Here is a 56,385-nt window from a genome sequence, read left to right on the forward strand (position 1 = left end):
CGCTTCCTGCCGTCCTTCGACCTGGCCCCGGCGCGCGCCGTCGCCGGGTTGATCGGCGCGGCGCCGCTTCCCGCCCTGCCATTGCGTGGCCCTAGTGCCGGTTGATGCTGGGCGAAAGCTTAACCCAGACATGCTGTTCTGCTTGGCAAGGGGGTACGCTCTCCCTATGTTAGGCCCAAGTTTCCTCTCATGATGCTGTCCGCTCGCGGACGCCAACGGGACAATTGATGAATCCGAACTATCGCAACCTCGCGCTCTGGGCGATCATAGCGGTCCTGCTCATCGCCCTCTTCAATCTGTTCCAGACGCCGCAGACGCGCGGGGCTTCGAGCGATGTGCCTTATTCGCAGTTCCTGCAGGACGTCGCGGCCGGCCGGGTCAAGACGGTGACCATCGCGGGCGCCCGCATCACCGGCAACTACACCGACAATTCCAGCGGCTTCCAGACCTATTCGCCCGGCGATCCCCAGCTGGTCTCGCGGCTGCAGGACAAGAACGTCACCATCAATGCGCGGCCCGAGACCGACGGCTCCAATTCGCTGTTCGGCTATCTGATCTCGTGGCTGCCGATGATCCTGATCCTCGGCGTGTGGATATTCTTCATGCGCCAGATGCAGTCCGGCTCCGGGCGCGCCATGGGCTTCGGCAAGTCGAAGGCCAAGCTGCTTACCGAGGCGCATGGCCGCGTCACCTTCCAGGACGTCGCCGGCGTCGACGAGGCCAAGGAAGACCTCGAAGAGATCGTCGAATTCCTGCGCGATCCGCAGAAGTTCCAGCGCCTCGGCGGCAAGATTCCGCGCGGCGTGCTGCTGGTCGGCCCTCCCGGCACCGGCAAGACGCTGCTTGCCCGTTCGGTCGCCGGTGAAGCCAACGTGCCGTTCTTCACCATTTCGGGTTCGGATTTCGTCGAGATGTTCGTCGGCGTCGGCGCGTCCCGTGTCCGCGACATGTTCGACCAAGCCAAGAAGAATGCGCCCTGCATCATCTTCATCGACGAAATCGACGCCGTCGGCCGCCATCGCGGTGCCGGCCTCGGCGGTGGCAATGACGAGCGCGAGCAGACGCTGAACCAGCTGCTGGTCGAGATGGACGGCTTCGAGTCCAACGAAAGCATCATCCTGATCGCCGCCACCAACCGGCCCGACGTGCTCGATCCGGCGTTGCTGCGTCCAGGCCGTTTCGACCGCCAGGTGGTGGTGCCGAACCCAGACATCGTCGGCCGCGAGAAGATCCTCAAGGTGCATGTGCGCAACGTGCCGCTGGCGCCCAATGTCGACCTCAAGGTCGTCGCCCGTGGTACGCCCGGCTTCTCCGGCGCCGACCTGATGAACCTGGTCAACGAATCCGCGCTGATGGCGGCGCGGCGCAACAAGCGCCTCGTCACCATGGCCGAGTTCGAGGACGCCAAGGACAAGATCATGATGGGCGCCGAGCGCCGCTCGTCGGCCATGACCCAGGCCGAGAAGGAACTGACCGCCTATCACGAGGCCGGACACGCCATCCTGGCGCTCAACGTGCCGTCGGCCGATCCGCTGCACAAGGCGACCATCATCCCGCGCGGCCGCGCGCTCGGCATGGTCATGCAGTTGCCGGAAGGCGACCGCTATTCCATGAGCTACAAATACATGGTCTCGCGCCTCGCCATCATGATGGGCGGCCGCGTTGCCGAGGAGTTCAAGTTCGGCAAGGAGAACATCACGTCCGGTGCTTCCTCCGACATCGAGCAGGCGACCAAGCTGGCGCGCGCCATGGTCACGCGCTGGGGCTTCTCCGACAAGCTCGGCCATGTCGCCTATGGCGACAACCAGGAGGAAGTGTTCCTCGGCCATTCGGTGGCGCGCACGCAGAACATTTCGGAAGAGACCGCGCAGATCATCGACGGCGAGGTGCGCCGCCTGATCGACGAGGCCTATTCGACGGCGAAGTCGGTGCTGACCAAGAAGAAGAAGGAATGGATCGCGCTGGCGCAGGGCCTGCTCGAATACGAGACGCTGTCGGGCGAGGAGATCAAGCAGCTGATCGCGGGCAACAAGCCCTCGCGCGACCTCGGCGACGACACGCCGCCGAGCCGTGGCTCGGCCGTGCCGAAGTCCGGCGGCCGCCGCAAGAAGGGTCCCGAGCCCGAAGGCGGCATGGAGCCACAGCCGTCAAGCTAGACCAGAGCGGTTCACCGTTTCACGGGACGCAGAACCGCTCTGTTCTTTGACGCTATCCCCGACGCGCTTTAAGTCTTTGCTTCTAAGTATGTCGTCGCCCCCAAACCACCTTTGGGCGACATCGCATCAGGAGGCTGGCCGGACGTACATTTGGAACGTCAACCTCAGGCTAGCCCGAGGTCCAGATGTCGCCCGACAGCAGATCCTCGGGACAGCCTGAGGATAACGGCCACGTCTGCGGGAAAAACGGTGAACCGCTTTCCGCCGTTATCGCTTTTTATGATTCAGCTTTCAGCCGCGCATTGCACAGGCTGTAATAACCACCGCCCTTCTGGATCCAGCGAAGGCCGTTCAACGTACCTGCCTCCTTGTTGCCATGGTAACCCTGCAGGCAGGTCTTCATCCGTGCCTTCGCGGGCTTTTCGGTCTCGAACTCGGCGGCGAGGGTGGTCGGGAATGTTACGCCCGCTGGCGCTACGGTGGGGGCAAGTGCCGCGCTGGTTTCCTTTTTCGGCTGCGGTGCGGTTTCGACCTTATCCGCGCTGACACTCTCCGCAGCCGACGTCGCGCATTTCTCCTTGCGGAAAGCGGCCCAGTCCATGCCATTCAGAGTGCCGCTCTCCTTGGCTGTCCGATAGGTCTCGCCACATTCCTTCATCGTCAATGCGCTTGCAGGGGCGACGCCGCAAGCAACCAATGCCGTCACAGCCAATACCGCCAATTTTAAACTGGGCATAAGATCCTCCTGGTTGATGACAAGTTCAGACGTCTTTTGTATACTGTTTGTTCCTGGTATGTTCAATCAGAATTTTCATGAGTTACCAATCAGCCTCGCGGCGAGAGTGTAAGCGAATTGATGATGCAGGCAGCTTCCGCGATATGCAGACGCGAGCAAGACCCTGGCGTCTTCGTGCGCAACAAAAGGCCCGCGAAGCAGATGCATCGCGGGCCTTTGCCTGGCCTTGCCAGATTTCATCTAATTCAATTCACCGTCATGCCCCATCGATCCCGGGGGGATGCTATGCGCGGCTCAGCCCTTCAGCTTGGCATTGCAGAGGCTGTAGAAGCCGCCGCCCTTCTGGATCCACTTCAGACCGCCGAGTGCGTTGGCGTCCTTGAGGACATAGTACTGGTCAAGGCAGGTATGCATGCGGCCCTTTCCGGGGGTCTCGCTGGCATATTTCGCCGAGATCGCGGACGGGAAGGTGACGCCCTTGGGGGCAACCGTCGTCGGCTTTGCGGGTTCCTTGGTGTAGCTCGCCTCGCTTGGAGCGGGCACGCTGTCGTCATCCGAGGCACTGGCGCCGCACTCGCTCTTGCGGAAGTCGTTCCACTTCATGCCCTTCAGCGTGTTCGCCGTCTTGGCAGCCTGGTACTTGGTGCTGCATTCGGCCATGCTCAGGCCCTTGCCAGAAGCTGCGGCCGTCGTGGTCGCAGCCTTGGTGGTCGCCGGCTTGACGGTGTCGGCGGCGGCGGATGCGCCAGCGGCGCATTCGGCCTTGCGGAAGTCGTTCCACTTCATGCCGTTCAATGTGCCGGCGGCCTTGGCCGCCTGGTACTTGGTGCTGCATTCCTTGGCGGTCAGGCCCTTGGCCGTGCTGTCGCTGGCCGCTGCGGCGGCCTTGGTGGTCTTGGCCGGCTTGGCTTCGGCCGGCTTGCTTTCAGCAGCCTTGGTCGTGGCCGCCTTGGTGTCGGTGGTGGCGGCGGCGTCAGTGCCGCACTGTGCCTTGCGGAACTGGTTCCAGGTCGCCCCGGCAAGTGTCCCAGCGTCCTTGGCGGCGTTGTACTTCGTGCTGCACTCGGCCATCGTCAGCGCGTTGGCTGGCGCGGCCAGGAACAACGTCGCGACCGCAAGGCCGGTCAGAGTAGCAATTCGGTGGATGAGCATAGCGTTTCTCCGTGGCTGCAGCCCATTATACGTCCCAGCGAATCAATAACGCTCAACGGTCGGTTGCGCCAGATGCCAAGCGGCTTATATATCGCCGAAATCGCTTTCTAACGACAAGGTGATGAAATCATTCGGCCTGACTGCCGCCGAGGCAAGAATTCTCGGGATGTATCCGCGCCGAATGGCTGGCAAAACTGGTATATGTGACGCCACAGCGTCTCCGTGCTAGGCTGCGGCCATGTTGTGTGCAACGCACAACAATGATTTTCTAAGGATTGGTAACATATAATCACACAATGTGATCGAGGCACGACGGCCAATTGTGGCATGACGTGCCGGCTAAGGACAACCAAGGAAACTGACTGGCATGGCAGGGAATTACTTCGGCACGGACGGCATTCGCGGGCGCGCCAACAAGTTTCCGATGACCGCGGAAATCGCCATGCGGGTCGGCATGGCCGCCGGCCTTTCGTTCCAGCGCGGCAGCCATCGCCATCGTGTCGTGCTCGGCAAGGACACCAGGCTGTCCGGCTATATGATCGAAAACGCGATGGTGGCCGGCCTTTGCGCCGCCGGCATGGACGTGTTTCTGCTCGGACCGATCCCGACCCCGGCGGTTGCCATGCTGGTGCGCTCGCTGCGCGCCGACATTGGCGTCATGATCTCGGCCTCTCACAATCCCTACTACGACAACGGCATCAAGCTGTTCGGCCCAGACGGCTACAAGCTGTCCGACGAGATCGAAGAGCGCATCGAGAGCATGCTCGACAAGGATATCGAACTGGCGCTCGCCGATTCCGACGGGCTTGGCCGCGCCAAGCGCGTCGACGGCGTGCATGACCGTTACATCGAATTCGCCAAGCGCACCTTGCCGCGCTCGATGTCGCTTTCGGGTCTGCGGATCGTCGTCGACTGTGCCAATGGCGCGGCCTACAAGGTGGCGCCCGAGGCGCTGTGGGAACTGGGCGCCGAAGTCGTGGCCATCAATGTCGAACCCAATGGCTTCAACATCAACAAGGAATGCGGCTCGACCCATCCCGCCGATCTGCAGAAAAAGGTGCACGAAGTGCGCGCCGACATCGGCATCGCGCTTGATGGCGATGCAGACCGGGTCGTCATCGTCGACGAGAACGGCGCCATCGTCGACGGCGACCAGATCATGGCGCTGATTGCCGAGTCCTGGCACCAGAGCGGGCGGCTGGCTGGCGGTGGCGTCGTTTCGACGGTCATGTCCAATCTCGGCCTCGAGCGCTTTCTCGGCGACATGAAGCTGCAATTGCATCGCACCAAGGTCGGTGACCGCTATGTCGTGGAGCATATGCGCGCGCATGGGCTCAATGTCGGTGGTGAGCAGTCGGGCCACATCGTGCTGTCCGACTTCTCGACCACCGGCGACGGGCTGGTCTCGGCACTGCAGGTGCTGGCCTGCATCAAGCGGCAAGGCCGCCCGGTCAGCGAACTGTCGAAGAAGTTCGAGCCGGTGCCGCAACTGCTGAAGAACGTTCGCATCGCCGGCGGCAAACCGTTGGAGGAAGCCCCGGTCAAGGCCGCGATCGAGGACGCCCGCCATCGTCTCGGCAAGGCCGGGCGGCTGGTCATCCGTCCATCCGGCACCGAGCCGCTGATCCGTGTGATGGCCGAGGGCGACGATCCGCAACTGGTCGAGGCCGTCGTCAACGACATCGTCGGGGTCATCTCGGAAACCCGCAGCAGCGCCGCCTGATCCCCGCCAGCCTCGAAGGCGTCACGCCGCCGCCTTCATTGCATCGAAGCCCGCCCCTCCGGCGGGCTTTTTTGTTGGCAAAGGATCGGTCTCTTTCTGTCGAAATCCTTGCCAGATCTCCGGGATTCTGGAGATTCGTGGTTAATCGACAGGGTTAAACGCCTTTTAACTTTTGCAATTCATTATCCACGCCTGAAAGCCAATCTTATTCGGACGCGATCGCCGTTCCGAGGTTTCTAGGGGTGACAAGCATGTTCAATACAGCAAGAAAGGCCCTGTTCGCGCTGCTGTTCGCGGGCTTGGCCTGGCCGGTGTTCGCAGCTGACCTGCCCGAGCCGCAAGTCGAAGAAGCGCCGCCGCCGGTCTATGAGCAACCGGTCGATGTCGGCGGCTGGTATATCCGTGGCGACCTCGACTATCACAAGTCGAAGGTCGGTGACATCGACTACATCACCTACGGCGCCGCGCCTTGCCCGTGCGGGCCTCCTGTCGGGGTCGCCGGGAGCAAGTCCTTCGACTATGGCAAGCTCAAGGGCGGCTTCTCGCTTGGCGGCGGCGTCGGCTACAAGATCAATGAACACTTCCGCACCGACCTGACCGCCGACTACTGGTTCAAGTCGAACTTCAACGGCGGCACCTCGGATCTCACCACGGTCTCGGTCGAGTCGTCGAAGATGAGCGCCTTGCTGCTTCTGGCAAATGCCTATGTCGATATCGGCACCTGGCACGGCATCACGCCCTATGTCGGCGCCGGTATCGGCGGAGCGCGCGTCAAATGGGATACTGTCTACGACCCGACCCCGGGCGCAACCGAGTCCAACCCCGGAACATCCAGCTGGCGCTTCGCGTACGCGGTAATGGCCGGCGCCTCCTACTGCTTGACCGACAAAGTCATCCTCGATGCTGGTTACCGTTTCTCCCATATTCAAGGCGGTCGCATGTTCGAGTATGGTCCAGCCGGCGCCACGCCGGGCGCCGGGCCGGGCTTCGATCACGGCTTCAACACCCACGAGGTGCGCGGCGGTCTGCGTTACCAGTTCGGCGGCAACAACGGTTGCGCCGCGCCGGTGGTGGCCTATCAGCCGGAGCCCGAGCCGATCTACACCAAGTAATCGCTTCGAAGTTTCCAGGAATTCGTCGACCGCCCGGCATCAGCCGGGCGGTTTTCGTTTGAGATGAGCCGAGGTCAGCCCGTTCGAAATCAATTCGCTAACCCTCTGTTAGCCTTAACCGGCACTTAACCACTATGGTTAACAATGGCTCATGAAACGTTGGCCGCCGTTGCTTGTTTGACGGCGCCGAATTCGGGAGCCGGGGACCATGATATCAATATCGCGTATGGCGCTGGCGCTTGCCGCACTGCTGTTGCCGCTGGCGCCTGCAATCGCCGCCGACTACGATCCGCCGATCTATGTCGACCAGGCGCCGGATTATGTGCCGGTCGAGGTCGGCTCCGGCTGGTACCTGCGCGGCGATGTTTCCTACCTGGCGCAGAAGAGTTTCAAGAATGGGGATTTCACCTTCCCGTCGGCGATCAACAACGAAAACTTTAGCGAGAGCGAAGATGCAATTTATGCGAGCGTCGGCTTCGGATATCATTTCAACGATTACCTCCGCGCCGATCTCAACTTCGGCTATTTGCCGGGTAACAAGGCAAGCTTCGGCTATGACGATACTGCTACCGCACCGGCTGGAACGTCGATCGTGGGATCGGGAAACCTGAAGAACTATGCGTTCTCAGGCATACTCAATGGCTATGTTGACCTTGGCACCTATGTTGGAATCACACCGTATGTCGGTGCGGGTGTCGGCGTCGTCGTGAGCAAACGCAGCCTCTCCGCCAGCTATGCCGACGAGGCCACCCCCGCCAACGATTTCACGCTTGATGACAGCAAGACGCAGTATTCCCTCGCCTATACGTTGAATGCCGGTCTTGCGTATCAAGTGTCCAAGAATGTTTCCGTAGATCTCGGCTATCAGTATTTTTCCGCGCCTAGCGTCGAATACGCGACCGCCGCGAGCCTGACTTCCTTTCCGGTCGAGAAAGGGATCAGCAATCACCAGATCAAGCTCGGGCTGCGCTACGATCTCTGGTAGACTGGGCACACCAGCTCTTGACGGCGGATCTCTCGGGTCCGCCGTTTGCATTTGAAGTCACGCGATCCTGATCGCGGCGCTTTCCTGTTTGATGCATGTCGTAGCCCCAAAACCGCCGCGCACTTTTGGGCGACATGCATCCGGTATCCCGGCAGCGACAAAAACTTTCCTCTTGACGCCCGAAGCCTGAACGCATATCGCCGTCCGTGGGCCACCCCTCCCCAACGAGGGGCCACTATCTGGAAGGATAGACCACGATGACGACGCTTACGAAGCCCGGACTCCGTCCGGCAAATCCCAATTTTTCCTCTGGTCCCTGCGCAAAACGTCCCGGCTGGTCGGTCGAGGCGCTGAAAGCTGCCGCGCTCGGCCGTTCCCACCGCGCCAAGATCGGCAAGACCAAGCTCGAACAGGCGATCGCGCTGACCCGCGAAATCCTCCAGGTTCCTGCCGATTACCGCATCGGCATCGTGCCGGCTTCCGACACAGGTGCCGTCGAGATGGCGCTGTGGTCTCTTCTCGGCGAGCGCGGCGTCGACATGGTCGCCTGGGAAAGCTTCGGCTCCGGCTGGGTCACCGACGTGGTCAAGCAGCTGAAACTCGCCGATATCAGAAAGATCGAGGCCGGTTATGGCGCGCTGCCTGATCTGACCAAGATCGATTTCGATCGCGACGTGGTCTTCACTTGGAACGGCACGACCTCGGGCGTGCGCGTGCCGGACGGTGACTTCATTCCCGCCGATCGCAAGGGCCTGACCATTTGCGACGCTACTTCAGCGGCCTTCGCGCAAAGGCTCGACTTCGAGAAGCTCGATGTCGTGACCTTCTCCTGGCAGAAGGTGCTGGGCGGCGAGGGCGCGCATGGCATGCTGATCCTGTCGCCGCGCGCCGTAGCGCGGCTGGAGAGCTACAAGCCTTCATGGCCGCTGCCGAAAATCTTCCGCCTGACCTCGGGCGGCAAGCTGATCGAGGGCATTTTCAAGGGCGAAACCATCAACACGCCGTCGATGCTTTGCGTCGAGGATTATCTCGACGCGTTGAACTGGGCGAAGTCGGTCGGCGGCCTCGATGCGCTGATTGTCAGGGCGGATGCCAATGCCGCCGTGCTCGACCGGTTCGTGGAAAGATCATTCTGGCTCGGCCATCTTGCGGTGGCCCCGGCGACACGCTCGAACACGTCGGTCTGTCTGTCCTTCACCGACGCCGATATCGCGGCGCTCGACGCTGATGGACAGGCGGCGTTTGCCAAGGGCCTCGTCTCGACGCTCGACAAGGAAGGCGTCGCCTACGACATCGGTTCTTATCGCGATGCCCCGCCGGGATTGCGCATCTGGTGCGGCGCAACCGTCGAGACCTCCGATCTCGAAGCGCTGCTGCCTTGGCTCGACTGGGCCTTTGCCAGCCAGAAGGCGTCCCTCAAAGCGGCCGCCTGAGAGTTTCCGTGGCGGCCCTGAGGGCCGTCCGTTCCCGGATCAATTTCATTTCAAGGAGGCCGCCATGGCGCCCCGCGTGCTCGTCTCTGACAAACTCTCTCCCACCGCCGTGCAGATATTCAAGGATCGCGGCGTCGAGGTCGACTATCTGCCCGACCTCGGCAAGGACAAGGAAAAGCTGCTCGAAGTGATCGGCAAGTATGACGGTCTCGCCATCCGTTCGGCGACCAAGGTCACCGAGAAGCTGATCAACGCGGCCACCAATCTCAAGGTTGTCGGTCGCGCCGGCATCGGCGTCGACAATGTCGATATCCCGGCGGCAAGCCGCAAGGGCATCATCGTGATGAACACGCCCTTCGGCAATTCGATCACGACGGCCGAACACGCCGTGGCGATGATCTTCGCGCTCGCCCGCCAGATCCCGGAAGCCAACGCTTCGACCCATGCCGGCAAATGGGAGAAGAACCGCTTCATGGGCGTCGAGATCACCGGCAAGACGCTGGGCGTCATCGGCTGCGGCAATATCGGTTCGATCGTCGCCACACGCGGCGTCGGGCTGAAGATGCACGTCGTCGCCTTTGATCCGTTCCTGTCGGACAAGCGCGCCGAGGAGCTCGGCGTCGACAAGGTGGAACTGGACGAACTCTTCGCCCGCGCCGACTTCATCACGCTGCACACGCCGTTGACCGACAAGACCCGCAACATCATCGATGCGGCGGCGATCGCCAAGATGAAGAATGGCGTGCGCATCATCAACTGCGCGCGTGGCGGGCTGGTGGTCGAGGCCGACCTGGTCGCGGCGCTGAAGAGCGGCAAGGTGGCAGGCGCCGGCATCGATGTGTTCGAGGTCGAACCGGCGGAGCAGAATGCGCTGTTCGGCATGGAGAACGTGGTGGCGACACCACACCTTGGCGCCTCGACGGCGGAAGCGCAGGAGAATGTCGCGCTGCAGGTCGCCGAGCAGATGGCCGACTACCTGATCAAGGGCGCGGTCTCCAACGCCATCAACATGCCCTCGATCACGGCGGAAGAGGCGCCGCGGCTGAAGCCGTTCGTCAAGCTCGCCGAAGTGCTGGGCGCCTTTGTCGGCCAGGTCACCGAGGATCCGATCAGCGAGGTCGAGATCCTGTTCGACGGCTCGACCGCGACGATGAACACGCGGGCGCTGATCAGTGCCGCCCTGGCCGGACTGATCCGGCCGCAGGTCGCCGACGTCAACATGGTGTCGGCGCCGATCATGGTGAAGGAGCGCGGCATCATCGTCGCCGAAGTCAAGCGCGACAAATCTGGCGTCTTCGACGGTTACATCAAGCTGACCGTCAAGACCGAGCACATGACGCGCTCGATCGCCGGTACCTGCTTTTCGGACGGCAAGCCGCGCTTCATTCAGATCAAGGGCATCAATCTCGACGCCGAGGTCGGCCAGCACATGCTGTATACGACCAATGCCGATGCGCCCGGCATTATCGGCCTGCTCGGCACTGTCTGCGGCGAGAACGGCGTCAACATCGCCAACTTCCAGCTCGGCCGCAATCGGCCGGGCGGTGACGCTATCGCACTGCTCTATCTCGACGCCCCGTTCCCCGAGAAGGTGCTGGAGCAGGTGCGCGGCCACAAGTCGATCGATTCGGCAAAGCGGCTGCGGTTCGATGTGGGCGGGATCTAGCTCCCCCACGCCCTCTGAGGTGACAAGCCATACATCAGACGCCCCGTTTGCCGGCATGCATGCGGGGCGTCTCCACGACCGCTGGAGCCGCCCGAGGGCTTGCGTCGTTGCGGGCGCCGCCGCAGGCGTCGCGCCAACGGCGTCCTTGCGTCAAGCTGCTGCAAGATATCCTTTTTAGCCGTCAGTACATTAGCGGATGTAGATAAGCATAAGGTCTGGCCCAATCTAACGATTTTGTGATCTGCTTGACGATCCCGGTTTCTTTCCGCACGCTGCGGTCAATTGATGGATGCGATCTAAACTTAACTGAGTTGGTCATGATTTTGCGCGTAACATCCGGCGCGCCTCTGTTGCTGTCGGGGTGCCTTCGATGGATCATCGCAATACTGTCCGACTGAGCCGGCGTCTTTTTCTGTCTTCGGCTGCGATGTTTACAGTGACGGCAACATCGGCAGGTTTTGCCCGATCCTTGTCTGGCTCGCTGCCCTGGGCGCCGCTGTCTTCCGATCCTCCGGTGCAGGTAGTGTCCGGCGGCTGGCAGTTCTTCACGCCGCAGGAAGCCGCGCTGGTCGAGGCTATCGTCGACCGCATCATCCCCGCCGACGATCTGTCGATGGGCGGCAAGGAGGCCGGCTGCGCCGTCTATATAGACCGTCAGTTGACGGGCGCGTTCGGAACGTCGAGCCGGCTCTACACAAAAGGACCGTTTTTGCCGGCATTGCCGACGCAGGGCTACCAGGGCGAGGCAAACCCGGCCCAGCGCTACCGCTCCGGCCTGGCCGCCATAGACGCTTTCCTGAAACAGCGCGATGGCAAGGCATTCACCGAACTCCAGCCGGCCGATCAGGATACGTTCCTGGCCGCGATGGAGGCTGGAAAGGTCGACTTGCCCAATGGAGTCAAGGCTGCCGGCTTCTTCGGACTTCTGCTGCAGAACACGATGGAAGGGTTCTTTGCCGATCCGGTCTATGGCGGCAACAAGGACATGGTGTCGTGGCGCATGCTTGGTTTCCCCGGCGCGCGCTATGACTACCGGGATCACGTCAGCAAGCACAATCAGCCCTATCCGCGGCCGCCCGTCTCGATCGAGGGCAGCCCGGAATGGCTCGTGAAAAGGAGCTGACCATGACGACGATACTGCCCCGCAAGGACGTCGTGATCGTCGGCCTCGGCTGGACGGGGTCCATCCTTGCACATGAACTGACCGATCAAGGCCTGGACGTGCTGGCCATCGAGCGTGGTCCCTGGCGCGACACGGCGACCGATTTCAACATCGGCTATGCGCAGGACGAGTTGCGCTACAGCGTGCGGCGCGACCTGTTCCTGCAGCCAGCCGTCGAAACCATGACGATGCGCAACGACCCTTCGCAGACGGCGCTGCCGATGCGCGATTTCGGCTCGTTCCTGCCCGGCAACGGCGTCGGCGGCGCAGGCGTCCATTGGAACGGCCACACCTGGCGGTTCTGGGACTCCGACTTCCAGATCAAGACCAACCTGACCAAGAAGTATGGCGCGGCGCGGATCGCCGATCTCCAGGTCGAGGACTGGGGCGTGACCGGCGCCGAGATGGAGCCGTATTACGACCAGTTCGAATATCTGGCGGGAATCTCGGGCAAGGCCGGCAATATCAAGGGGCAGATACAGGAAGGTGGCAACCCGTTCGAGGATCCGAGGTCCCGGGATTACCCAAATCCGCCAATGGAGATGACCTACGCGCCGACCCTGTTCGCCAATGCCGGCCGGTCCATGGGACTGCACCCGTTCCCGACACCGTCCGCCAACATGTCGCGGACCTATGTCAATCCGCTCGGCATCACCATGGGGCAGTGCACCTACTGCGGATTCTGCGAGCGGTTCGGCTGCGCCAACTACTCCAAATCCAGCGCCCAGACCACCATCCTTCCCGTGCTGATGAAGAAGGCCAATTTCGAGGTGCGGACCGACAGCGAGGTGCTGCATGTCGATCTCGCCGCCGGCGGCAAGTCCGCGCGAGGTGTCACTTACGTCGATACGTCGGGGCAGGAATTCTTCCAGCCGGCCGATCTCGTGCTTCTGTGCGCCTACGGCCTCCACAATGCCCGGCTGATGATGCTGTCGGGCATCGGCAAGATCTACGATCCCGCTACCGGCGAGGGCACCGTCGGGCGCAATTATTGCTACCAGACCAATGCCGGCGTGCAGGTGTTCTTCGACGACAAGAACTTCAACCCATTCATTGCCGCGGGCGCGCTCGGACAGACGATCGATGACTATAATGGCGACGCTTTCGACCATGGCGGCCTCGATTTCGTCGGCGGCGCGGGCATCAACTGCATTCCCACCAATGGACGTCCGATCGGGACGAGGCCGACGCTGCCCGGCACGCCGAAGTGGGGTAGCGCCTGGAAGAAGGCGACCGTCGCGGGCTACAAAAGCACGCTCGGCTTCTCCTCGCAGGGCAGCAGCTACGCGACGCGCACCAACTACCTCGACCTCGATCCGACCTACAAGGATCGCTTCGGCCGGCCGCTCATGCGCATGACCTTCGATTTTCCCGACAATGATATCCGAATGTCGAATTATCTCTGCGACCGGATGGAGGAGATCGCGAAGACGCTTGGGGGCAAGCAGTACAATGTCGGCCGCCGCAAGAAGGGCTGGGACAGCGTCCCTTATCAAAGCACCCATAATACGGGCGGCGCCATCATGGGAACGGACCCTGGGAAGAGTGCGGTCAACAGCTTCCTGCAAAGCTGGGATGTGCCCAACGTCTTCGTCATCGGCGCCTCGGCCTTTCCGCAGAATGCCGGCAAGAATCCGACGGGAACGGTCGGCGCGCTCGCCTACCGCGCCGCTGACGGCATCCGCAATCACTATTTGCGCAATCCCGGCGCGCCCTTGGTGCAGGCATGAGGACGCTCGCCGCCGCCGCCGGCGCCGCTATGCTGGCGATCACGCCGGCGCTCGCCGCCGACCAGGCCGACCAGATCATCCGTGGCCAGTATCAGGCCGTGCTCGGCGATTGCGCGGGCTGTCATACCAGGCCGGGCGGCAAGCCGCTGGCCGGCGGCCTGCCGCTCGAAACGCCTTTCGGCACACTGGTGCCGCCCAACATCACGCCCGACCACGAGACGGGCATCGGCAATTGGTCCGAGGCAGATTTCTGCAACATGATGAAGACCGGCGTCGGCCACAATGGCGTGCGGCTTTATCCCGCCATGCCTTACCCCGCCTATACCAGGATGAACGAGCAGGACATTTCCGACCTGTGGGCCTACATGACCACGGTCGACCCGGTCTCGAACAAGGTCGAAGCCAACCAGCTGCCGTTCCCGCTGAACATCCGGCTGGCGATGTGGGGCTGGAACCTTCTCAACTTCAGCGAGGCAAGCTTCCAGGCCGACCCCTCCAAATCGGCGGAATGGAACCGCGGCGCCTATATCGTCCAGGGCGCCGGGCACTGCGGCACCTGCCACACGCCCAAATCGTTCCTTGGAGCGGACCAAGACAGCGGCTTCCTGCAAGGCGCCTCGCTGCAAGGCTGGTTCGCCCCCGACATCACCAACAATGCCCAATCCGGCCTGGGCAAATGGTCGCAAGAGGATGTGGTCGCCTACCTCAGGACCGGCGTCAACGCGCATTCGATCGCATCCGGTCCGATGGCCGAGGCGATCGAGAACTCGACCTCCAAAATGACGGATCCCGACCTCAAGGCCGTGGCCGTCTATCTTAAGAGCCTGGGGCCGGACACCGGCAATGCGCAGGCGCCCAAGCCCGACGAGGCGCGGATGGTGGCGGGCGCGGCGATCTATCATGACAATTGCTCAGCCTGCCATGGCGGCGATGGCGCCGGGGCCGGAGCGCTTTTCCCAGCGCTTGTCGGCAACTCGATCGTCGCGCAGGGCAATCCCGAGACCCTGGCCCGCGTCGTTCTCGCCGGAAGCCAGGCCGTGCACACGGCCGGCGCGCCGACGACGCCTTCGATGCCCTCGCTGGCATGGCGGCTGAAGGACCAGGAAATCGCCGACGTGCTGACCTATGTGCGCGGCAGCTGGGGCAATTCCGCTTCGGCGGTCTCGTCGGACGATATCGCAGCGGTGCGCAAGGAATTGGTGCAGTAATTTAGGCGCGCGTTAAACGCCGGATGCCATCTTGCGCCCGCTGTATTCCGCGAGCCCGATGCCGCCCAGAACGAGGATCAGCGCCAGCGCCTGATAGAGCTGGAAGGTCTCGCCGACGATCAGCACCGAAAGCAGCGTGCCGAAGATCGGCACCAGATTGATGAACAGGCCGGCGCGGTTGGCGCCGATCAGTTCGTTGCCCCTGATATAGGTTATCTGCGAGATGACCGAAGCGCCGATCGCGGTGTAGACGATGACCGCCCAGCCGCGGGCGTCGGGCACGATCACCTTGCTGGCGGCGGCTTCCCACAGGAAGAAGGGCAGTGAGGTGATGAGCGCGGCGAACGACATGGCCAGCATCAGGCTTTGCCAGCGCATCGCCGGCTTCAGCCGCAACCCGACCGAATAGCTGCTGTAGAGAACGACCGCGACCAGCATGATGGCGTCGCCGAAATTGAGCTCCAGCGTCAGCAGCCGGCGCGGATCGCCATGGCAGGCGGTCAGGATGACGCCGAAGACGGTCAGCACCACGCCGGCGATCTGCGCCCAGTTCACGCGCAGGCGGAAGAAAACGAAATTGGCTGTCATGATCAGGATCGGCATCGCCGCCTGTTCGATCGAGACATTGATCGCCGTGGTGTAGTTGAGGGCGGTGTAGAAGATGGTGTTGAACAGGGTGAAGCCGCTGGCGCCAAGCGCCGCCAGCACGAGCCAGTGCCGGCGCACGACGGTCCAATCCTCCTGGATCGTGCGCCAGCCGATCGGCAGCAGGATCGCCACGGCCAGCATCCAGCGCAGGAAGACCAGCGTCATCGGCGAGACGTGGCCGACCGCCAGCTTGCCGGCCACCGAATTGCCGCCCCACAGCAAGGTGGTGAGCAGCAGGAACATGTAGGCGTTTCGATGCATCGCGGGCTTCCGGCCGCGGGATGGGCCGCGGTGTTTGCCGGCCTATTGCCCCGGTCAGCCCAAGTAAATGATGTCAAAGCCGAAAATTGTTGTGCCTCAGGGCATTTTCGGCGGCAAAGAAAGGTCGCACTCGCGAGGTCTTGACGCTATAGAGGCCTGTCGTTTCGAACCATATTCAAGCCGCGCGGCGGCGTCTCAAGGGAAAAGAAACATGGCCAATGTGGTGGTCGTCGGCTCGCAATGGGGCGACGAAGGCAAGGGCAAGATCGTCGACTGGCTGTCGGAGCGCGCCGATGTCGTGGTGCGTTTCCAGGGCGGCCACAATGCCGGCCACACGCTGGTCGTCGACGGCAAGGTCTACAAGCTGTCGCTGCTGCCTTCGGGCGTCGTGCGGGAAGGCAAGCTGTCCATCATCGGCAATGGCGTCGTCTTCGATCCGCATGCTTTCGTCGCCGAGGTGCAGAAACTGAAAGGCCAGGGCGTGGACGTGACGCCGGATCGCCTGAAAATAGCCGAAAACACGGCGCTTATCCTGTCCGTACACCGGGAGCTGGACGGGTTTCGCGAGGATGCCGCTTCAAATTCCGGAACAAAGATTGGCACGACCCGACGCGGGATCGGCCCCGCCTACGAGGACAAGGTGGGGCGGCGCGCGGTGCGGGTGATGGATCTGGCGGATTTGGAAACTTTGCCCTTGAAGGTCGACAGGCTGCTGACGCACCACAATGCGCTGCGTCGCGGGCTCGGCCATGACGAAGTCACGCATGATGCGATCATGCAGGAATTGACCTCGGTCGCGAACGACATCCTGCCCTACATGGACCGCGTCTGGAAGGTGCTCGACGACAAGCGCCGCGCCGGCGAGCGCATCCTGTTCGAGGGCGCGCAAGGCACGCTGCTCGACATCGACCACGGCACCTATCCCTTCGTCACCTCGTCCAACACGGTCGCCGGCCAGGCCGCCGCCGGCTCCGGCGTCGGCCCGGGCGCCATCGGCTATGTTCTCGGCATCACCAAGGCCTACACGACGCGTGTCGGCGAAGGTCCGTTCCCGACCGAGCAGAAGAACGAGATCGGCGAATTCCTCGGCACGCGCGGCCATGAATTCGGTGTCGTCACCGGGCGCAAGCGCCGCTGCGGCTGGTTCGATGCGGTGCTGGTGCGCCAGGCGGTTGCCGTCAACGGCATCAAAGGCATCGCGCTGACCAAGCTCGACGTGCTCGACGGGTTGGATGAGATCAAGGTCTGCACCGGCTACAGGCTGGACGGCGAGACGATCGACTACCTGCCGGCAAGCCAGGGCGCCCAGGCCCGCGTGGAACCCATCTACGAGACCTTGGAAGGCTGGAAGGGCACCACCGCCGGCGCACGCAGCTGGAACGACCTTCCGGCCCAGGCCGTCAAATATGTCCGATACATAGAGGAGTTGATCGGCGCGCCGGTCGCACTCCTCTCCACCAGCCCGGAACGGGACGACACGATACTTGTGACCGATCCGTTTCAAGACTAGTTTCTGAAGCCTTTCCGGGCATCGCGGCTGATTTGCGGGGGCCGGCGCGGAGGCAAAAAATACAGGTCGACTGAAGCATGGCAGATTTCGTTGCTGTTCTGAAAAACGCGTTCGAGAAGCACGGCGACGAGACGCCCGAGAAGCGTACGCGCATCTATAACAGCGTGCGCGCCATGCTGGCCAAGAAGCTGGCGGAATATTCGCCGCCGCTGGCTTCCGAGGCCATAGACAAACAGAAACGCGCGCTGGACGACGCCATTGCCGGCGTCGAGCGGGACTATGTCAAGAGTGTGCCCGAGCCGGATCCGCTCGCGGAACTGGAACACATCTTTTCCTCCATCGACCGCAACAAGAACCAGTCGAACCACGTCAAGCAGCCGGCCAAGGCGGAGGCTGCCGCAATTCCTGCTCCGTCTCCGTATCGGCCCGCCCCGGCCACGGTCAGGCCGGAGCCGTACAAGCCGGCACAGCCGGCGGCGAACCCCGAACCCTACCGGCCCGCTCCAGCCGCCAAGGTCGAGCCTGGCTGGCAAAGGCCGGCGCCGGTGCAGCCCGCTCCGGACTTTTCCGAGAAGACCTTGCCGGGGATGGACGCGGATCGGGACGACGACCAGGACGACGTCTTTGCCGATGACGAAGCGCCTGCCGCCACCGACACTTTCGAGCGTTTGCGGCCGGCCGAACGCAAGCGCAGCTATGGCGGGCTGATCGCCGCCGTCGTCGCACTGCTGGTCGTTGCCGGCGGCGGCTACGGCATCTGGCTGAACAAGGATGCCTTCGGCAAGATGCTGGGCCTGGAGAGCAGCAAGGTTGTTGCCAAAACCGAGCCGGTGAAAACGACGCCGGCCAAGCCGGCGACCGATGCCGCGGCCACGCCGCCGGCGCCCGCGACCGGCGCGGAAGGCACGAAGTTCACGCAGCGGCTGACGCCTGAAGGCGGCGAGACCGACCCCGGCCCAGCCGGCGGGCAAAGCGGCGTAGGCGAGGGCGAATCCGTCGCCGCGCTGACGACACCGCCAACGGCAACGAATGCGCCGGCCACGGCAGCGCCGGCGGTTCCCGCGCCGGCTGCCAATACGCCGGCTGCCAATACGCCTGCTGCCGGTACGCCCGCGGCAGGCGCGCCAGCCGCGACCACGCCCGCGGCGGGCACCCCGCCCGCGACACCGCCCACCAACGGAACCGTGCCCGCGGCCCCGGCCGATGCCGCCGCCACGCCGCCGCCCGCACCGGCAGCCGCAACGCGGCCGGCGGCACCGGCTCCGGCCGTGGCGCCAACCTCGGTTCCGGTCGGCCAGAAGGCGATCTTCTATGAGGAGCGCACCAGCACCGCGCAGGGTTCAGCCGAGCCCGGCAGCATCGTTTGGTCGCTGGTGCAGGAATCGCCCGGCGGCGACCTGCCGCCAGAGCCTGCGATCCGTGCCGAGGCGACCATTCCCGGCAAGGACATCCAGTTGCGCATGACCATCCGTCGCAACACCGACCAGACCCTGCCGGCCAGCCATATCATCGAGATGATCTTCCTGACCCCAGACGGGTTCGAGGGCGGCGGCGTCGACAATATATTGCGCGTTGCCATGAAGAGTTCGGAACAGGACGCCGGCAGCCCGCTGATCGGCATCCCGGCCAAGATCGCCGACGGCTTCTTCCTCGTCGCGCTCAACGACACCAAGGCCGACGAAGACGCCAACATGACCCTGTTGCGCGGCCAGGACTGGATCGACGTGCCGGTCGTCTACAAGACCGGACGGCGGGCACTGCTGACCATGGAAAAGGGCATTCCCGGCGAGAAGGTGTTCGACGAGGCGATCAAGGCCTGGCAGGCCAAGACGGCGGGCTGAGACGGCGGGTTGAGACGGGCGGCGTGACGGTCGCCTCCGTTCAGAATCCTTGGAACAGCATGTCGAGCGCGGCAACGATGTCATCGTGATGCTTCGCCAGGTTCAGCCGACTTTCAACCAATTCGCTTGCGGGAACGGTGGCGATCAGGTGTGTCGCCATGACCAGCTTCCGTCCATTGATCTCGAAGATCGGATGAAGCTTTCGCATTGGCGGCGGCACCGTTGCGACCGGCAGAAGCGGAACGACAACCCGCGTCTTGAAATTGTCGAGCAGGTCGGATTGGACGTCGAGCAAATAGTTGTCTTCAACGCGACCGGCGAAGACATCATAGCGGGGCATCAGAACTGCCGATACTCTTCCAATGGGATGCCGTTCTTGTCGATGTAGTCGTTCCACGCATCCATCGTGGTACGGTTCTCAAGCTTCCACAGCCGCCCCTTTTCAGCTGCCACCGCCTCCGCGATGCCGGCTTCCGCAGCGCGCGAGACATTCACGTTAAGCCCCTTGGCTTCCCGCATGAGGTTCGAGTCGATCGACAGATTTGCTGGCTGACGGATCGCATTCAAGGCAATCTTACGCATAATGGCCTCCGCAACATGCGCATAATGTATGCGCATTCCGATGTGGAGGCAATGCTCAGGCGCAGCAAGGAGCGCCCCACTATGGCTCCGGGCGCTCGTCGCTTCAGTCGACAAATCGTTGTCAATCGATCGGCCTACGGCCGACCGCTCTTCACCCTTCCATCTCCTCGCGCAGCATCTCCAGTTCCAGCCATTCTTCCTCGAGCGCGGCCAGCGTCGCACGCTCCTTGTCGAGGGCGGCGATCGTCTTCTGGAACGAGGCCGGGTCGCGTTCGTAATAGGCCGGGTCGGCGATGTTGTTCTCCAGCCGCGAGATCGACGCGGTCACTGCCTCGATCTTCTTGGGTAGGGACTCCAGCGCGAACTTCTGCTTGAACGACAATTTCTTCGCCGGCCCTTTTGGCGCCGCCGGATCGCTCTTGCCCGGTGCCGGCGCATCGCCGGCTTCCGCCTTGGCGCGCGCCTTGCGGTCGTCAAGCTTGGTGCCGCCGCGCTGCGCCAGCATGTCGGAATAGCCGCCGGCATATTCGACCCAGCGGCCGCCGCCGTCCGGCGCGATGATGCTGGTGACTGTGCGGTCGAGGAAATCGCGGTCGTGGCTGACCAGGATGACGGTGCCGGCAAAACCGGCGACCAGTTCCTGCAGCAGTTCCAGCGTCTCCATGTCGAGATCATTGGTCGGCTCATCGAGAACCAGGAGGTTTGCTGGCCGTGCCAGCACGCGCGCCAGGATCAGCCGCGCCCGTTCGCCGCCGGACAGCTCGCGCACCGGCGTGCGGGCCTGTTCCGGCTTGAACAGGAAATCCTTCATATAGGACACGACATGGCGCTGCTCGCCATTGATGACGAGGTTCTCGCCGCGCCCGTCGGTCAGATATTGCGCCAGCGTCTCTTGCGGGTCGACCGCCTCGCGCTTCTGGTCGAGCGTGGCGATCTCCAGATTGGTGCCAAGCCGTATCGAACCCGCGTCCGGCGCCAATTCGCCGGTCAGCATCTTCAGAAGTGTCGTCTTGCCGGCGCCGTTCGGCCCGACAAGGCCGACGCGGTCGCCGCGCTGGATGCGGGTCGAGAACCCCTTGACGACGGTGAGGTCGCCAAAGCTCTTCTCGATGTTCTTGGCCTCGATCACCAGCTTGCCGGATTCGGCGGCGTCGCTTGCCACCATTATCGCGGTGCCTTCGGCGCCGCGATGGCCGCGAAAACGCTGGCGCATGGTCTGCAACTCGCCCAGGCGCCGCATGTTGCGCTTGCGCCGAGCCGTCACCCCGTAGCGCAGCCAGTGCTCCTCGCGCACGATCTGGCGGCCGAGCTTGTGCTGCTCGCGCTCTTCCTCTTCCAGCACCAGGTCGCGCCATTCCTCGAAATGGCCAAAGCCCTTGTCCAGCCTGCGCGTCTGGCCGCGATCGAGCCAGACTGTGGCGCGCGACACGCGCTCGAGGAAGCGGCGGTCATGCGAGATGACGATGAGTGCCGAGGAGGTCCGGACGAGCTCTTCTTCCAGCCATTCGATGACAGATAAATCAAGATGGTTAGTCGGCTCATCAAGAAGCAGGATGTCAGGCTCCGGCGCCATGACGCGGGCAAGCGCGGCGCGCCTGGCCTCTCCGCCGGACAGATCGCCAGGCCGTTCTTCGCCCGACAGGCCGAGATGCTCCATCAGATAGCTGGCGCGGTAGGGATCGTCGGCGGGCCCGAGCCCGGCCTCGACATAGGCGCGCACGGTTGCAAAGCCGTCCATGTCGGGCATTTGCGGCAGATAACGCACCGTCGCCGAAGGCTGGCGGAACACCTCGCCGTCCTGTGGTTCGATCAGGCCGGCGGCGATCTTGAGCAGCGTCGACTTGCCGGACCCGTTGCGGCCGACCAGCGCGATCTTGTCGCCGGTCGAAGCGGTCAAGGCGGCGCCGTCGAGCAGCGGCGCGCCGCCGAAGGTCAGTCTTATCCCGTCGAGATTGAGAAGAGGCGGGGCCATGTCAGCTTTCGGGCAATGGATAGGGATGGGCGAGCAGCAGCGCGCGGCCATGGCCGAGCGCGATGTCGAGGCGGCCCCCGGTCTTGCCGAACTTGACCTCGTTGGAAATGGTCAGCGACGAACCGAACGCCACCTCGACCTTGTCGAGCGGCCATTTGGCGCCGGTGACGGTCAGGCCGGAGAGTTCGGAGAAGCCGAGAATCGAGAACAGCGTGCCGTCGGCATAATCGAAGCCGGCCCTGCCGGGCAGCAAGGGAACACCTTCCTGGGCGCCGCTGGTCAGAAACACATCCATTCCGGCTTCGGCCAGCCGCAGGCCAAGCGCCAGATGCAGGAAGGCGTGGTCGGCGCGCTTGCCGCCGAAGGCGCCCGCCAGCACAAGGCGGGTCGCCCCGCGCTCCAGTGCGGCCGCGATCGCCAGTTCTCCGTCGGTCTTGTCCTTTTCCGCCGGGAAGGTTTGCCGCGGCACGGCGGCGAGGTCGGCGGGCAGATCAGCCGGGACCGAGTCGAAATCACCCACCCACAGTTCCGGCACGAGGCCCAGCATCCGCGCATGGCCGATGCCGGCGTCGGCGGCGATGACGCGCGAGCCTTCGACCTGGCGGTCGAGCCGAGGCGTGCGGATGAGGTCGCCGCCAAGCAGGATGGTGAATGTGCTCATATCCCGTCGCCTTACCAGCCCGGCACGGGAAACGGAAGGCGGCAAAGTCCCACTTGCGCGGGTCATCGGCCCGGCCTATGTGTCGAAACGCTCTAACGGGGTGCCGGACGCGAATTTCGCGGGCCGGCTGAGAGGCAGTGTCGCCAACCCGCTGAACCTGATCCGGTTTGTACCGGCGGAGGGATTAGACGTTTCGGACACTCCGACGCCTCAATTCCTTTCAACGCAAACGAAGGAGGCGCCGATGCGCACGCTTTTATATTTTCTGATCGCCGCCACGGCAGTGACCCTGTCCGGGCCGGCCTTGGCCAAGGATAAGCTCACCGTCTACACCTATGAGAGCTTCACCGCCGACTGGGGTCCAGGTCCCGTGGTGAAGAAGGAATTCGAGGCAGAATGCGGCTGCGATCTCGAGTTCGTCTCGGTCGCCGATGGCGTGGCGCTGCTCAACCGCGTCAAGCTGGAAGGCGCTTCGACCAAAGCCGACATCGTGCTCGGTCTCGACACCAATCTCACCGCCGATGCCAAGGCCTCGGGCCTGTTCGCGCCACATGGCGCAATAACGGACGTCAACGTGCCGGGTGGCTGGAGCGACGATACTTTTGTTCCCTTCGACTATGGCTACTTCGCCGTCGTCTACGATACCCAGAAGCTGAAATCGCCGCCGAAAAGCCTGAAGGATTTGGTCGAGGGTAGCGCCGACGACAAGATCGTCATCCAGGACCCGCGCACATCGACGCCCGGTCTTGGCCTGCTGTTGTGGGTGAAGTCGGTCTATGGCGACAAGGCGCCGGAGGCCTGGGCCAAGCTCAAGACCAAGGTGCTGACCGTGACGCCGGGCTGGAGCGAGGCCTATGGCCTGTTCACCAAGGGCGAGGCGCCGATGGTGCTGTCCTACACCACCTCGCCGGCCTACCACATGGTCGCCGAGAACACCGAGCGCTATCAGGCGGCGTCGTTCGAGGAAGGTGAATACCTGCAGATCGAGGTCGCGGGCATCACCACGGCCGGCGCCAAGAATCCGCTGGCGGAAAAGTTCATGGCCTTCATGACCGGGCCGAAATTCCAGGACGCGATCCCCGAGACCAACTGGATGTTCCCGGCCGGCAAGACCAACAAGCCGCTCAACCCCGCCTTCGACAAACTGGTCAAGCCGACCAAGACCTTGCTGTTCAGCCCGGAGGAGGTGGCGGCCAACCGCAAGGCCTGGGTCGATGAATGGCTGGCGGTGATGAGCAAGTAGGTTTTGTGGGCTAATCTCGTGAGATGAACGCTCTACGGCGACGCTCCACAAGCTTCACCCAATCGTTGACGGTGCGGCGTGCAAACCCGCTCTGATCCCCGCATCACAGCCGGCGTGATAGGGCTCGCCGCCATCGCCATTTTGATCGGCGGCGCGTTTGCGGGGCTGCTTGTCGAAGGCGCTCGCGATTTTTCCGGCGCTTGGGCTGCGTTCGATCCCTACCTGTTCCGGGTCGTGCGCTTCACGCTCTGGCAGGCGGCCCTGTCGACGCTGCTCTCGGTCGGGCCGGCCCTGTTCGTGGCGCGGGCGCTGTCGCGGCATCCACGGTTTTTCGGCCGTGCCTTCATCCTGCAGCTCTTCGCCGTGCCGCTGGCGCTGCCGGCGATCGTCGCGTCGCTCGGCATCCTGGCGCTCTATGGCCGCGCCGGCTATTTCTCCGGCTTTCTCAGCGCCGTCGGCGGCCAGGGTTGGCCGGGCATCTATGGCCTGTCCGGCATTCTCGTCGCCCATGTCTTCTTCAACCTGCCGCTGGCCACCCGCCTGTTCCTCGAGGCGCTGCAGACCATTCCCTCCGACCAGTGGCGGCTGGCGAGCCAGCTCGGCATGGGGGCGCCGCCGGCATTCCGGCTGATCGAGTGGCCGACGCTGCGTGCCGCGCTGCCCGGTGTCGCCGGACTTGTCTTCATGCTGTGCATCACATCCTTCACCATCGTGCTGACGCTCGGCGGCGGGCCGGCCGCGACGACGCTCGAAGTCGGCATCTATCAGGCATTGCGCTTCGATTTCGATCCCGCGAGGGCTGTCGCGCTGACAATGCTGCAGATCGCCTTGACCTTCATCGTGGTGCTGGCGTTGACCCGACTCGGAGCCGACGTCGTCGGCGACATCAACCTGCCGGTCGCGCCGCGCCGCTACCTCTCCGTCAACAGGACCGAAGCCTGGCTGAACGCGACGCTCATCGTGTTGGCCTTGCTGTTCGTTGCGGGGCCGATGGCGGCAACCGTGGCGGCCGGCCTTGGCGCCGACCTCGGCCGGCTTGCAGGCGAGGCCACTGTCCGTCAGGCGACGCTGACCAGTGCCGTGCTCGCTTTCCTTTCGGCATTGCTTTCGGTGATGCTTTCGCTGGCATTGACCATGGCGCGCAGGGCGCTGGCGTCGAACCGCCGCTTCGGGGCAAGGACACTGCTCGAACATGCCACCGATACCGGCGCCGGGTTTGTCCTGGTCGTGCCGCCGATCGTCGTCGGCGCCGGCTGGTTCCTGTTGCTGCGCCATGTCGGCGATGTGTTAGCCATCGCCCCGCTCATGGTCGTCACCGTCAACGCTGTCATGGCGATGCCTTTTGCGCTGCGCGCCATCCGTCCCGCCTATGATGCGGCAAGCGAGCGTCACGAGCGGCTTTGCGCGCAGCTTGGAATTTCCGGCTGGTCAAGACTGTGGCTGGTCGACTGGCCGACGTTGCGGCGCCCGCTGGCCACCGCTTTTGCCTTCGCCATGGCACTGTCGCTCGGCGATCTCGGCGTCATCGCCCTGTTCGGCAGTGATTCCGTGCAGACCTTGCCCTACCTTCTCCTGGCGCGCATGGGCAGCTACCGAACCGAGGACGCCGCCGGCTTGGCGCTGCTGCTCGGCCTTGTCTGCCTGGCACTGGTGCTGGCAGCGGACCGGCTGGGAAAGGAGACGGCCCGCAATGTCTGACGGGGCGGCTGGCGGCAAAGGGGTTTCGGTGCGGCTGGACAAGGTTTCGTTCAGCTATGGCGAGACGTTGTTCACCTTCGATGCCGAGTTCACGGCGGGGCAAATCACCGCCATCATGGGACCGAGCGGCTCCGGAAAGTCGACGCTGCTCAATCTGGTGGCCGGGTTCGAGCCGCCGCGATCCGGTCGCGTGCTGATCGGCGGGGCCGATGTCAGCACCGCGCCACCGGCGACGCGGCCAGTGTCGATGGTTTTTCAGGAAAACAACCTTTTCGCGCATCTTTCCGTCGAGCAGAATGTCGGGCTCGGCCGTTCGCCATCGTTGCGGCTGGCCGAAGGCGATCGCGCTGCGATCGCCGATGCGCTTGCGCGCACCGGCCTTGCCGGCAAGGAGAAGCGGCTGCCCCGCGAACTTTCCGGCGGTGAGCGCCAGCGCGTTGCCCTGGCTCGCGTGCTGGTGCGTGACCGCCCGGTGCTGCTGCTCGACGAGCCCTTCGCTTCGCTTGGGCCCGCCTTGCGAGACGATATGCTCGACCTGGTTGCCGGCCTGCATGCCGAGCGTGGCATGACGGTGCTGTTCGTCACGCATCAGCCGCAAGATGCGCGCCGCATCGGTCAGAGGCTGGTGTTTATCGAGAACGGCGCGGTCGCCGCTATCGGCACGGCGGATGATTTCTTTGCCGGGGCTGGTCCGGAGGCATTCCGGCGCTATATCGGAGCCGGTGCCGGGGATTCCTTATCACGAGATATTGCCCGGAAGCGGACATAATTTACGCTCAAACCGGCCCGATGCGATGTGGCGCTTGCTTGCCATGACTGGAGTAGTGTGGCTAGGTCCGCTCGATACCGGTCCGGCACAGGCCGTGATTTGCCTACAGCTTCCGCCGCATGCTCCGAGGGGCGCGTGACGGATACTGTAGCAGTTTGTTTTGCGCATGTGGTCATGTGCAGGGACCTGAAAGGAAGCCGTTCTGGCGATCGGCGTTGACAGGCTACGAATGAACCCGCTGGCGCGCTTTCTGGCGCTGGCCGGCTTTGCCGTGGCGCTGGCAAGCTGCCAGATGTTCACGCCTCCGGAAGTCCAGGAATCAGGCTTCCAGCCATCCGACAAGCCGATCACGGTCGACAATGTCGCCGCCAACAACAAGCTCGCGGAACTCGCCAAGGCGCAGCATCCGCGCATCCTGGCGACCTATGGCGGCGAATATTCCGATCCCAAGCTCGAACGCATGGTCGCCAAGGTGGTCGGCAATCTGACCGTGGTGTCGGCGAACCCAACCCAGACCTATCGCATCACCATCCTCAATTCGCCCAACGTCAACGCCTTCGCGCTGCCGGGCGGCTATCTCTACATAACGCGCGGCCTCTTGGCGCTGGCCAATGATTCGTCCGAGCTCGCCGCCGTCATCGCGCATGAGATGGGCCACGTCACCGCCAATCATGGGTTGCAGCGCCAGCAGCTGGAGGCCGAGGAAGGTCTGGCGACCAAGGTCGTTTCCGATGTGCTTGGCGACAGCCCGACCGCCAAGGCTGCACTTATCCGCGGCAAGCTCAGGCTGGCGCAGTTCTCGCGCAACCAGGAGCTTGAGGCTGACGCCATCGGCATCAAGTCGATCGGCGAAGCCGGCTACGATCCCTATGCCGCCGGCCGCTTCCTGCAATCGATGTCGGCCTATACCGATTTCCGCTCGATCAGCGGCGCCACCGACGCCAGCCTTGACTTCCTGGCGACGCACCCCAACACGCCGCAACGCATCGATTTGGCACAGCGGCACGCCCGCCAGTTCGGTGCGCCAGGCTTCGGTACACGCGACCGCGATTCCTTCCTCGCCGGCATAGACGGCCTGCTTTACGGCGACACGCCGGAAGAAGGCTATGTGCGCGGCGAAACCTTCCTGCATCCAGGCTTGGGCGTGTCGTTCACGGTGCCGGACGGTTTCATCATCGACAATTCGGCGGCGGCGGTGACGGCGACCGGTCCCGGCGACATAGCGATCCGCTTCGACGGCGTTTCGATCGACAAGAACCGCGCCCTGACCGACTATATCAGAAGCGGCTGGGTGGCCGGGCTCGACGACAGCACCGTCAAGCAGGAAACCATCAACGGCAATGAGGCGGCGACCGCCCATGCAGGCGCCGAAGGCTGGCAGTTCGATATCGCTGTGATCCGCGCCGGCGGCCAGGTCTACCGATTGCTGACCGCGGCCCCCTCGGCCAGCACCTCGCTTGAAACGGTGGCGCGCTCGGTCAGCGGCTCCTTCCGTATCCTCAGCCCCGCCGAGAAGGCGGCACTGAAGCCACTGCATATTCGTGTGCTCACCGTGCAGCCGGGACAGACCATGGGATCGCTTGCCGCGCAGATGGTTGGCGTCGACCGCAAGCTCGACCTGTTCCGCGTGCTCAATGCGCTGTCGCCGGGGGCCGCGGTTTCGGCCGGCGACAAGGTCAAGATCGTCACCGACAAATAAAAGCCCGAGCGGGAGATCAGGCGGCGGTCGCCATGAATTCCGGATTCTGCTTCACCAGCGCGACCTTGAGCTTTTCCATGGCGCGCGCCTCGATCTGGCGGACACGTTCCTTGGAGATGCCGAGCGTCTCGCCGAGCGCCTCGAGCGTGGCCCCCTCGTCATTCAGCCGGCGTTCCTCGATGATCCTGAGTTCGCGCGCGTTGAGCGCGTGAAGCGCTTCCTTCAGCCAAAGCGAGCGGCGCGCGACATCGATCTTGTCGCCGACAATTTCGTCCGGCAAGGGATCGTCGGAGACCAGGAAATCCATCCGCTCGGTGCCGCCCGCGTCGTCGGCCAGCGGCACGTTCAGCGAAGAATCCGGAGCCGACAGCCGTGAATCCATCATCGCCACATCAGCCTCGGATACACCAAGCGCAACCGAAACCTCGCGGTAGAGATTTGTGTTGGAGAGCGGCTCGGCGCCGTTCGCGAGACGCGCACGCAAGCGTCTGAGATTGAAGAACAGGGCCTTTTGCGCCGAACTGGTGCCACCACGCACGATCGACCAGTTGCGCAGGATGTAGTCCTGCATCGAGGCGCGGATCCACCACGTCGCGTAGGTCGAGAAACGCACCTCGCGCTCCGGTTCGAAACGGGCGGCGGCCTCGAGCAGTCCGACATGGCCTTCCTGAACCAGATCGCCGAGCGGCAGCCCGTAATGGCGGAATTTCGAGGCCATGGAAATAACCAGCCGCATGTGGGCGACGGTGATGCTGTGCAGCGCGTTCTGATCGTTGTCTTCCTTCCAGAGCAATGCCAGCCGATGCTCCTCCTCGCGCTCGAGATAGGGTGCCTTCATTGCCGCGCGGACCATGATCCGTCCTGCCGTGTCTTCCATCATAAGGCGCTCCGTGGCTCGGCGAGGCGAATGGCAGACACCGACTTGAAATGACGGCGGCGTGCCCTACAACAGCCAAAACTGTCATGCGCGAGAAAGGTTCCGCCGGTGCGGGCAGGGCAAGCGCTAGCGTCCGCGCAGCTGTCTGGAACTTCCGGGCCTACGAGTGAATTCCTTCCGGAGAATTTGATTTCCGGAAGACGCTCTGTTTGAAATTTCATTCCTTATTTTTTCGACGTGCATCTGTCATTTTCCAGCCCTCACAACATGCCGGGTTACCGGCCAAGGACGGGATCACAGAAAAATGAAATGGCTCAAGTCACTCATCATCGCCGGAACGTTGCAGGCCCTGGCCGTCGCATCGGGCCACGCCGGCGCCAATCTCGACCAGATCAAGCAGGCCGGAATCATCAAGGTCGGTACGGAGGGCACCTACGCTCCCTTCACCTACCATGACGCTTCCGGCGCGCTGGTTGGCTTCGATGTCGAGATCGCGAAGGCGATCGCCGATAAGCTCGGCGTCAAGGCTGAGTTCCTCGAAGGCAAGTGGGACGGGCTGATCGCCGGCCTCGACGTCAACCGTTATGATGCCGTCATCAACGAAGTCGGCATCACCGACGCCCGCAAGGCCAAGTACGACTTTTCCGATCCCTATATCGCCTCCAAGGCAGTGCTGATCGTGCGCGGCGACAACACCGATATCAAGGCCTTCGCCGACCTCAAGGGCAAGAAGTCGGCGCAGTCGCTGACATCCAATTTCGGCAAGCTGGCCGAGTCCAATGGCGCCGAACTGGTCGGCACCGACGGCTTCGACCAGTCGATCCAGCTGCTTTTGACCGGCCGTGCGGACGCTACCATCAATGACAGCCTGTCGTTCCTCGACTTCAAGAAGCACAAGCCCGACGCCAATGTGAAGATCGCCGCCCAGGAAGAGAATGCCGATTACTCCGGCGTCATTGTGCGCAAGGGCGATCCGGAGCTGGTCGCGGCCATCAACAAGGCGCTGGCCGACATCAAGGCGGACGGCACCTACCAGAAGATCGCCGACACCTATTTCGGCCAGGACGTCTCGAAGTAATTCACCAGGCGGGGCCGGCTGTCGCCCTGCGACGTATCCAGCGGCGAGTCGTCTTTGACGGCTCGCCGCTTTTGTCGTGATATGGCTGGCGCATTCGCGCTTCGATGACGCTCCCCGTCCATTCCGGAGGATCTTTCGTGCCGCACTGGCTGCAACTGATGCTGGACTCGCTGCCCTCGCTGCTGTGGGCAGCGTTGATCTTTACCGTGCCGCTGACGTTGCTGTCCTTCGTGCTCGGCCTGACGGTAGGGCTGGGCGCGGCGCTCGGCAGGCTGTTCGGCCCGAAGCCTCTGGTGGCGCTCGTGCGCTTCTATGTCTGGATATTCCGCGGCACGCCGCTCCTGGTGCAGCTCTTCCTGATCTTCTACGGCCTGCCGTCGGTCGGCATCCTGCTTGACGCCTTCACCGCGGCGCTGATCGGCTTCACGCTCAACATCGGGGCCTACACGTCGGAAATCATCCGGGCGGCCATCGGCTCGGTGCCCAAGGGCCAGTGGGAGGCCGCCTATTCGATCGGGATGACCTGGAGCCAGGCGATGCGGCGCACCATTCTGCCGCAAGCCGGACGGGTGGCGGTGCCGCCGCTCTCCAACACCTTCATCTCGCTGGTCAAGGACACGTCGCTGGCCGCCGCCATCACCGTGCCGGAAATGTTCCAGGCGGCGCAACGCATCGTCGCCACCACCTATGAGCCGCTCATCCTCTATGTCGAGGCGGCGATCCTCTATCTGGCGATGAGTTCGGTACTGTCGGCCTTGCAGACGCGACTGGAGGAGCGGCTCAACCGCTATGGCGGCTTCCTGGAGGCACGCTCATGATCAGCCTCACCAACATCGAAAAGCGTTTCGGCGACAATCTCGTGCTGAAGGGGGTGACTGTCGCCATCGCCGAAGGCAGCGTCACCGCGCTTGTCGGCCCTTCCGGCGGGGGGAAAAGCACGCTGCTGCGCTGCATCAACCTGCTGGAGATCCCAACCTCGGGCACGGTGCGGATCGGTGACGAGACGCTTGAGTTCCGCCCGGGCGGGAAGGTGCCGGCGGCGGACATAAGGCGTCTGCGCCTGCAGACCGGCATGGTGTTCCAGAATTTCCAGTTGTTTCCGCATCGCACCGCCATCGAAAATGTCATGGAAGGCTTGGTCACGGTGCTCAAATGGTCGCCGCAGAAGGCACATGAGCGGGCACTCGCGCTGCTGGAGAAGGTCGGCATGGTGCATAAGGCCGATGCCTGGCCGGCGACGCTGTCGGGCGGCCAGCAGCAGCGCGTGGCGATCGCCCGCGCCCTGGCGCCGTCGCCGAAGGTGCTGCTGTGCGACGAACCGACTTCGGCGCTCGATCCGGAGCTGGCGCAGGAGGTGGTCGATGTGCTGGGTCAGCTCGCCAGCGAGGGAACGACCATGGTGATGGCGACGCATGATTTGCGCCTGGCCTCCAAGATCGCCCAGGAGGCGGTGTTCCTCGATGCTGGCGTGATCGTCGAGCAAGGGCCATCCGCCAAGCTGTTCGGCAATCCGGAGCGCGAACGCACCAAGCGGTTTATCGCCACGCTGAAGCAGGAGGCGGCGGAGAAAGAGGGAGGCGCATAGGCGCGACAATCGCGGCCTTCCCCCAAAAAAAAACCCGGCGCGAGGCCGGGTTTTCGTCAACTTGAATACGAAAAAGCTCAGGCAGCTTCTTCCTGCTCGGCTTCCTCATTGTCGGCCTTGGCGCCACGCTTGGGGCCTTTGTTGAGGTTGACCTCGATCAGGCGCACGGCTTCGGTTTCCGACATGCGGTTGACGGCCGCGATCTCGCGGGCCATGCGGTCGAGTGCCGCCTCGTAGAGCTGGCGTTCGGAATAGGACTGCTCCGGCTGGTTGTCGGCGCGATAGAGGTCGCGCACGACTTCCGAGATCGAGATCAGGTCGCCCGAATTGATCTTGGCATCATATTCCTGGGCGCGGCGCGACCACATGGTGCGCTTGACGCGGGCGCGGCCCTGCACGACCTTCAGCGCGCGCTCGACATAATCCTCTTCCGACAGCTTGCGCATGCCGATCGAGGTCGCCTTGGCGACCGGCACTTTCAGGCGCATCTTGTCCTTCTGGAAGTCGATGACGAACAGTTCCAGCTTGTGGCCAGCCACTTCCTGCTCGTCGATCGAGACGATCTGGCCGACGCCATGCGCCGGATAGACGATGAACTCGCCGGTCTTGAAACCGTGACGTGCAGCTGTGGACTTCTTCTGCGGGGTGATCGTTGCCATTACGCCCTGAACTCCTTGTTGTGGGCCGGCGGCGGTGCCGGCTGAACTCACGTGATCGGGGTCACCGATCATTAGCCGCACAACAGATGACCCACCGGAAAAGCCGGGACCGGCAAACCGCAAGAATTGCGACCGCCTGGCCCAGATCGCTCTGGTCCGGAATGGGATTTTCACCTTTCAGTGATTTGGGGCGTCTGCGCCATAAATCGACGTTGTGTCACCGGCATGTTTCGCTGATGTAACACAAAAAGTCGGAAGAATCAAGGTTTTGCTGCGTAAGCGAAGGCCACAACCAATCGCCGCCTGTCAAGGCGGTTAATCCGGCGTGCCTGTTACGCTGCGTCATACAAGCCTTTACAGCGGTGTTGTCAATCGCCTTCGCCGGGCTCGGCGGAGAAGTATTTCTCGAATTTGCCGGCCTCGCCGTCGAAGCTCTTGGCGTCGGCCGGCGGCTCCTTCTTGGCGGTGATGTTGGGCCATTTATCGGCATATTCGGTGTTGATCTGCAGCCATTTGTCGAGGCCGGACTCGGTGTCGGGCTTGATCGCGTCGGCCGGGCATTCCGGCTCGCAGACGCCGCAGTCGATGCACTCGTCGGGATGGATGACGAGCATGTTCTCGCCTTCGTAGAAACAGTCGACCGGACAGACCTCGATGCAGTCCATATATTTGCATTTGATGCAGTTGTCGGTCACGACATAGGTCATCGGTCGGCTCCGGGACGTCCCGTTTTTGTTGGCTTTTTCCGTGAGGTAACGCCTTTATGGGCTGCTTGCAAGGGTAGCCATTCCCAGCGGCGCCAGAGTTTGGGAATTGAATTTCAGGTCGGCGGTGCCGCGACGGTCCCACACCCCTCGCCGACCTTCGTTTGCCGGTGCAAAATCTGTTTTGGTTGCCGTTGCCGCGGGAGCGCACATCTGCGTCGATCGGCAGGCTCAATCTTCGTCGCGCAATCGGTCGGTCTGGCGACGCTCTTTTTTGGTCGGCCGGCCGCTACCTGCCTCGCGCAGCGCCGCGATAGCGTCGGGCGGGGCGTCGCCCTTTGGTGCGGGCGGGGGCGACATGTCTTGATAAAGGGTGCGGGCTTCCTCGGACGGGCCACGCCGCGCGCCAGCGCCGAGCACCTTCCAGACGAAAATACGCCGGTCGAGCGTGATGGTCAGCACGTCGCCTGGCTTGACCAGATCGGAGGCCTGCGCTGCTTTGTCGCGATTGATGCGCACGCGGCCGGCGACCACCAATTTGGCCGCCAGCGAGCGCGATTTCACCGCGCGCGAGAAGAACAGCCATTTGTCGATGCGCTGACGGCCTTCAGCAACCATCGATGCGAGTTTACTTCTTCAATTGGTCGCGCAAGGCGGCGAGCTTGGCGAAGGGTGAGTCCGGATCGAAACGCACCGGGCGCTCCTCGCGCGGCTTGGGCTGGAAAGCGGGCTTTCCGCCGCGATCGGCACCCTTGCCTTCCGGTCTGCCGCCCTTCCAGTCTAGCCGGCCTTCTCGGCGCTCGGGACGCTCGCCCTGCGGGCGGCCGTCGCGGCGCTCAGCGCCCTCAGCTTGCGGCTTGGGCTTGAACTTCGAGCGGTCGAAGCGCGGCTTTCCGGCGCCGTCGCGGCGTCCTTCGTGTGTGGGACGGTCCGCGGGCGCGGCTGTTGCCTGTTCGCCGCCGGCCGGCGCGTTGCTTCGGCCGCGCGCCTGTCCGTTTTGCGGCCGGTTGTTGCGGCCGTCGCGATGACGCGGACGCTGGTCGAAGCGACCTTGGCGCCACAGCAGGATCGGCTTTGGCGCTTCGGCTTCCGGCACGGGTTCGCCGGCGGCTTCCGCCACTGCAGCCGGTTCGGCGGCTTCAGTCGACGCGGAGGCTTCGACGGCGGGCTCCGCCGCTGCGGTTTCCTCGGTGGGCTCGGCAGTTTCAGGTTCGGCCCGCGGCTCAACCGGCGCCGGCTCGGCGGCTTCAACAGCGGCTTCGGCTACAGGTTCCTCCGCAACTTCAGCGGTGGCTTCCGCCTGCTCTTGCGCGACAGCTTCCACCGGCGCGTCGGCGGCGACTTCGGCTGGAACCTCCGTCTCCACGTCGGTTGCCGCATCCGGCACCAGTTCAACTCCCTCGGCGGCCGGCGAAACCGCCTCTTCCGCCGCCTTGGCTTGTTCCGCGCGGGCTGCTTCTTCGGCTGCCTGCCTGGCCGCGGCGGCTTCCCGCGCGGCATTGTCCTGCGCTTCCAGCCGTGCCTTGACTTCCGCGGCCGGCTTCGGCTCGGCGCGATAGCCAAGACCCTTGAGGATCTCTTCCATGTCGTCGGCGGTGGCGCCAAGGATCGACATCATCGGCGGCGTCACCATGAAGGACTGGCCGTCATAGGCGCCGTCCGGACGCTGGCCAAGGCCGGGCTTCCAGTTGGTCGCCGGGCGGATCAGGTCGGCCAGCCGCTCCAGAATGTCGATGCGCACGGCGCGGCGGCCGAGATTGCGGTAGCCAGCGAGCTTGTAGAAGGCCTTGTCGAAGGCCGGGTCGATGACAACAGAGGTGCGGCCCGACGCCAGCGCGTGGACGACGTCGCCGAAGCCTGGCTTGTCCTTGCCGTCGTTCTTCAACGCCCACAGCAGCGTCACCAGCCCGGCGGGTGCCGGCTTGATCAGCGCCGGCACGAACACGTGGTAGGCGCCGAAGCGGACGCCAAGCCGGCGCAGCGCCGCGCGGCCTTCCTGGTCCAAGGATTTCATCTCTTCGGCGATGTCACGACGGTTGATGAGGCCGAAATTCTCGACCAGCTGGAAAGCGATGCCACGGCCGATGCCGGAAATCTGCTCGGCGTTTTTCAGATCGACCAGCGGCTTCAACAACGACTCGATCTGGAAATTGACGAAGCGTTCGGCGCGCGCCGCGACCTTGTCGCGCGCCGGGCCCGTCAGCTGTTCGTCAGCCAGCAACACCAGGCGCGGCTTCAGCGCGTCTTCGCCCGAGACCAGCGTGCCTATCGGCGCGCCGATCCAGCGCAGCGTGCCGTCCGAACCGAGCGCGAGATCGCCATTGGCGCAGGCGCCGAAGCGCTCCGCGCGTGCCTCGAACTCGGCGGCAAGCGCCTTTTGCGCGGCAGTGCGCACGGCCTTGGCGTCTTCGCCGCCGGCGGTCTGGTCGGCGGTGAAGCGGAACCCTTGCAACTCGCCGACATGATGGCCTTCGACAAGGACGGTTCCGGTAGGACTGATTTCGGCTTCAGGCATGGTATTTTCTCTAAGGCGCCGCATGAGGACGGAAGTCCTGCGGTCTACGAAGCGTTTCGTCAACCGCTCATGCAGCGCATCCGACAATCTGTCTTCGATTTCGCGCGTCTTTTCCTGCCAGTGTGCCTGATCGGCCAGCCAGCCGGGCCGGTTCGACACGAATGTCCAGGTGCGGATCTGGGCGATGCGGTGCGACAGCGTGTCGATGTCGCCCTCGGTGGTGTCGGCGCGGCGCACCTGTTCGGCCATGTAGTTCTCGTCGACATGGCCCTGCCGGGCGAGGTCCATGTAGATCGAGGCGATGAGGTCGGCATGCTGGGCAGGCGCGATCTTGCGATAGTCGGGCAGGGCGCAGGCTTCCCACAGCAGCGCCACGCGCTTGGCGTTGGTGGCGAGCGCGCGGATGTCTTCGTCGCGGGAGAGATGTTCGAGCGCTTGCGCATCGACGGCCGGCAGCGCGCGTGTCAGGCCCTCGACCGGGGCGTTGGTCTCGATCGAGCGCTTCAGCGCATCGAGGCTGGCGAAATCGAATTGGGCGGTGCGCCACTGCAGCACCTTCACCGGGTCGAAGTCATGGCCCTCGATCTTCTGGACCAGGTCCTCGTCCAGCGGATCGACCTGGCCGGTGACGCCGAACGTGCCATCGCGCAGATGCCGGCCGGCGCGGCCGGCGATCTGGCCGAGTTCGGCCGCCGTCAGATTGCGGTACTGGTAGCCGTCGAACTTGCGGTTCTGGGCGAAGGCGACATGGTCGAGGTCGAGGTTGAGGCCCATGCCAATCGCATCGGTGGCAATGAGATAGTCGACATCGCCCGACTGGAACAGCGCCACCTGAGCATTGCGGGTGCGGGGCGACAGCGCCCCGAGCACGACGGCCGCACCACCCTGCTGGCGGCGGATGAGTTCGGCGATGGCATAGACCTCGTCGGCGGAGAAGGCGACGATCGCGGTGCGCCGTGGCAGGCGGGTCAGTTTCTTGGAGCCGGCATAGGCCAGATGCGACAGCCGCGGCCGCGTCACCACGGAGATGCCTTTCAGCAGCCGCTGGAGAATGCCGTGCATGGTGGCCGCGCCAAGCAGCAGCGTCTCCTGGCGGCCGCGCAGATGCAGGATGCGGTCGGTGAAGATATGGCCGCGCTCGAGGTCGCCGGCCAGCTGTACCTCGTCGATGGCAACAAAGGCGGCGTCGGTTTCACGCGGCATGGCTTCAACGGTGCAGACCGAATATCTGGCGCCCGGCGGCTGGATCTTCTCCTCGCCGGTGATCAGCGCCACCTTGTTGGCACCGACCTTTTCGCAGACGCGCGTGTAGACCTCGCGGGCCAGCAGCCTCAGCGGCAGGCCGATGACACCGGTTTCGTGCGCCACCATCCGCTCGATGGCGAGATGGGTCTTGCCGGTATTGGTCGGCCCAAGCACGGCGGTCACGTCGCGGCCCGACAGGATCAGCGGCTCGTTGTGTTTCGGCTGGATGTTCATCGGCTCGGAAATAAGGCTTTCTGGCCTCTCGTGGTCGGGAGCGTGCCAGGACGGCGCGTATGACAGCCGACACATAGGGATTTCGGGCGCGAAGCGAAAGCAGAATGTTCCGGCAGGGTTCCGGAGACGCCCGCCTCACTCCGCAAATCAGCCCCTGCTTAACAGTTGGAACGAGTCTGGAACGAATCAGCGACGAATCGGCGACTCCGTCAGATTCAGCTTTTGTTCACGGCTAGATATGGATTTCGTGACCACGAGTCTCACCACATGCTGAATCACCGAACTGGCCCGTTTTATGCTGGGCGGGTCCTGCCGTTAACTTTCGCCGGGAACGATGAGGGCGATTCGGTGCGCGCCCTGTTAAGCTTATGAAACTGTTAATCTTTCCTAATTCGGCGTTAAAGAATAGCAGCTTATCGCGGCCATTAATCTTAACATTGGGCTCAAAGCCGGAACGAATCGGCGACAAAGCAGCGCCGGCCGTATTTTCTCTTTTTGTTCCCCCAATATCTTGTGTTGTGAACAGCTTATCCACCGAGAATCCACAGGCTTGATCACAGGGTTCGCACAGACGCGCCTACCGGCATTAAGCTTTGCGTGCCGGATTGGGGCATTGCGTCACAGCGGCGTCTTCCAAGAGTTAGGCGCCATTTGGAAGCGGACCGATTTTCCGGTCCGCTTATCGCAGGGCACGCATGGATCCGCAGCGTTGGACTGCGCGAGCAGACGTCTCAGACGAAGTACTGGCCGCCATTGGCGGTGAGGGTCGAGCCGGTGATGAAGCCGGCATCTTGCGAAGCGAGGAAGACCACGCAGCGCGCGATCTCTTCCGGTTCTCCAAGGCGACCCACGGGGATTTGCGGGATGATGCGCTCGTTGAGCACCTTTTCGTCGATTGCCTTGACCATCTCGGTGGCGATGTAGCCAGGGCAGATGACGTTGACGGTGATGCCCGCGCGGGCGCCTTCCTGGGCGAGCGCCTTCGAGAAGCCGATGTCGCCGGCCTTGGCGGCGGAGTAATTGACCTGACCGGCCTGGCCCTTCTGGCCGTTGATCGAGGAGATGGTGATGACGCGGCCGAACTTGCGGTCGCGCATGCCGCCCCACAACGGATGGGTCATGTTGAAGACACCGGACAGATTGGTATCGATCACCTCTTTCCACTGCTCGCGGGTGATCTTGTGGAACATGGCGTCGCGGGTGATGCCGGCATTGTTGACCAGCACCGAGACAGGGCCGAGGTCGGCCTCGACTTGTTTGATACCGGCCGCGCAAGCGTCATAGTCGGCGACCGACCATTTGTAGACCGGAATGCCGGTCTGCGCCTTGAACTTCGCCGCCGCCTCGTCGTTGCCGGCGTAGTTCGCGGCAACCGAATAGCCGGCGTTCTTCAAAGCGATCGAGATCGCCGCGCCGATGCCACGCGATCCACCCGTGACGATTGCAACCTTGGTCATGCATTTCCCCTTTTTGAAATCGCCCTGTTGTCGGGCTTGGCAGGCACTGGATTTGCTACAGGCACCACATGTGAAACGGGCGGCTTGCGCCGCCCGTCCAAAGTCTATCAGAAAGCCTCCACGCACATGGCGACGCCCATGCCGCCGCCGATGCATAGGGTGGCCAGTCCCTTCTTGGCGCCGCGCCGGCGCATTTCGAAAACCAGCGTGTTGAAGATGCGGGCGCCCGAGGCGCCGATCGGGTGGCCGATGGCGATGGCGCCGCCATTGACGTTGACGATCGAGGGGTCCCAGCCCATGTCCTTGTTGACGGCGCAGGCCTGTGCGGCGAACGCCTCGTTGGCCTCGACAAGGTCGAGATCCCCTGCCGACCAACCGGCCCGTTCCAAGGCCTTGCGTGAAGCGGGAATGGGTCCGGTGCCCATGATCGCCGGATCGACGCCGGCGGTCGCCCAGGAGGCGATGCGCGCCAGCGGGGTGATGCCACGCCTTGCGGCTTCCGCTTCGCTCATCAGCAGCGCGCCGGCGGCACCGTCATTGATGCCGGAGGCATTGGCGGCGGTCACCGTGCCATCCTTGTCGAAGGCCGGCTTCAGCTTGGTCATGGCATCGATCGTGGCGCCGTGGCGGATGTATTCGTCCTGATCGACAACCGTATCGCCCTTCTTGCCCTTGATGGTGAAGGCGACGATCTCGTCCTTGAACTTGCCCGCCTTCTGCGCGGCCTCGGCCTTGTTCTGGGAGGCCAGTGCGAACTGGTCCTGGTCGTCGCGGGTGATCTGGAACTGGCGGGCGACGTTCTCGGCGGTGTTGCCCATGTGGTAGCCATTGAAGGCGTCCCACAGCCCGTCCTTGATCATGGTGTCGATCATCTTGTAGTCGCCCATCTTGACGCCGGCGCGCAGGTGCTCGGCGTGCGGCGACAGCGACATCGATTCCTGGCCGCCGGCAATGATCACCTTGGCGTCGCCGGTGGCGATCTGCTGCATGCCGAGCGCGATGGCGCGCAGGCCCGAACCGCAAACCTGGTTGAGGCCCCAGGCGGTGGTCTCCTTGGGCAGTCCGGCAAGGATCGAGGCCTGGCGGGCCGGGTTCTGGCCTTGCGCCGCGGTCAGCACCTGGCCGAGGATGACCTCGTCGATCTCGGCCGGTTCGACCCCGGCACGCGCCAAAAGTTCCTGCACGACGACGGCGCCGAGCTCATGCGCGGGCGTGGCGGCGAAGGCGCCGTTGAAGGAGCCTACAGCCGTGCGCGCGGCGCTGGCAATGACAATGGAAGCGGACATTTTCTTCTCCAGACTTCAAGGGTGTTGTTGTGCCGTTGAGGACTTTTTTGCCCTTTCCCAACCCCAAGTCAAACCGGAAATCGGCATGGCGCCGATGCGCCGCAAGCGGGCCGCGCATCGTGGTGTCGGCGGTCCGGTCGCTGCCGCGCAGCATATTTTGCCTGCTATGCAGCATTATATGATCCCGCAGTGCACAAACTGCTTGGAATTGTAGGGCTTTTGCGCATATCCTCAAAAAGGGCGCAATCGTTACCGGCTGCTTACTCAGGCGTGCCGGGATCCGGGGAGGATGCAGATGGCCGCAAAAGACGACCCTATCATTATCAAGAAATACGCCAATCGCCGCCTCTATAATACGGGGACGAGTACGTATGTGACGCTCGAGGATCTGGCCGAGATGGTCAAGAAGGGCGAGGAGTTCACCGTCCAGGACGCCAAGACCGGCGACGACATCACGCATCCGGTGCTGACCCAGATCATCTTCGAGCTGGAGAACAAGGACGGGCAGAACATGCTGCCGATCCCGTTCCTGCGCCAGCTGATCGCCTTCTACGGCGACCAGATGCAAATGATCGTGCCGAGTTTCCTCGAGCAATCGATGATCGCCTTTTCCAAGGAACAAGAGCGGTTCCGCGAGCAGATGAAGGGCGCCATCGGCAAGTCGCCACTGGACGTTATGAAAATGGCGACACCGATCAAGGCGCTGGAAGAACAGACGCGCCGAAACATGGAAATGTTCCAGAACGCGATGCGGCTGTTCACGCCTTTTCCGCCCGCGGGCCCGGCACCGGCAGCGGCCCCCGCGGAGCCGGCCAGGAAGGAAGCGCCGGAGAAGTCCGACGATCTGCAGCAGTTGAAGGACCAGATCGCGGCCATGCAGCGCAAGCTCGACACGATGTCATGAGCGCATAGCGCTCACGCGATTTACGGCAGCAATCCCTCATAGCGGCCGCGCGGCCGGATGATGCTGCCGCTCACGATCTGTTCGACCAGATGTGCCGCCCAGCCGACGCTGCGTCCAAGCGCGAAGAGGTGGAACGGTGCATCCTGCGGCAAGCCAAGGCTGCGCGCCAGCACGGCCAGGGCAAAATCGACATTCGGTTGGGCGCCGGTCGCCGCCATGGCGGCGGTTTCCAGCGACCGCAATGTTTCATCGGTGTTGTCGAAGGCCGCCAGAAGCGCCGTGGCCCGGGGATCGCCCTCGGGATAGAGCTGGTGGCCGAATCCCGGCAGTGGCCGGTCGTGGCCAAGCCAGCGCCGGATCGCGGCATCGGCACCATGCCGTCCCGCGTCTTCGGCGAGTTGCATCACGGCTTCGCCGGCGCCGCCGTGGCGGGGACCTGACAGTGTCGTCAGGCCGGCCAGCAGACAAGCGGCGGGCGAGGCTCCGGTCGAGGCGGCGACGCGGGCCGCGAAGGTCGACGCGTTGAGTTCGTGATCGGCAAGCAGCACAAGCGCACGCCGGATCGCATCCGCGCCTTCATCGTCCACCGACCAGCCCCGCGCCAATCGCTGGTGTACTGGTTCCGACCCCGCCTCGGCGCCGAGGGCGCTGGCCAACACGCCGATCGCGTGTGCGGCATCAGTGCACAGCGAGGCACCATTTCGTCCAAGCGAGGGCCGCGCCTGGCCGGCAGCCAAAGCGAGTTGCACGAACGCCTGGGCGCGGCCGGTCGGGCGCGGCGCATCTGGAGGCGATGCTTCGAAATGGACCGGGCCGGACAGAGCCCAGAGCAGTCCAGCGGTTTCTTCCAGCGTGGCATGGTCGGACAGCGCAACGGCATTCCGGCCCCGATAGATGAGGTTGCCGTGCCAGACGGTCGAAATCGCGGTGACGAGCGACGGTTCGCCCCAGGCGATCGCGCTTTCGGCGATGGCCGAGGGGCTGCGCCCGCGCGCCCTTCGCGTTGCCAGCGCCGCGATGTCGTCGGCGCGGTACTGGCTGCGGCGCGGATCGGCCCGATCCGGGCGCATGCCGATGCGGCCGCGGCTGACATAGGCATAGAGCGTCTGCGGCCTCACCCGGAGCCTTTCCAGCGCCTCTTCCCGCGACAACCATTCGGACATATCGAGCTCAGATATTGATTCTATTGATCAAGATTGATGCTTATGGCGCCCATCCTTATCTCCCACCAGGAAAAGCTTCAAGGAGACAAGGCCATGGCGAACGGGCTCGATGATGTGGTGGCGGCCGAAACCGTGCTGTCCGACGTGGATGGCCTGGGCGGCCACCTGACGATCCGAGGCTATTCGCTTGGGGACTTGGCTGGACGATGGAGTTACGCCCGGGTCGTCCGCCTGCTGCTGGACGGCTTCTTCGACGATCTGCCCGGTGACGCCGAACTGGCGGCAAGGTTGGGCGAGGCACGCGTCGAGGTCTTCGACCGGCTCGCGCCTTCGCTGCGCCTGCTGGCGCCGCTCGAAATCTATAGCGCCATGCGCGCCGGTATGGCCTTGCTGCCGGATGGCGAAACGCTGGCGGACGCCTTGCGGTTGATCGCTGCGCCGGCGGTGCTGACGCCGGCCTTGCTGCGGCACGGCGAGCAGCCGATCGCACCCGACGGCAAGGCGGATCATGCCACCGACATGTTGCGGATGCTCAAGGCATCGGCCCCGTCGCCGGCATTGGCAAACGCGCTCGACACGTATCTGGTGACCGTTTGCGATCACGGCCTCAATGCCTCGACCTTCGCCACCCGCGTCGTCGCCTCGACCCAGGCCGGCCTGACATCGTCGGTGCTGGCCGGGCTTGGCGCGCTCAAGGGGCCGCTGCATGGCGGCGCGCCCGGCCCGGTCATCGAGATGCTCGACGCCATCGCCGCGCATGGCGATGCGGCCGGCTGGCTGCGCGACGAGATCGCGCATGGCGAACGCATCATGGGCTTCGGTCACCGCATCTACCGCGTCCGCGATCCGCGTGCCGATGTCCTGAAAACGGTGGTGCGCAAGCTTGGCGGTGAGGGCGACACCGGCAGGCGGCTGGCTTTCGCCGAGACGGTCGAGCAAACCGCGCTCGACGTGCTCCGGGTCGCCAAGCCGCAGCGTTCGCTGCAGACCAATGTCGAATTCTACACCGCACTGGTGCTGGAAGCGGCAGGGTTTCCGCCCGAGGCGTTCAGCAATGTCTTCGCAGCCGGACGCGTCGCCGGGTGGGTCGCGCACGCGCGCGAGCAGCAGACCACCGGACGGCTGATCCGTCCGCAGTCACGCTATATCGGGCCTGTGCCGGACCTCGTCGCCTAGCTCCCATGCCTGGCTTCATGTCTGTTTCGAAAGCCGCGGTTTCTCCGCATGCAGCGGATTGGCTTTCGCATGACCGAAATTTCATGTGATCACGCGAGCGTGTTCGTGTTCTTGCCTTGGTCCATCCTTATATGCTGCACTGCAACATAAGCTGGCGATAGCTGCTTTCTTCGAAGGAAGTGGGGGCGGGCTGGCGTATCAGGATGACAGGAACGCCATGACGAAGAACGGCAAGGCGGAGGAAAAGAAGAAGATCAACATCGCTCTCCAGGGTGGCGGCTCGCATGGCGCCTTTTCCTGGGGCGTGCTCGACCGGCTGCTGGAGGATGGCAGGCTGGAGATATCGGCGGTGTCCGGTACCAGTGCCGGCGCGATGAACGCGGTGGCGCTGGCTGACGGTTTTGTCAGAGGCGGGGTCGAGGGCGCGCGCAAGAAGCTGGACGATTTCTGGCGCGCGGTGGCGGCGAAGGGACGGTTCAGCCCGGTGCAACGCATGCCGTGGGATGTCGCCTGGGGCAATTGGTCGATCGAGAACACGCCGGGCTATGTCTTCTTCGACACCATGTCGCGGGTATTCTCGCCCTATGTCGCCAACCCGCTCGGCCTCAATCCGCTGCGCGACGTCGTCGCGCAGGAGATCGATTTCGGGAATGTCCATGCCTGCAAGCCGATGGAACTGTTCATCTCCGCCACCAATGTCGAGACAGGGCAGTTGCGAGTGTTTTCCGATGGCGAGATCGATCTCGACACAGTGATGGCCTCGGCCTGCCTGCCGCAATTGTTCCGTGCTGTCGAGATCAAGGGCGTGCCCTATTGGGATGGTGGCTATGGCGGCAATCCGGCGCTCTATCCATTCTTCAAGACGGCGGCGACCGAGGACGTGCTTCTGGTGCAGATCAACCCGGTGGTGCGCGAGGGAACACCAAGAAGCGCCAACGAGATCCAGAACCGCATCGACGAGATCACCTTCAATGCCGGGCTGCTGCGCGAATTCCGCTCGATCGCCTTCGTCAAGGAACTGATCGCCGCCGGGCGTCTGCCGCATGGCGAATACCGGGACATCCGCATGCACCGCATCGATGCCGACGAGGCGTTCAAGGATCTGTCGGCATCCTCGAAGGTCAATGCCGAATGGGCCTTCCTGACCTATCTGCGCGACCTCGGCCGCACCGCCGCCAGCGACTGGCTTGAAGAGAATTACGCTGCCGTCGGCAAGCATGCCACGCTCGATCTCTCGGGCGAACTCGACGACGGTTTCAAGCCGGTCCGCGGTCCAGCACCGGGCCGTCGCGTGAAGGAGTTTCTCGCCGTTCGCAAGAATCCGGAGGCAGAGCGCCGTCGGGCCTGAGCCCGCCGGCGGCATGGCGGGGTCTCCGCAGCAGCGCGTAGTTCAGCGCTGCTGGCGTGACAGCAACCTTGGCGTGCGGAAGAGCCGTCATCATGCTGACGCCTGTTGCCACCAACGGTCAGATGACGCCGGGCGGGAGACGTCCGAAGGGATCGGGCGCAATGCTCGATCCCGAATTGCGAATGGGACGAAACACACCCGGTGTTCCCGTACCTGTCTCGCGCCGAACCCTATGTCGCGCGTATCGCGACGCGATGGTCCAGGGCGTAAGAATGCGGGCGCGTTGAGTTTTCAGGATCAGGTTCGACCTCGGGGCATTGGCGGCCGCAAGCCTGACCTGAAAGCTTTCCGTGCCTCTTTTTCGAGGGATTCCAGCGGCTTGGCCGAGTGTTGTGGTGTCTTCCCTCGTCGACCGCACTGACGCGGATCGTCGGTTTGTGCCTGCACTTCGATCGGCGACGCAATGCGGATCGCGGCTATATTTCGGAGACGGCCGGACGGGCCTGTGGCGAGCCGCGCTGGTCTCCGGTGGACGATGTTTCAGAGCCGGATCGTGAGCCGGCGGCCGGCTTCACCAAGTAGCCTGGCAAGTGACGAAGTACCGTTTCATGGCGGCCACACCTTGTTCGGCTACGCAATGCTGCTGCAACTTTGGGGCTATATTGCGATGCAACTTTGATGTAGAAGCGCGCTCGCCGATCACGGCAATTTGAACACGGTCGAGCGCGCACCCATATCGGCGACGCGCCCGCGTCATCAGACGCGGTGCTGGCCGAACCCGCAGTGGAAAAATGACGATGCCTAAAATCAGGTTTCACAAGCTTGCAGCCATTGTTGTGCTCATCGGTTTCGCGGCGTGGATGGCGACAGGCGAGTTCTCGTCGGTCGGCAGCGTAGCGGCGAACAAGGCCAAGGCAGCCGAAGCCGAGCAGGGCAAGACGCCGGACGCGAGCAAGCCGAAGACGGCGGAAGCCGAACCGAAAGCCCCGCTGCGTACCGTCGCTGTGGTGACGCCGCCGCGAAAGACCTATGCGCGCGCCATCCGCATTTCCGGGCTGACCGAAGCCGACAAGCGCGCGGTGCTGGCAACCCGCGTCGCCGGCGTCATCGACAAGCTGCCGGTCAAGCAGGGCGACCACGTCAACACCGGCGACCTGGTGCTGATGCTCGCCGCCGAGGAAAAGATCTCGATGGTCGACAACGCCAAGCAGCTTGTGGCGCAGCGCAAGGCCGAACTCGACGCCGCCGAGCGTCTGGCCAAGACAGGCAATTTGCCGAAGCTGCAGCTCGACACCGCCCGCTCCAACCTGACCCAGGCGCAATCGCAGCTGGACACCGCACAGGCCGAGCTCGACCGCAACGAAGTGAAGGCGCCGTTCGACGGCGTCATCGACCGGGTGCCGGTGGAACTCGGCAGCTCCGTCATGCAGGGCAGCGAGGTGGCGACGATCCTCAAGCTCGATCCGGTGATCGCGCGCGGCGAAATCAGCGAGCGCGACCTCGGCTATCTCAAGATCGGCGACAAGGCCAGCGTTCGGCTGGTCAGCGGCCAGACCGTCGAAGGCACCGTGCGCTACATCAGCCGCGACGCCTCGTCGGCGACCCGTACCTTCCGTGTCGAGATTGCCATCCCCAATGCCGATGGCTCGGTGCCTGCCGGCATGACGGCCGAAATCCAGCTCAGCGCGCTGCCGACCGACGCGGTGCTTTTGCCGCGCTCGGTGGTGACGCTCGGCGACAAGGGCGACCTCGGCATCCGTGCCGTCGGCAAGGACAACAAGGTGGCGTTCTTCCCGATCGATCTGGTCGACGATACGCCGACCGGTCTCGTGCTTGGCGGCATCCCGGCCGATGCGCGCATCATCGTTGCCGGCCAGGAACTGGTGAAGGAAGGCGACGAGGTCCATCCGGTCGAGGCCGACCAGGCTACCATCAACAAGTTGATCGGCGAAGCCACCGCCGGGACGCAGTAGCGCATGGGCGCCGGCGCCGGGCCTTGTCCGGCGACAGCATGTCCGTTCGCCACTCCCGAAAGCAACAGCAGGCATAAGTCATGGATATCGTCAGACTCGCAATCAACAATGCCCGCCTGACCATCTCGGTCCTGGTCTTCCTGCTGATTGCAGGCTGGGTCGCCTATCAATCGACACCGAAGGAAGCGGAACCCGACGTTCCGATTCCGATGATGTATGTCAGCCTGATCTATCAAGGCATTTCGCCGGAGGATTCCGAGCGTCTTCTGCTGCGGCCGATGGAAAGCAAGTTGAAAAGCCTGAAGGGCCTCAAGGAGATGCGCTCGGCCGCCTTCCAGGGCGGCGGCTACGTTCTGGTCGAGTTCCAGCCGCAGACGAACCTGGCGACGGCACTGCAGGACACACGCTCCAAGGTGCAGGACGGCAAGGCCGACCTGCCGCAGGCGGCCGAGGAGCCTGTCGTCACGGAGGTCAACATTTCCGAATTTCCGGTGCTCGTCGTCACGCTGTCCGGCGAACTGCCCGAACGCGTGCTGGCTGCCGCGGCGCGCGAACTGCGTGATCGCATCGAGGAAGTGCCCGGCGTGCTCGAAGGCTCGTTGCAGGGCTCGCGCGACGATCTGGTCGAGGTCGTCATCGATCCGATGAAGCTGTCGTCCTATGGCCTGCAGCTCGACCAGCTGATCGGCGCGGTCGGTGCTTCCAACAGCCTGGTCGCCGCCGGCAACATCGAGGGCTCGGAAGGCAAATATGCCGTCAAGGTGCCGTCGCTGATCGAGACACCCGAGGATGTGGCGGCACTTCCCGTGGTCGCCGGGCCCAATGCCGTGGTGCAGGCCAAGGACATCGCGACGATACGCTCGACCTTCGCCGACGCGACGACAATCACGCGCCTCAACGGCAAGCCGGCCATCGCCATCGAAGTCAAAAAGCGCATCGGCGCCAATCTGATCGATACGCTGACCAAGGTCAGGGAGGTGTCGGATGCCTTCGTCAAGACCATGCCCGAGGGCATGCACGTCACCTACACGCAGGACAAGTCGGTCTTCGTCAACCAGCTGCTGGGGGACTTGCAGAACCATGTGATGATCGCCGTCATCCTGGTGTTCATCGTCATCCTCTACGCGCTGTCCGGCCGTGCCTCGCTGCTGATTGGCCTGGCCATTCCGTCGTCCTTCCTAATCGGTATCCTGCTGCTTGCCATGATGGGCTACACGATCAACATGATCGTGCTGTTCAGCCTCATCCTGGCGGTCGGCATGCTGGTCGACGACGCCATCATCGTCACCGAGTTCGCCGAACGAAGGATGAGCGAAGGCATGCCGAAGCAGGAAGCCTTCGCGCTTGCCGCCAAGCGCATGGCCGGCCCGGTCATCGCCGCGACGATGACGCGTATCGCCGCCTTCTCGCCGCTGTTGTTCTGGCCCGGCATCATCGGCGATTTCATGAAGTACATGCCGATCACGCTGATCGTCACGCTGTCGGCCTCGATGCTCTATGCGCTGGTCTTCGCGCCGACGCTGGGCGCTATATTCGCCAAGGCGCCGCAGCATCACGAGGATGGCAATCGCGACGGCTGGTACATGGCTGTCGTCAAGCAGGCGGTGCGCTTTCCCATCACCGTGATGGTGCTCACCGTCGTCTTGCTGACCGGTATTTTCGTTGGCTATTCAAAGTACGGTGCCGGCGTCGAGTTTTTCCCGAGCGTCGAACCTGACTACGGCCTGCTTTACGTGCATGCCCGCGGCAACCTTTCGCTGGCCGAAATGGATACGGCGACCAAGATCGCCGAGAGCCGGTTGCTCGGGTGGCCTGGCGTGAAGTCGGTCTACACCCGCGTCGGCAAGACGCAGGGCGGCGGCCAGGACGTGCCCGAGGACGTCGTCGGCGTCATCCAGTACGAATTCATCGACTGGCGCGAACGCAAGTCCGCCAACCAGATCCTAAGCGATCTGCGCGGCGTGATGGCCGGCATTCCCGGGGTCGACGTGGAGGTGCGCGTGCCGGAAGCCGGTCCGCCGACCGGCAAACCGATCCAGATCAGGCTATCGGCCGTCGATCCAGCCGGCCTCGACGACAAGGCGCGCGCCGTCGCGGCGCGTATCGCCAAGGTGCCGGGCGTCATCGATATTTCCGATGGCCTGCCGCCGCCCGGCGTCGACTGGGCTCTCGAGGTCGACCGCGCCAAGGCCGCGCAATACGGCATCAGCCCGACTTCGGTCGGCACCGTGGTGCAGCTGGTGACGAACGGACTGAAGCTCTCCGAATACCGGCCTGCTGGTGCCGATGACGCCGTCGACATCCGCCTGCGTCTTCCGGAAGACCGGCGCACGCTGTCGACGCTGGACGAGCTCAGGGTGCAGACCTCGCAAGGGTCGGTGCCGATCTCAAACTTCGTCGTGCGCAAACCCGAGCCGACGGTCGGCATCCTCAACCGCATCGACGGTGCCCGAACCGTGGTGGTGCAGGCCAATGTTGCCGCCGGCCAACAGGTCGCGGCAGTCCAGCAGCAGGTCACTCAGGCCGTCACCGATATGAATCTGGGCAGCGGAATACGCTGGAAGCTCGCCGGATCGAACGAGGACAGCGCGGAAGCCAGCGCCTTCCTCAGCAAGGCCTTCGGCGCGGCGATCTTCCTGATCTTCTTGGTGCTGCTGGCGCAGTTCAACAAGTTCACCAGCGTATGGCTGGTGCTGTCCTGCGTGGTCATGGCGACAATCGGCGTGTTCCTTGGACTGCTGATCACGGGCGAGACGTTCGGCATCGTCATGTCGGGCATTGGCGTCATCGCGCTGGCCGGCGTGGTGGTGAACAACAACATCGTGTTGATCGACACCTACGACCGGTTGCGTGAGGAGGGCTGGGACAAGATGGACGCGGTGCTGCAGACCTGCCGCGAGCGTGCGCGACCGGTTGTGCTGACGGCGGTGTCGGCGATTCTCGGCGTGCTGCCGATCGCCTTCGGCCTTGGGCTCGAAATCTTCCATCACGAGACGACGATCAATGCGCCGTCGACGCAATGGTGGATTTCGCTGTCCTCGGCGATCGTCTTCGGCCTGTCCTTCGCCACCATTCTGACGCTGGTCGTGACGCCGTCGATGCTGATGGTGTTCACCCGCGCCAAGATCAAACCCGGCGCGCGACGCGGCTTAATCAGCCGTCTCTTCCGGCGCGGCAAGGGCGAGATCTCGTCCCAAGGGCCTCTGGCAGATGTCGGCGCCGAGCCGGCAGTCAGCTTCCCGAAGGCGGCGGAATAGAGCGTTTCGCAGGCCAAGCAACAAAGGCCGTCCGGGAACAACCGGGCGGCCTTTTGCATTGTTCCCTCGAATGCAACCAGACGGCGAGGGCTCAAAATGACGATCAGCACACTTCTCGTTATCATCCTGATCCTGATCCTGATCGGCGCTGTGCCGGCATGGCCGCATTCGCGCTCCTGGGGCTACGGACCATCGGGCATTGTCGGCGTCATACTGGTCGTGGTGCTGATCCTGCTTGTGCTGGGCAGGATCTGACCGGCAACGATCCGCCGCCGGACCCTTACCGAGCGCAGCTGTTCTCACCTGCCAGCAAGCTCGATCAGGCGGCCTGGCGACGGGCGGGAGCGACGGCGATGCCAATATCCTGCAAGGCTTTGTTCACGGCCTGATCGAGCGGCGTATGCGGGATTTCGCCGATGATGCCTTCCAGCCGCGTCGAGGCCAGCCGGTGCGGCTCGAAGCGCAGGTATGACATCGAGACGATCTCTCGCCACATCGCCACGAACGGGCTGCCGGCGCGCAGCACCCACCAAGGCATGGAAGTCATCTTGAGTTGATGGCCGATGGCGTTCTCGGCGGCCACCTTGATCTCGAGATCGGTGACGGCATGGCCTGGAAAGTTCAGCGCCTCATAGAAGCCGAGCTTGTCGAGATTGCGGGCCAGCGCGACGAAACCGACGGCGAAATCCGGCAAATAGGCCCATTCATGCACGAGGTCGGCCGGACCGGGCGCGGTGTAGATGCCCTTGTTGATCTTGGCGGCGACGATCAGGTCAAACCAGGAGCCGCTGCCGGTGCCGCCGAAGAAATCGCCGGCCCGCAGAACAATGGTGCGCACCCGTCTGGCCTCGGCCTCACGGCGGAACAGATCCTCCATGGCACAGCGGATGCGGCCCTTCTCGGTCGTCGGATGGAACGGCGTGTCTTCCGATATCACCGCCGGCATAGGCGAGCCGTAATTGTAGACGGTGCCGGGGAAGAGATGCTGCGCACCGTTGGCATGGCAGGCGGCCATGACATTTTCGGCCATTGGCAGGCATTTGCCCCAGTCTGTGTAGATCGGGTTGAGGCCGTTGAAGATGATGTCGACGCCCTCGGTGGCCTGGATCAGCGATTGACGGTCCAGCGCATCGCCGGCAACCGCCGTGGCGCCCTCAAGCTCGGCCGGCACCATGCCGGTACGGGTGACGGCGCGGACGTCGAAGCCGGCGTCGATGAAGGCCTTGGCAACCACGCGACCGAGCCGGCCATTGGCGCCGAGAATTGCGATCTTGGTCATTCTTCGTCTCCTTATTTGTTTTCAAGTGCGGGGTTTGCCTAGAAGCGACGGGACGAGCCCGCCGCTTCTGGATTTTCGAGGGCCGCCGTTCACCGGCTGCCGAAGAGGTCGCGGTTGCTGCCCTGGACGGCTGGCTTCTGATTGGTCGCCTCGGATTTGCTGATCGACGTGGTGGTCACATTGTCGGTGGTGACGACGGTTGGCTGGCTGGCATTGTCCGAGCCGAACTTGTCGCTGCCGGCGAAAGCCGTGTTGGCGGCGATGAAGAGGGCGGCGGTTGCGATTGCGATCTTGGTCATTGTATTACTCCTGATTGGTTGTTGCAGTCGGTATCGGTGTTTGCAGGGTGAATATGATCGCTTCATCGATGAATTAAAATTGACTACGAATGCAGTTTTGATATTCATTATTGAATGGAAGACATTGACTGGAACCTGATCAAGAGCTTTGTCACCGTGGCGGAAACCGGCAGCCTGTCGGCCGCGGCGCGAAAGCTGTCGGCAAGCCAGCCGACGCTTGGCCGTCACATCGGCGAGTTGGAACAGGCGCTCGGCGTCACGCTTTTCCGGCGCGGCCGAAGCGGCTATGCGCTGACCGAAGCGGGAGCCACGCTGTTCGAGCGCGGCAAGACGGTGAGCGAGCAGGCAAGCGCCTTTTCACGGCTCGCTCTGGGTTCGGTCGAGGCGATCGAAGGCACAGTGCGCATCGCGGCCAGTGAGGTGGTAGCGGCCTATGTGCTGCCCGACATGATGGCGCGGCTCGGCGTCGACGAGCCCGGCATCGAGGTCGAGATCGTTGCCTCGAACCAGGTCGAGAACCTGCTGCGCAGGGATGCCGACATTGCCATCCGCATGGTCAAGCCGGCGCAGAACGAACTGGTGGCGCGCAAGGTCTGCGATATCGCACTCTGCGCCTGCGCGGCCATATCCTATCTCGACAGGTGCGGGCGCCCGGTGGGGCCGGCCGACCTCGTCAATCACGCCCTGATCGGCTTCGATCGCAGCGACGAGATGATCCGGGCCTTTTCCCAGTATGGCATCCCGGTCACCCGAAACAGCTTTCGTTTCAGGGCCGACAATCAGATCGTGCTTTGGGAAGCCGTGCGGGCGGGAAACGGCGTTGGTCTTGGCCAGGAGCCGCTGGCAGACCGCGATCCGCTGGTCGAAAAAGTGTTGCCCGGCCTGCCCTTGCCTGCCCTGCCGGTATGGCTGGCCATGCATCGCGACGTGCGCACCAGCGTGCGCGTCCGCCGCGTGGCTGATTTTCTCCACGAGGAATTGAAGCACTATTCGGCAGGGGCGGCATCCGGAGCGAATTCGGCGCGGTGAGCCAAACCGGCCATCAGCAAGACGACGATCAGCAGAGCCGACATGGCGATGAAGATCGGGCCGAAGCTGGAATGCTCGGCGACGAAGCCGATCGCCGACGGCGCCACCAGAATACCGGAATAGCCCATGGTGGTGACGACGCTCATGCCGGTGCCCGACGACATGCCCTCCTGGTTGCCGCCGGCGGAAAAGATGATCGGCACCATGTTGGCGATGCCGAAGCCGCAAAGCGCAAAGGCTGATATGGCGAGCCAAGGCGAAGGTGACAGGCCGGCGATCAGCATGCCGGCGGCCGCGACGATGGCCGAGCCGCGCAGTGTCATCACCGCGCCGAAGCGGTTGCGGACGCCATCGCCGAAAAAGCGCATGATCGCCATGACGCCGGAGAAGGAGGCATAGGCAAGACCGGCGACGGCGAGGTCGGCGCCGAGTTCCTGCCGCAGATACAGCGCCGCCCAATCGAGCACCGCGCCCTCTGAAATCATCGTCAGCAGGGCCATCAGGCCGATGAGGTAGACCAATGGGTTTGCCGGCAGAGCGAATTTATGATGCTCGACCGCCTGCGGTTTGTTTTCGGCCACGATGTGGGGCACCGCCGCCGCGATTGCCGCGAAGGCAAGCACGGTCACCACCGCGGCATGGGCGAGGTGGCCATAGGTCTGGATGGCGAAGCCGCCGAGGGCGCCGCCGGCGAAACCGCCGAGGCTCCAGAAGCCGTGCGACGAGGACATGATGGCACGCCCCAGCCGCCGTTCCACCACCACCGCATTGGCATTCATGGCGACATCCATGCCGCCGATCGAGCCGCCGAATATGAACATGGCGATGGCCGCCAGCGGCACGTCGGGTGCCAGCGCCACGACCAGCAGGCCGAGGCTGCCGCACAGGCCGAACCAGCGCAGCACGGTGCGCGAGCCGTGTTTGGAGATCAGGTGGCCGCACCATGTCATGGCGGTGACCGCGCCGGCGCCGAACAAAAGGATCAGCAGGCCGAGCGTGAATTTCGAGATGTCCAGCCGGGTCAGGAAGACAGGAATCTGCGGCGCCCAGCTGCCGGTCAGGAAACCATTGGCGAGGAAAATGGCCCCCACGGCCCATCGCCCACGAATGGCAGTCTGCATGGCGTTCGAAGCGTTCATGGCACGAATCCGGTCAGAAAATGGCTTTGCGCGGCAAATTAGATCGATTCAATTTTCAGTCAAGCGCTGTTGTGAGAAAGCATTTGGGCTAAACGGGCTCAGTGATCCTTGGGGCGCCGTGCTTCGAATTCCGCCTTCTTGGCGTCCGAAGCCTCTATCTGGTTGAGCGCCTGCCATTGCGCATAGGGCATGCCGTAGACGATCTCGCGCGATTGCTCTTTGCCGAGATCGACGCCTTCGGCATTGGCTGCTTCGCGGTACCAGTTCGACAGGCAGTTGCGGCAGAAGCCGGCGAGGTTCATCAGATCGATGTTCTGCACGTCGCCCCGTTCACGCAAATGCTCGACCAGTCGCCGAAAGGCGGCGGCCTCGAAGTCGCGCTTCTGTTCGTCGCTGAGTTCGGTCATCGAAACCTCCGTCATAGCGGCCCGGTGCGCGAGCCGAACATCTTTACCGCATGTATATCGGGACGGCGGTCGATCGCGTCAACGATCGGTGCGAGCCGCCCGGCCCAGGCGACAATGCCCTTCTGGTCCGCTATCAGATCCTGGCGGATTTCGATCAGCGCGTGGGCATAGCCATTGACGATGGCGTGCCTGAACATGGTGTCGCCGCGCAACGCGCCATCATACGGTTCGTTGTCGCCAACCACGAGTTGTTTGTCCTCAGCCAGCATATCGATCAGCGGTCGCGCCACCCGGTCGTCCTTGTCCCACAGGATACCGACATGCCACGGACGTTGCTTGCCCTGCATGGCAGGGGTGAAGGAATGCACCGAGAAGATGAAAGGCGTTTGCCCTGAAGCCTGCGCGACCGACGCAATCATGGCGCCGACCGCGTCGTGATAAGGGCGGTAGAAGCGATCGAGCCGCCTTTCGCGTTCCTCCTGCGCCAGGGGATAATTTCCGGGAATGATGGTGCCGTCGTAAAGCTGGCGAATGAGTGTTGGATCGTCCTCGCCTCGGTTGGGGTCGATCAGCAGCCGCGAGAAATTGGCGAGCACCGCCGGCGCATCGAGCAGGGCCGCCAGTTCGCGCGTCACCGCTTCGACGCCAATGTCATAGGCGATATGGCGGTCGAATTCGGCCGCCGGCAGTCCCAGGCTGCCATATTCTTCCGGCAGGTCGCGGCGGGCATGATCGGCCAGAAGCACGATGCCTCGCTTGCGGTCGCCCTCGACAATGTCGAAGGGCGCGAAAACTGTGGATCGGGTCATTGGCGGAAAATGGTCGTTCGCTGGCCTTCGGGGAGGATGCTATCGTCATTCCACGAAGACGACCTGTGCGCAATGCCGTTGTTTAGCCAAGGTTTCCCGGGAAATCTGGCACGGGGCGACGGTCGTGCGCCGGGAGCCTTCCTAAATCGATTGGAATCCGTCAAAACGGCGCGTTGACATGCGCCCGGACATTTCCGAAAAGGGGCGCAGAGAGATGCTGATGTGGTTCTTGAGGGGTTTTAGGATGGGTTCCGACGGCGGGCAGCGCGCGCGCTTTGCCTTAGCCATGCCGCTCCTGACGCTCGCCGCGGGACTGTCAGCGATGGTCACAGCTTCACCGGCGCGCGCCGACTTTCGCGTCTGCAACGCCACGCAGAACCTGGTCGGCGTCGGAATCGGCTATCGGGCCAAGGCCGGCTGGATCACCGAGGGCTGGTGGCACATCGAGGGATCGAGTTGCAAGACGTTGATCGAAGGGCCGCTGTCATCAAGGTTTTACTATCTTTATGCAGAAGACGCCGAGCGCGGTGGACGCTGGGACGGCCCGATCAACATGTGCGTGGCTGAAAAAGAGTTCAAGATTGCCGGCGTAAGCGACTGCGTCGCCAGGGGCTTCCAGCGCGCCGGATTCCAGGAATATGACACGGGCGAGCAGGCAAGCTGGATGGTCCAGCTCACCGACGAGCCCGCAACGGGAGGCGCTCCAGCCGCCCCGGGAACGAATAGTCAATGAGACGTAGCCGCAAGGTCAAGATCCTAGCCACAATCGGTCCGGCATCTTCCTCCGAGGAGATGCTGAAAAAGCTGTTCGAAGCCGGCGCCGATGTGTTCCGCATCAATATGAGCCATACCGATCATGAGCTGATGCGCACGCTGGTCGCCCGCATCCGCGCGGTCGAGGAAAGAGTTGGCAGGCCGATCGGCATCCTGGCCGACCTGCAAGGCCCGAAGCTGCGCGTCGGCAAGTTCGCCAATGGCAAGGAAGTCTTGACGCTGGGCCAGACATTCACCCTCGACGACAATCCCGAGCCCGGCACCTCGACAAGGGTCTACCTGCCGCATCCTGAAATCCTGAGCTCGGTCGAGGCTGGCCATCGCCTCCTGATCGACGACGGCAAGCTCGAACTGAAGGCGGTAAAGAGCGACGGCAAGTCGATCGTCTGCACCGTTATTGCCGGCACCACCATTTCCGACAAGAAGGGCGTCAGCCTGCCCGATACCGACCTGCCGGTCGGCGCGCTGACCGAGAAGGACCGCAAGGATCTCGACGCGGTGCTCGCCACAGGCGTCGACTGGGTCGCGCTGTCCTTCGTGCAGCGGCCGGAAGATCTGGCCGAGGCGCGCAAGATCGCCCGTGGCCGCGCGCTGATCATGGCCAAGATCGAAAAACCGCAGGCCGTGGCCCGGCTGGCCGAGATCATCGAACTGTCCGACGCGCTGATGGTCGCCCGCGGCGATCTCGGCGTCGAAATGCCGTTGGAAGCGGTGCCCGGCATCCAGAAGCAGATCACGCGCGCCGCGCGCCGCGCCGGCAAGCCGGTGGTGGTCGCCACGCAGATGCTGGAATCGATGATCACCGCCCCCGTGCCGACCCGCGCCGAAGTGTCCGACGTTTCGATCGCCGTCTTCGAAGGCGCTGATGCCATCATGCTGTCGGCGGAATCGGCGGCGGGCGCCTATCCGGTCGAAGCGGTGGCGATGATGAACCGCATCGCCGCCAAGGTCGAAACCGATCCGACGTATGCCGGCATCATCAACGCACAGCGTTCGGAGCCGGAAGCGACCGGCGCCGATGCCATTTCGCTGGCCGCCCGCGAGATCGCCGAGACGCTGAAACTGTCGGCGATCATCACCTACACGGCATCGGGCACCACCGGCCTGCGCGCCGCGCGCGAGCGTCCGCAGGTGCCGATCATCGCGCTGTCGCCGATCCTCAACACGGCGCGACGGTTGTCGCTTTTATGGGGCACGCATTGCGTCGTCTCGCCCGATGCCACCGATCTCGACGACATGGT

At 63.6% G+C, this 56,385-nt stretch carries 50 protein-coding genes and 1 riboswitch (2 of these 51 running past the window's edge); of the genes, 29 read left to right on the plus strand and 21 right to left on the minus strand.

The features are described 5' to 3' along the window. Nucleotides 1-105, plus strand: the 3' end of a protein-coding gene (tilS, locus tag FJ543_RS09050; protein WP_140875530.1) for a tRNA lysidine(34) synthetase TilS. Its footprint begins 1,263 nt before the window's first position; 105 of the gene's 1,368 nt are visible here — the last part of the coding sequence; its start codon lies off the left edge, out of view; it ends in the stop codon at nt 103-105. A 122-nt stretch (nt 106-227) separates the two neighbouring features. Further along, a complete protein-coding gene (gene ftsH / locus FJ543_RS09055) occupies nt 228-2,156 on the plus strand; it encodes an ATP-dependent zinc metalloprotease FtsH (RefSeq protein WP_015315275.1) in 1,929 nt (642 codons plus the stop codon). A gap of 277 nt (nt 2,157-2,433) precedes the next feature. Here ftsH and FJ543_RS09060 read toward each other — a convergent pair whose 3' ends face one another. After that, entirely contained in the window at nt 2,434-2,892 is a 459-nt protein-coding gene (locus FJ543_RS09060; RefSeq protein WP_015315276.1) for a hypothetical protein, read from the minus strand. 294 nt (nt 2,893-3,186) lie between these two features. Beyond that, nucleotides 3,187-4,044, minus strand: a complete 858-nt coding sequence (locus FJ543_RS09065) for a hypothetical protein (RefSeq protein WP_140874769.1) — start codon at nt 4,042-4,044, stop codon at nt 3,187-3,189. Between the two features lie 367 nt (nt 4,045-4,411). Between FJ543_RS09065 and glmM the strand changes: the two genes are divergently transcribed. From glmM to FJ543_RS09105, 8 genes are all read left to right on the plus strand, one after another. Next, nucleotides 4,412-5,767 carry a phosphoglucosamine mutase gene (gene glmM / locus FJ543_RS09070; protein WP_015315278.1) on the plus strand — a complete coding sequence of 452 codons (1,356 nt, stop codon included), beginning with the start codon at nt 4,412-4,414 and terminating at the stop codon, nt 5,765-5,767. A gap of 251 nt (nt 5,768-6,018) precedes the next feature. After that, nucleotides 6,019-6,879 carry an outer membrane protein gene (locus tag FJ543_RS09075; protein WP_015315279.1) on the plus strand — a complete coding sequence of 287 codons (861 nt, stop codon included), beginning with the start codon at nt 6,019-6,021 and terminating at the stop codon, nt 6,877-6,879. A gap of 208 nt (nt 6,880-7,087) precedes the next feature. Continuing rightward, a complete protein-coding gene (locus FJ543_RS09080) occupies nt 7,088-7,864 on the plus strand; it encodes an outer membrane beta-barrel protein (protein ID WP_140874771.1) in 777 nt (258 codons plus the stop codon). Nucleotides 7,865-8,121: 257 nt separating this feature from the next. Next, nucleotides 8,122-9,297: a phosphoserine transaminase gene (locus FJ543_RS09085; RefSeq protein ID WP_140874773.1), complete on the plus strand. Its 1,176-nt coding sequence runs from the start codon at nt 8,122-8,124 to the stop codon at nt 9,295-9,297. Between the two features lie 64 nt (nt 9,298-9,361). Continuing rightward, entirely contained in the window at nt 9,362-10,963 is a 1,602-nt protein-coding gene (serA, locus tag FJ543_RS09090) for a phosphoglycerate dehydrogenase (protein WP_140874774.1), read from the plus strand. A 427-nt stretch (nt 10,964-11,390) separates the two neighbouring features. Then, entirely contained in the window at nt 11,391-12,086 is a 696-nt protein-coding gene (locus tag FJ543_RS09095) for a gluconate 2-dehydrogenase subunit 3 family protein (protein WP_224622357.1), read from the plus strand. Between the two features lie 2 nt (nt 12,087-12,088). Beyond that, nucleotides 12,089-13,855, plus strand: coding sequence for a GMC family oxidoreductase (locus tag FJ543_RS09100; RefSeq protein WP_140874776.1), 1,767 nt, complete (start codon nt 12,089-12,091; stop codon nt 13,853-13,855). After that, on the plus strand, nt 13,852-15,063 hold the full coding sequence (locus FJ543_RS09105) for a cytochrome c (RefSeq protein WP_140874778.1): 1,212 nt from the start codon (nt 13,852-13,854) through the stop codon (nt 15,061-15,063). The genes FJ543_RS09100 and FJ543_RS09105 overlap by 4 nt, the downstream gene beginning before the upstream one ends. Before the next feature lie 12 nt (nt 15,064-15,075). Here FJ543_RS09105 and FJ543_RS09110 read toward each other — a convergent pair whose 3' ends face one another. Further along, complete coding sequence (locus FJ543_RS09110) at nt 15,076-15,972, minus strand: DMT family transporter (protein ID WP_140874780.1); 897 nt, start codon at nt 15,970-15,972, stop codon at nt 15,076-15,078. 211 nt (nt 15,973-16,183) lie between these two features. On the opposite strand from FJ543_RS09110, the gene FJ543_RS09115 reads away from it, so the two are divergent. Together FJ543_RS09115 and FJ543_RS09120 are read left to right on the plus strand one after the other, a co-directional pair. Beyond that, the gene (locus FJ543_RS09115) at nt 16,184-17,482 is read left to right on the plus strand and encodes an adenylosuccinate synthase (protein WP_015315287.1); all 1,299 of its coding nucleotides are present in this window, start codon (nt 16,184-16,186) and stop codon (nt 17,480-17,482) included. Between the two features lie 77 nt (nt 17,483-17,559). Beyond that, nucleotides 17,560-19,323 (plus strand): hypothetical protein, encoded by a 1,764-nt coding sequence (locus FJ543_RS09120; protein ID WP_140874782.1) that lies wholly within the window; start codon nt 17,560-17,562, stop codon nt 19,321-19,323. A 40-nt stretch (nt 19,324-19,363) separates the two neighbouring features. On the opposite strand, the gene FJ543_RS09125 is transcribed toward FJ543_RS09120, so the two are convergent. The 4 genes from FJ543_RS09125 to FJ543_RS09140 all read right to left on the minus strand — a co-directional run bounded on the left by FJ543_RS09125 (nt 19,364) and on the right by FJ543_RS09140 (nt 22,538). Continuing rightward, on the minus strand, nt 19,364-19,663 hold the full coding sequence (locus FJ543_RS09125) for a CcdB family protein (RefSeq protein WP_015315289.1): 300 nt from the start codon (nt 19,661-19,663) through the stop codon (nt 19,364-19,366). After that, nucleotides 19,663-19,905: a type II toxin-antitoxin system CcdA family antitoxin gene (locus tag FJ543_RS09130; protein ID WP_140822558.1), complete on the minus strand. Its 243-nt coding sequence runs from the start codon at nt 19,903-19,905 to the stop codon at nt 19,663-19,665. Before FJ543_RS09130 ends, FJ543_RS09125 begins: the two co-directional genes overlap by 1 nt. Nucleotides 19,906-20,056: 151 nt before the next feature. Then, on the minus strand, nt 20,057-21,877 hold the full coding sequence (locus FJ543_RS09135) for an ABC-F family ATP-binding cassette domain-containing protein (RefSeq protein ID WP_140874784.1): 1,821 nt from the start codon (nt 21,875-21,877) through the stop codon (nt 20,057-20,059). 1 nt (nt 21,878) lies between these two features. Continuing rightward, on the minus strand, nt 21,879-22,538 hold the full coding sequence (locus tag FJ543_RS09140) for a thiamine diphosphokinase (RefSeq protein ID WP_140662666.1): 660 nt from the start codon (nt 22,536-22,538) through the stop codon (nt 21,879-21,881). 86 nt (nt 22,539-22,624) lie between these two features. Further along, nucleotides 22,625-22,739, plus strand: a riboswitch (TPP riboswitch). Between the two features lie 43 nt (nt 22,740-22,782). On the opposite strand from FJ543_RS09140, the gene thiB reads away from it, so the two are divergent. The 4 genes from thiB (at nt 22,783) to FJ543_RS09160 (ending at nt 27,947) form a co-directional block, all read left to right on the plus strand. Beyond that, the gene (gene thiB / locus FJ543_RS09145; RefSeq protein WP_140874786.1) at nt 22,783-23,781 is read left to right on the plus strand and encodes a thiamine ABC transporter substrate binding subunit; all 999 of its coding nucleotides are present in this window, start codon (nt 22,783-22,785) and stop codon (nt 23,779-23,781) included. Nucleotides 23,782-23,859: 78 nt separating this feature from the next. Next, nucleotides 23,860-25,479, plus strand: a complete 1,620-nt coding sequence (thiP, locus tag FJ543_RS09150) for a thiamine/thiamine pyrophosphate ABC transporter permease (RefSeq protein WP_140874788.1) — start codon at nt 23,860-23,862, stop codon at nt 25,477-25,479. Further along, nucleotides 25,472-26,248 carry a thiamine ABC transporter ATP-binding protein gene (gene thiQ, locus FJ543_RS09155; RefSeq protein ID WP_140874790.1) on the plus strand — a complete coding sequence of 259 codons (777 nt, stop codon included), beginning with the start codon at nt 25,472-25,474 and terminating at the stop codon, nt 26,246-26,248. The genes thiP and thiQ overlap by 8 nt, the downstream gene beginning before the upstream one ends. Before the next feature lie 229 nt (nt 26,249-26,477). Then, a complete protein-coding gene (locus FJ543_RS09160; protein WP_023784820.1) occupies nt 26,478-27,947 on the plus strand; it encodes a M48 family metalloprotease in 1,470 nt (489 codons plus the stop codon). A gap of 16 nt (nt 27,948-27,963) precedes the next feature. Here the strand turns inward: FJ543_RS09160 and FJ543_RS09165 are convergent, their stop codons facing one another. Continuing rightward, on the minus strand, nt 27,964-28,827 hold the full coding sequence (locus FJ543_RS09165) for an RNA polymerase factor sigma-32 (protein ID WP_015315297.1): 864 nt from the start codon (nt 28,825-28,827) through the stop codon (nt 27,964-27,966). A 301-nt stretch (nt 28,828-29,128) separates the two neighbouring features. Here FJ543_RS09165 and FJ543_RS09170 point away from each other — a divergent pair, with 301 nt between their 5' ends. The 3 genes from FJ543_RS09170 (at nt 29,129) to FJ543_RS09180 (ending at nt 31,487) form a co-directional block, all read left to right on the plus strand. Next, complete coding sequence (locus tag FJ543_RS09170; protein WP_140874792.1) at nt 29,129-29,902, plus strand: amino acid ABC transporter substrate-binding protein; 774 nt, start codon at nt 29,129-29,131, stop codon at nt 29,900-29,902. Nucleotides 29,903-30,039: 137 nt separating this feature from the next. Next, nucleotides 30,040-30,720: an amino acid ABC transporter permease gene (locus FJ543_RS09175; protein WP_027141826.1), complete on the plus strand. Its 681-nt coding sequence runs from the start codon at nt 30,040-30,042 to the stop codon at nt 30,718-30,720. Further along, the gene (locus FJ543_RS09180) at nt 30,717-31,487 is read left to right on the plus strand and encodes an amino acid ABC transporter ATP-binding protein (protein WP_140874794.1); all 771 of its coding nucleotides are present in this window, start codon (nt 30,717-30,719) and stop codon (nt 31,485-31,487) included. Before FJ543_RS09175 ends, FJ543_RS09180 begins: the two co-directional genes overlap by 4 nt. Nucleotides 31,488-31,564: 77 nt before the next feature. On the opposite strand, the gene FJ543_RS09185 is transcribed toward FJ543_RS09180, so the two are convergent. From FJ543_RS09185 to FJ543_RS09215, 7 genes are all read right to left on the minus strand, one after another. After that, nucleotides 31,565-32,146, minus strand: coding sequence for a CarD family transcriptional regulator (locus tag FJ543_RS09185; RefSeq protein ID WP_015315301.1), 582 nt, complete (start codon nt 32,144-32,146; stop codon nt 31,565-31,567). A gap of 368 nt (nt 32,147-32,514) precedes the next feature. Further along, nucleotides 32,515-32,853, minus strand: coding sequence for a ferredoxin FdxA (gene fdxA, locus FJ543_RS09190; protein ID WP_015315302.1), 339 nt, complete (start codon nt 32,851-32,853; stop codon nt 32,515-32,517). A 228-nt stretch (nt 32,854-33,081) separates the two neighbouring features. Continuing rightward, nucleotides 33,082-33,468, minus strand: a complete 387-nt coding sequence (locus FJ543_RS09195) for an RNA-binding S4 domain-containing protein (protein WP_015315303.1) — start codon at nt 33,466-33,468, stop codon at nt 33,082-33,084. 10 nt (nt 33,469-33,478) lie between these two features. After that, entirely contained in the window at nt 33,479-36,844 is a 3,366-nt protein-coding gene (locus tag FJ543_RS09200) for a helicase-related protein (RefSeq protein ID WP_140874796.1), read from the minus strand. A 232-nt stretch (nt 36,845-37,076) separates the two neighbouring features. Further along, the gene (locus FJ543_RS09205) at nt 37,077-37,379 is read right to left on the minus strand and encodes a hypothetical protein (protein ID WP_140874798.1); all 303 of its coding nucleotides are present in this window, start codon (nt 37,377-37,379) and stop codon (nt 37,077-37,079) included. A 196-nt stretch (nt 37,380-37,575) separates the two neighbouring features. Beyond that, entirely contained in the window at nt 37,576-38,301 is a 726-nt protein-coding gene (gene phbB / locus FJ543_RS09210) for an acetoacetyl-CoA reductase (RefSeq protein ID WP_015315305.1), read from the minus strand. Nucleotides 38,302-38,408: 107 nt separating this feature from the next. Then, nucleotides 38,409-39,587: an acetyl-CoA C-acetyltransferase gene (locus FJ543_RS09215; RefSeq protein WP_015315306.1), complete on the minus strand. Its 1,179-nt coding sequence runs from the start codon at nt 39,585-39,587 to the stop codon at nt 38,409-38,411. Between FJ543_RS09215 and FJ543_RS09220 the strand changes: the two genes are divergently transcribed. Beyond that, nucleotides 39,574-39,801, plus strand: a complete 228-nt coding sequence (locus tag FJ543_RS09220) for a hypothetical protein (protein WP_140874800.1) — start codon at nt 39,574-39,576, stop codon at nt 39,799-39,801. The two genes, FJ543_RS09215 and FJ543_RS09220, sit on opposite strands and share 14 nt — an antisense overlap. 81 nt (nt 39,802-39,882) lie before the next feature. Beyond that, a complete protein-coding gene (gene phaR, locus FJ543_RS09225; RefSeq protein ID WP_140822541.1) occupies nt 39,883-40,491 on the plus strand; it encodes a polyhydroxyalkanoate synthesis repressor PhaR in 609 nt (202 codons plus the stop codon). Between the two features lie 20 nt (nt 40,492-40,511). Here phaR and FJ543_RS09230 read toward each other — a convergent pair whose 3' ends face one another. Then, nucleotides 40,512-41,654, minus strand: coding sequence for a citrate synthase (locus FJ543_RS09230; protein ID WP_140874802.1), 1,143 nt, complete (start codon nt 41,652-41,654; stop codon nt 40,512-40,514). Between the two features lie 93 nt (nt 41,655-41,747). On the opposite strand from FJ543_RS09230, the gene FJ543_RS09235 reads away from it, so the two are divergent. From FJ543_RS09235 to FJ543_RS09255, 5 genes are all read left to right on the plus strand, one after another. Then, nucleotides 41,748-42,830, plus strand: a complete 1,083-nt coding sequence (locus tag FJ543_RS09235) for a citrate synthase/methylcitrate synthase (RefSeq protein ID WP_140874804.1) — start codon at nt 41,748-41,750, stop codon at nt 42,828-42,830. 217 nt (nt 42,831-43,047) lie between these two features. Beyond that, complete coding sequence (locus tag FJ543_RS09240) at nt 43,048-44,178, plus strand: patatin-like phospholipase family protein (protein ID WP_140791689.1); 1,131 nt, start codon at nt 43,048-43,050, stop codon at nt 44,176-44,178. A 797-nt stretch (nt 44,179-44,975) separates the two neighbouring features. Then, nucleotides 44,976-46,151 carry an efflux RND transporter periplasmic adaptor subunit gene (locus tag FJ543_RS09245; RefSeq protein ID WP_140874806.1) on the plus strand — a complete coding sequence of 392 codons (1,176 nt, stop codon included), beginning with the start codon at nt 44,976-44,978 and terminating at the stop codon, nt 46,149-46,151. 80 nt (nt 46,152-46,231) lie between these two features. Continuing rightward, complete coding sequence (locus tag FJ543_RS09250; protein ID WP_140822534.1) at nt 46,232-49,408, plus strand: efflux RND transporter permease subunit; 3,177 nt, start codon at nt 46,232-46,234, stop codon at nt 49,406-49,408. Between the two features lie 96 nt (nt 49,409-49,504). Further along, nucleotides 49,505-49,663 (plus strand): DUF3309 family protein, encoded by a 159-nt coding sequence (locus FJ543_RS09255; protein WP_015315312.1) that lies wholly within the window; start codon nt 49,505-49,507, stop codon nt 49,661-49,663. Between the two features lie 64 nt (nt 49,664-49,727). Here the strand turns inward: FJ543_RS09255 and FJ543_RS09260 are convergent, their stop codons facing one another. Both FJ543_RS09260 and FJ543_RS09265 read right to left on the minus strand, forming a co-directional pair. Next, on the minus strand, nt 49,728-50,687 hold the full coding sequence (locus tag FJ543_RS09260; protein ID WP_140874808.1) for an SDR family oxidoreductase: 960 nt from the start codon (nt 50,685-50,687) through the stop codon (nt 49,728-49,730). Between the two features lie 89 nt (nt 50,688-50,776). Beyond that, nucleotides 50,777-50,986 carry a DUF680 domain-containing protein gene (locus FJ543_RS09265; protein WP_140712641.1) on the minus strand — a complete coding sequence of 70 codons (210 nt, stop codon included), beginning with the start codon at nt 50,984-50,986 and terminating at the stop codon, nt 50,777-50,779. A gap of 114 nt (nt 50,987-51,100) precedes the next feature. On the opposite strand from FJ543_RS09265, the gene FJ543_RS09270 reads away from it, so the two are divergent. Next, a complete protein-coding gene (locus FJ543_RS09270) occupies nt 51,101-52,015 on the plus strand; it encodes a LysR family transcriptional regulator (protein ID WP_140874810.1) in 915 nt (304 codons plus the stop codon). Here the strand turns inward: FJ543_RS09270 and FJ543_RS09275 are convergent. From FJ543_RS09275 to FJ543_RS09285, 3 genes are all read right to left on the minus strand, one after another. Next, nucleotides 51,973-53,154 (minus strand): MFS transporter, encoded by a 1,182-nt coding sequence (locus FJ543_RS09275; protein WP_140874812.1) that lies wholly within the window; start codon nt 53,152-53,154, stop codon nt 51,973-51,975. The genes FJ543_RS09270 and FJ543_RS09275 overlap by 43 nt on opposite strands. Nucleotides 53,155-53,252: 98 nt before the next feature. Beyond that, entirely contained in the window at nt 53,253-53,561 is a 309-nt protein-coding gene (locus FJ543_RS09280; RefSeq protein WP_140874813.1) for a DUF1244 domain-containing protein, read from the minus strand. Between the two features lie 11 nt (nt 53,562-53,572). After that, nucleotides 53,573-54,370, minus strand: a complete 798-nt coding sequence (locus FJ543_RS09285) for an N-formylglutamate amidohydrolase (protein WP_140874815.1) — start codon at nt 54,368-54,370, stop codon at nt 53,573-53,575. 286 nt (nt 54,371-54,656) lie between these two features. On the opposite strand from FJ543_RS09285, the gene FJ543_RS09290 reads away from it, so the two are divergent. Both FJ543_RS09290 and pyk read left to right on the plus strand, forming a co-directional pair. Beyond that, a complete protein-coding gene (locus FJ543_RS09290; RefSeq protein WP_181173976.1) occupies nt 54,657-55,103 on the plus strand; it encodes a DUF1036 domain-containing protein in 447 nt (148 codons plus the stop codon). After that, nucleotides 55,100-56,385: the 5' portion of a pyruvate kinase gene (gene pyk, locus FJ543_RS09295; protein ID WP_140616672.1), read on the plus strand. It continues 148 nt past the right edge of the window; 1,286 of the gene's 1,434 nt are visible here — the first part of the coding sequence; it begins with the start codon at nt 55,100-55,102; the stop codon falls past the right edge of the window. Before FJ543_RS09290 ends, pyk begins: the two co-directional genes overlap by 4 nt.

The organism is Mesorhizobium sp. B2-5-7, from assembly GCF_006440875.1.
Lineage (GTDB): Bacteria > Pseudomonadota > Alphaproteobacteria > Rhizobiales > Rhizobiaceae > Mesorhizobium > Mesorhizobium australicum.

Excerpts from the sequence above, each read along its gene's own strand:
- FJ543_RS09100 (WP_140874776.1), top strand. The coding sequence starts at position 12,089 with ATGACGACGATACTGCCCCGCAAGGACGTCGTGATCGTCGGCCTCGGC.
- FJ543_RS09160 (WP_023784820.1), top strand. The coding sequence starts at position 26,478 with ATGAACCCGCTGGCGCGCTTTCTGGCGCTGGCCGGCTTTGCCGTGGCG.
- FJ543_RS09180 (WP_140874794.1), top strand. The coding sequence starts at position 30,717 with ATGATCAGCCTCACCAACATCGAAAAGCGTTTCGGCGACAATCTCGTG.
- FJ543_RS09060 (WP_015315276.1), bottom strand. The coding sequence starts at position 2,892 with ATGCCCAGTTTAAAATTGGCGGTATTGGCTGTGACGGCATTGGTTGCT.
- fdxA (WP_015315302.1), bottom strand. The coding sequence starts at position 32,853 with ATGACCTATGTCGTGACCGACAACTGCATCAAATGCAAATATATGGAC.
- FJ543_RS09245 (WP_140874806.1), top strand. The coding sequence starts at position 44,976 with ATGCCTAAAATCAGGTTTCACAAGCTTGCAGCCATTGTTGTGCTCATC.
- phbB (WP_015315305.1), bottom strand. The coding sequence starts at position 38,301 with ATGACCAAGGTTGCAATCGTCACGGGTGGATCGCGTGGCATCGGCGCG.
- FJ543_RS09250 (WP_140822534.1), top strand. The coding sequence starts at position 46,232 with ATGGATATCGTCAGACTCGCAATCAACAATGCCCGCCTGACCATCTCG.
- FJ543_RS09165 (WP_015315297.1), bottom strand. The coding sequence starts at position 28,827 with ATGATGGAAGACACGGCAGGACGGATCATGGTCCGCGCGGCAATGAAG.
- phaR (WP_140822541.1), top strand. The coding sequence starts at position 39,883 with ATGGCCGCAAAAGACGACCCTATCATTATCAAGAAATACGCCAATCGC.
- FJ543_RS09255 (WP_015315312.1), top strand. The coding sequence starts at position 49,505 with ATGACGATCAGCACACTTCTCGTTATCATCCTGATCCTGATCCTGATC.
- FJ543_RS09130 (WP_140822558.1), bottom strand. The coding sequence starts at position 19,905 with ATGCGTAAGATTGCCTTGAATGCGATCCGTCAGCCAGCAAATCTGTCG.
- thiB (WP_140874786.1), top strand. The coding sequence starts at position 22,783 with ATGCGCACGCTTTTATATTTTCTGATCGCCGCCACGGCAGTGACCCTG.
- FJ543_RS09105 (WP_140874778.1), top strand. The coding sequence starts at position 13,852 with ATGAGGACGCTCGCCGCCGCCGCCGGCGCCGCTATGCTGGCGATCACG.
- FJ543_RS09270 (WP_140874810.1), top strand. The coding sequence starts at position 51,101 with ATGGAAGACATTGACTGGAACCTGATCAAGAGCTTTGTCACCGTGGCG.
- FJ543_RS09240 (WP_140791689.1), top strand. The coding sequence starts at position 43,048 with ATGACGAAGAACGGCAAGGCGGAGGAAAAGAAGAAGATCAACATCGCT.
- FJ543_RS09200 (WP_140874796.1), bottom strand. The coding sequence starts at position 36,844 with ATGAACATCCAGCCGAAACACAACGAGCCGCTGATCCTGTCGGGCCGC.
- FJ543_RS09170 (WP_140874792.1), top strand. The coding sequence starts at position 29,129 with ATGAAATGGCTCAAGTCACTCATCATCGCCGGAACGTTGCAGGCCCTG.
- FJ543_RS09265 (WP_140712641.1), bottom strand. The coding sequence starts at position 50,986 with ATGACCAAGATCGCAATCGCAACCGCCGCCCTCTTCATCGCCGCCAAC.
- FJ543_RS09260 (WP_140874808.1), bottom strand. The coding sequence starts at position 50,687 with ATGACCAAGATCGCAATTCTCGGCGCCAATGGCCGGCTCGGTCGCGTG.
- FJ543_RS09095 (WP_224622357.1), top strand. The coding sequence starts at position 11,391 with ATGTTTACAGTGACGGCAACATCGGCAGGTTTTGCCCGATCCTTGTCT.
- FJ543_RS09085 (WP_140874773.1), top strand. The coding sequence starts at position 8,122 with ATGACGACGCTTACGAAGCCCGGACTCCGTCCGGCAAATCCCAATTTT.
- FJ543_RS09290 (WP_181173976.1), top strand. The coding sequence starts at position 54,657 with ATGCCGCTCCTGACGCTCGCCGCGGGACTGTCAGCGATGGTCACAGCT.
- FJ543_RS09230 (WP_140874802.1), bottom strand. The coding sequence starts at position 41,654 with ATGTCCGAATGGTTGTCGCGGGAAGAGGCGCTGGAAAGGCTCCGGGTG.
- FJ543_RS09115 (WP_015315287.1), top strand. The coding sequence starts at position 16,184 with ATGGCCAATGTGGTGGTCGTCGGCTCGCAATGGGGCGACGAAGGCAAG.
- thiQ (WP_140874790.1), top strand. The coding sequence starts at position 25,472 with ATGTCTGACGGGGCGGCTGGCGGCAAAGGGGTTTCGGTGCGGCTGGAC.
- FJ543_RS09080 (WP_140874771.1), top strand. The coding sequence starts at position 7,088 with ATGATATCAATATCGCGTATGGCGCTGGCGCTTGCCGCACTGCTGTTG.
- FJ543_RS09220 (WP_140874800.1), top strand. The coding sequence starts at position 39,574 with ATGGAAGCGGACATTTTCTTCTCCAGACTTCAAGGGTGTTGTTGTGCC.
- FJ543_RS09185 (WP_015315301.1), bottom strand. The coding sequence starts at position 32,146 with ATGGCAACGATCACCCCGCAGAAGAAGTCCACAGCTGCACGTCACGGT.
- FJ543_RS09135 (WP_140874784.1), bottom strand. The coding sequence starts at position 21,877 with ATGGCCCCGCCTCTTCTCAATCTCGACGGGATAAGACTGACCTTCGGC.
- FJ543_RS09280 (WP_140874813.1), bottom strand. The coding sequence starts at position 53,561 with ATGACCGAACTCAGCGACGAACAGAAGCGCGACTTCGAGGCCGCCGCC.
- FJ543_RS09285 (WP_140874815.1), bottom strand. The coding sequence starts at position 54,370 with ATGACCCGATCCACAGTTTTCGCGCCCTTCGACATTGTCGAGGGCGAC.
- FJ543_RS09120 (WP_140874782.1), top strand. The coding sequence starts at position 17,560 with ATGGCAGATTTCGTTGCTGTTCTGAAAAACGCGTTCGAGAAGCACGGC.
- FJ543_RS09140 (WP_140662666.1), bottom strand. The coding sequence starts at position 22,538 with ATGAGCACATTCACCATCCTGCTTGGCGGCGACCTCATCCGCACGCCT.
- glmM (WP_015315278.1), top strand. The coding sequence starts at position 4,412 with ATGGCAGGGAATTACTTCGGCACGGACGGCATTCGCGGGCGCGCCAAC.
- serA (WP_140874774.1), top strand. The coding sequence starts at position 9,362 with ATGGCGCCCCGCGTGCTCGTCTCTGACAAACTCTCTCCCACCGCCGTG.
- FJ543_RS09110 (WP_140874780.1), bottom strand. The coding sequence starts at position 15,972 with ATGCATCGAAACGCCTACATGTTCCTGCTGCTCACCACCTTGCTGTGG.
- ftsH (WP_015315275.1), top strand. The coding sequence starts at position 228 with ATGAATCCGAACTATCGCAACCTCGCGCTCTGGGCGATCATAGCGGTC.
- FJ543_RS09065 (WP_140874769.1), bottom strand. The coding sequence starts at position 4,044 with ATGCTCATCCACCGAATTGCTACTCTGACCGGCCTTGCGGTCGCGACG.
- FJ543_RS09125 (WP_015315289.1), bottom strand. The coding sequence starts at position 19,663 with ATGCCCCGCTATGATGTCTTCGCCGGTCGCGTTGAAGACAACTATTTG.
- FJ543_RS09215 (WP_015315306.1), bottom strand. The coding sequence starts at position 39,587 with ATGTCCGCTTCCATTGTCATTGCCAGCGCCGCGCGCACGGCTGTAGGC.
- FJ543_RS09275 (WP_140874812.1), bottom strand. The coding sequence starts at position 53,154 with ATGAACGCTTCGAACGCCATGCAGACTGCCATTCGTGGGCGATGGGCC.
- FJ543_RS09195 (WP_015315303.1), bottom strand. The coding sequence starts at position 33,468 with ATGGTTGCTGAAGGCCGTCAGCGCATCGACAAATGGCTGTTCTTCTCG.
- FJ543_RS09075 (WP_015315279.1), top strand. The coding sequence starts at position 6,019 with ATGTTCAATACAGCAAGAAAGGCCCTGTTCGCGCTGCTGTTCGCGGGC.
- FJ543_RS09235 (WP_140874804.1), top strand. The coding sequence starts at position 41,748 with ATGGCGAACGGGCTCGATGATGTGGTGGCGGCCGAAACCGTGCTGTCC.